49 protein-coding genes and 3 pseudogenes (2 of these 52 running past the window's edge) are annotated in these 57671 nt (G+C 62.1%); 14 read left to right on the forward strand and 38 right to left on the reverse strand.

All coding sequences use genetic code 11. The annotated features are described in order from the left end of the window. From CK221_RS02310 to groL, 5 genes are all read left to right on the forward strand, one after another. Positions 1–331, forward strand: the 3' portion of a protein-coding gene (locus tag CK221_RS02310; RefSeq protein ID WP_179295062.1) for an SbcC/MukB-like Walker B domain-containing protein. 2504 nt of this gene lie to the left of the window's left edge; the window shows 331 of its 2835 coding nt (coding positions 2505–2835); its start codon lies beyond the left edge, outside the window; its stop codon occupies positions 329–331. Further along, positions 328–1497, forward strand: a complete 1170-nt coding sequence (locus CK221_RS02315) for a Wadjet anti-phage system protein JetD domain-containing protein (RefSeq protein ID WP_095776520.1) — start codon at positions 328–330, stop codon at positions 1495–1497. Before CK221_RS02310 ends, CK221_RS02315 begins: the two co-directional genes overlap by 4 nt. Before the next feature lie 249 nt (positions 1498–1746). Then, positions 1747–2121 (forward strand): phage integrase N-terminal SAM-like domain-containing protein, encoded by a 375-nt coding sequence (locus CK221_RS02320; protein ID WP_245420490.1) that lies wholly within the window; start codon positions 1747–1749, stop codon positions 2119–2121. Between the two features lie 266 nt (positions 2122–2387). Then, positions 2388–2684, forward strand: a complete 297-nt coding sequence (groES, locus tag CK221_RS02325) for a co-chaperone GroES (RefSeq protein WP_095776521.1) — start codon at positions 2388–2390, stop codon at positions 2682–2684. A 62-nt stretch (positions 2685–2746) separates the two neighbouring features. Further along, positions 2747–4405, forward strand: a complete 1659-nt coding sequence (groL, locus tag CK221_RS02330; protein ID WP_095776522.1) for a chaperonin GroEL — start codon at positions 2747–2749, stop codon at positions 4403–4405. Positions 4406–4658: 253 nt separating this feature from the next. Here the strand turns inward: groL and ccoS are convergent, their stop codons facing one another. The 8 genes from ccoS to ccoN form a co-directional block, all read right to left on the reverse strand. After that, positions 4659–4814, reverse strand: coding sequence for a cbb3-type cytochrome oxidase assembly protein CcoS (gene ccoS / locus CK221_RS02335; RefSeq protein WP_095776523.1), 156 nt, complete (start codon positions 4812–4814; stop codon positions 4659–4661). Beyond that, on the reverse strand, positions 4811–7090 hold the full coding sequence (locus CK221_RS02340; protein ID WP_095776524.1) for a cation-translocating P-type ATPase: 2280 nt from the start codon (positions 7088–7090) through the stop codon (positions 4811–4813). Before CK221_RS02340 ends, ccoS begins: the two co-directional genes overlap by 4 nt. Then, positions 7087–7584: a FixH family protein gene (locus CK221_RS02345; protein WP_095776525.1), complete on the reverse strand. Its 498-nt coding sequence runs from the start codon at positions 7582–7584 to the stop codon at positions 7087–7089. The genes CK221_RS02340 and CK221_RS02345 overlap by 4 nt, the downstream gene beginning before the upstream one ends. After that, entirely contained in the window at positions 7581–9122 is a 1542-nt protein-coding gene (gene ccoG, locus CK221_RS02350; RefSeq protein WP_095776687.1) for a cytochrome c oxidase accessory protein CcoG, read from the reverse strand. The genes CK221_RS02345 and ccoG overlap by 4 nt, the downstream gene beginning before the upstream one ends. Before the next feature lie 231 nt (positions 9123–9353). After that, on the reverse strand, positions 9354–10217 hold the full coding sequence (gene ccoP, locus CK221_RS02355; RefSeq protein WP_095776526.1) for a cytochrome-c oxidase, cbb3-type subunit III: 864 nt from the start codon (positions 10215–10217) through the stop codon (positions 9354–9356). Beyond that, positions 10214–10369, reverse strand: a complete 156-nt coding sequence (locus CK221_RS02360; protein ID WP_095776688.1) for a cbb3-type cytochrome c oxidase subunit 3 — start codon at positions 10367–10369, stop codon at positions 10214–10216. The genes ccoP and CK221_RS02360 overlap by 4 nt, the downstream gene beginning before the upstream one ends. Positions 10370–10379: 10 nt before the next feature. Then, positions 10380–11111 (reverse strand): cytochrome-c oxidase, cbb3-type subunit II, encoded by a 732-nt coding sequence (ccoO, locus tag CK221_RS02365; protein ID WP_095776527.1) that lies wholly within the window; start codon positions 11109–11111, stop codon positions 10380–10382. 11 nt (positions 11112–11122) lie between these two features. Continuing rightward, positions 11123–12733 carry a cytochrome-c oxidase, cbb3-type subunit I gene (gene ccoN / locus CK221_RS02370; RefSeq protein WP_095776528.1) on the reverse strand — a complete coding sequence of 537 codons (1611 nt, stop codon included), beginning with the start codon at positions 12731–12733 and terminating at the stop codon, positions 11123–11125. 240 nt (positions 12734–12973) lie between these two features. On the opposite strand from ccoN, the gene CK221_RS02375 reads away from it, so the two are divergent. After that, positions 12974–13393 (forward strand): hemerythrin domain-containing protein, encoded by a 420-nt coding sequence (locus CK221_RS02375; protein ID WP_245420474.1) that lies wholly within the window; start codon positions 12974–12976, stop codon positions 13391–13393. On the opposite strand, the gene CK221_RS02380 is transcribed toward CK221_RS02375, so the two are convergent. From CK221_RS02380 to CK221_RS02445, 14 genes are all read right to left on the reverse strand, one after another. Next, positions 13390–14148, reverse strand: coding sequence for a Crp/Fnr family transcriptional regulator (locus CK221_RS02380; RefSeq protein WP_095776530.1), 759 nt, complete (start codon positions 14146–14148; stop codon positions 13390–13392). The two genes, CK221_RS02375 and CK221_RS02380, sit on opposite strands and share 4 nt — an antisense overlap. Positions 14149–14515: 367 nt before the next feature. Then, on the reverse strand, positions 14516–14803 hold the full coding sequence (locus CK221_RS02385; RefSeq protein WP_095776531.1) for a DUF2274 domain-containing protein: 288 nt from the start codon (positions 14801–14803) through the stop codon (positions 14516–14518). Between the two features lie 13 nt (positions 14804–14816). Beyond that, positions 14817–16034 (reverse strand): TrbI/VirB10 family protein, encoded by a 1218-nt coding sequence (locus CK221_RS02390; protein ID WP_095776532.1) that lies wholly within the window; start codon positions 16032–16034, stop codon positions 14817–14819. Positions 16035–16045: 11 nt separating this feature from the next. After that, entirely contained in the window at positions 16046–17074 is a 1029-nt protein-coding gene (gene trbG / locus CK221_RS02395) for a P-type conjugative transfer protein TrbG (RefSeq protein ID WP_095776533.1), read from the reverse strand. After that, positions 17064–17795: a conjugal transfer protein TrbF gene (gene trbF, locus CK221_RS02400; RefSeq protein WP_095776534.1), complete on the reverse strand. Its 732-nt coding sequence runs from the start codon at positions 17793–17795 to the stop codon at positions 17064–17066. Before trbF ends, trbG begins: the two co-directional genes overlap by 11 nt. Then, positions 17796–19118 carry a P-type conjugative transfer protein TrbL gene (trbL, locus tag CK221_RS02405; protein ID WP_095776535.1) on the reverse strand — a complete coding sequence of 441 codons (1323 nt, stop codon included), beginning with the start codon at positions 19116–19118 and terminating at the stop codon, positions 17796–17798. It lies immediately after the preceding gene. A 33-nt stretch (positions 19119–19151) separates the two neighbouring features. Then, positions 19152–19877, reverse strand: a complete 726-nt coding sequence (trbJ, locus tag CK221_RS02410) for a P-type conjugative transfer protein TrbJ (RefSeq protein ID WP_095776536.1) — start codon at positions 19875–19877, stop codon at positions 19152–19154. After that, entirely contained in the window at positions 19874–22324 is a 2451-nt protein-coding gene (gene trbE / locus CK221_RS02415; protein WP_095776537.1) for a conjugal transfer protein TrbE, read from the reverse strand. Before trbE ends, trbJ begins: the two co-directional genes overlap by 4 nt. Continuing rightward, a complete protein-coding gene (locus tag CK221_RS02420) occupies positions 22318–22590 on the reverse strand; it encodes a VirB3 family type IV secretion system protein (protein ID WP_095776538.1) in 273 nt (90 codons plus the stop codon). Before CK221_RS02420 ends, trbE begins: the two co-directional genes overlap by 7 nt. Then, complete coding sequence (locus tag CK221_RS02425; RefSeq protein WP_095776539.1) at positions 22590–22898, reverse strand: TrbC/VirB2 family protein; 309 nt, start codon at positions 22896–22898, stop codon at positions 22590–22592. Before CK221_RS02425 ends, CK221_RS02420 begins: the two co-directional genes overlap by 1 nt. 11 nt (positions 22899–22909) lie before the next feature. Continuing rightward, positions 22910–23878, reverse strand: coding sequence for a P-type conjugative transfer ATPase TrbB (gene trbB, locus CK221_RS02430; protein WP_095776540.1), 969 nt, complete (start codon positions 23876–23878; stop codon positions 22910–22912). Then, positions 23875–24288 carry a CopG family transcriptional regulator gene (locus CK221_RS02435; protein WP_095776689.1) on the reverse strand — a complete coding sequence of 138 codons (414 nt, stop codon included), beginning with the start codon at positions 24286–24288 and terminating at the stop codon, positions 23875–23877. The genes trbB and CK221_RS02435 overlap by 4 nt, the downstream gene beginning before the upstream one ends. 116 nt (positions 24289–24404) lie before the next feature. After that, positions 24405–26435: a conjugal transfer protein TraG gene (locus CK221_RS02440; protein WP_095776541.1), complete on the reverse strand. Its 2031-nt coding sequence runs from the start codon at positions 26433–26435 to the stop codon at positions 24405–24407. A 565-nt stretch (positions 26436–27000) separates the two neighbouring features. Continuing rightward, positions 27001–27390 (reverse strand): hypothetical protein, encoded by a 390-nt coding sequence (locus CK221_RS02445; RefSeq protein ID WP_095776542.1) that lies wholly within the window; start codon positions 27388–27390, stop codon positions 27001–27003. Between the two features lie 33 nt (positions 27391–27423). Between CK221_RS02445 and CK221_RS29575 the strand changes: the two genes are divergently transcribed. After that, positions 27424–27723: a hypothetical protein gene (locus CK221_RS29575; protein ID WP_141247126.1), complete on the forward strand. Its 300-nt coding sequence runs from the start codon at positions 27424–27426 to the stop codon at positions 27721–27723. An 88-nt stretch (positions 27724–27811) separates the two neighbouring features. Here the strand turns inward: CK221_RS29575 and hemN are convergent, their stop codons facing one another. Beyond that, positions 27812–29137 carry an oxygen-independent coproporphyrinogen III oxidase gene (hemN, locus tag CK221_RS02455; protein WP_095776544.1) on the reverse strand — a complete coding sequence of 442 codons (1326 nt, stop codon included), beginning with the start codon at positions 29135–29137 and terminating at the stop codon, positions 27812–27814. Between the two features lie 594 nt (positions 29138–29731). On the opposite strand from hemN, the pseudogene CK221_RS02465 reads away from it, so the two are divergent. Continuing rightward, positions 29732–30004: pseudogene (locus tag CK221_RS02465) on the forward strand (coproporphyrinogen III oxidase); the annotation flags it as partial. 197 nt (positions 30005–30201) lie between these two features. Here the strand turns inward: CK221_RS02465 and glmS are convergent. Then, a complete protein-coding gene (glmS, locus tag CK221_RS02470) occupies positions 30202–32025 on the reverse strand; it encodes a glutamine--fructose-6-phosphate transaminase (isomerizing) (protein WP_095776545.1) in 1824 nt (607 codons plus the stop codon). A 746-nt stretch (positions 32026–32771) separates the two neighbouring features. Here glmS and CK221_RS02480 point away from each other — a divergent pair. Beyond that, complete coding sequence (locus CK221_RS02480) at positions 32772–33410, forward strand: LysE family translocator (protein ID WP_095776546.1); 639 nt, start codon at positions 32772–32774, stop codon at positions 33408–33410. A gap of 18 nt (positions 33411–33428) precedes the next feature. Then, positions 33429–34354, forward strand: a pseudogene (locus CK221_RS02485) (dihydrodipicolinate synthase family protein). 110 nt (positions 34355–34464) lie between these two features. Here CK221_RS02485 and fni read toward each other — a convergent pair. From fni to CK221_RS02565, 14 genes and pseudogenes are all read right to left on the reverse strand, one after another. After that, positions 34465–35514, reverse strand: coding sequence for a type 2 isopentenyl-diphosphate Delta-isomerase (gene fni, locus CK221_RS02490; protein WP_095776547.1), 1050 nt, complete (start codon positions 35512–35514; stop codon positions 34465–34467). An 85-nt stretch (positions 35515–35599) separates the two neighbouring features. Beyond that, a pseudogene (locus CK221_RS02495) lies at positions 35600–36501 on the reverse strand (hypothetical protein). Further along, positions 36498–38048: a hypothetical protein gene (locus CK221_RS02500; protein ID WP_095776548.1), complete on the reverse strand. Its 1551-nt coding sequence runs from the start codon at positions 38046–38048 to the stop codon at positions 36498–36500. Before CK221_RS02500 ends, CK221_RS02495 begins: the two are co-directional and overlap by 4 nt. Before the next feature lie 309 nt (positions 38049–38357). Next, the gene (locus CK221_RS02510) at positions 38358–39365 is read right to left on the reverse strand and encodes a polyprenyl synthetase family protein (protein WP_170954335.1); all 1008 of its coding nucleotides are present in this window, start codon (positions 39363–39365) and stop codon (positions 38358–38360) included. Between the two features lie 136 nt (positions 39366–39501). Then, positions 39502–40845 (reverse strand): cytochrome P450, encoded by a 1344-nt coding sequence (locus CK221_RS02515; protein ID WP_095776550.1) that lies wholly within the window; start codon positions 40843–40845, stop codon positions 39502–39504. Beyond that, a complete protein-coding gene (locus tag CK221_RS02520) occupies positions 40845–41690 on the reverse strand; it encodes an SDR family oxidoreductase (RefSeq protein ID WP_095776551.1) in 846 nt (281 codons plus the stop codon). Before CK221_RS02520 ends, CK221_RS02515 begins: the two co-directional genes overlap by 1 nt. Continuing rightward, positions 41677–41985, reverse strand: coding sequence for a ferredoxin (locus CK221_RS02525; protein WP_095776552.1), 309 nt, complete (start codon positions 41983–41985; stop codon positions 41677–41679). Before CK221_RS02525 ends, CK221_RS02520 begins: the two co-directional genes overlap by 14 nt. Position 41986: 1 nt before the next feature. After that, on the reverse strand, positions 41987–43276 hold the full coding sequence (locus CK221_RS02530) for a cytochrome P450 (RefSeq protein ID WP_095776553.1): 1290 nt from the start codon (positions 43274–43276) through the stop codon (positions 41987–41989). A 91-nt stretch (positions 43277–43367) separates the two neighbouring features. Then, a complete protein-coding gene (locus CK221_RS02535; RefSeq protein ID WP_095776554.1) occupies positions 43368–44570 on the reverse strand; it encodes a cytochrome P450 in 1203 nt (400 codons plus the stop codon). A gap of 1776 nt (positions 44571–46346) precedes the next feature. Beyond that, positions 46347–46787 (reverse strand): hypothetical protein, encoded by a 441-nt coding sequence (locus CK221_RS30110; protein WP_141246693.1) that lies wholly within the window; start codon positions 46785–46787, stop codon positions 46347–46349. Between the two features lie 1351 nt (positions 46788–48138). After that, positions 48139–49035, reverse strand: coding sequence for a ThiF family adenylyltransferase (locus CK221_RS02550; protein WP_095776557.1), 897 nt, complete (start codon positions 49033–49035; stop codon positions 48139–48141). Further along, entirely contained in the window at positions 49022–49540 is a 519-nt protein-coding gene (locus CK221_RS02555) for a hypothetical protein (RefSeq protein WP_095776558.1), read from the reverse strand. Before CK221_RS02555 ends, CK221_RS02550 begins: the two co-directional genes overlap by 14 nt. After that, positions 49537–49866, reverse strand: coding sequence for a hypothetical protein (locus CK221_RS02560; protein WP_095776559.1), 330 nt, complete (start codon positions 49864–49866; stop codon positions 49537–49539). The genes CK221_RS02555 and CK221_RS02560 overlap by 4 nt, the downstream gene beginning before the upstream one ends. Continuing rightward, entirely contained in the window at positions 49863–50570 is a 708-nt protein-coding gene (locus CK221_RS02565) for a multiubiquitin domain-containing protein (RefSeq protein ID WP_095776560.1), read from the reverse strand. The genes CK221_RS02560 and CK221_RS02565 overlap by 4 nt, the downstream gene beginning before the upstream one ends. 156 nt (positions 50571–50726) lie before the next feature. Here CK221_RS02565 and CK221_RS02570 point away from each other — a divergent pair, with 156 nt between their 5' ends. The 4 genes in view from CK221_RS02570 to CK221_RS02585 are tightly spaced (at most 2 nt apart) and all read left to right on the forward strand, a layout consistent with a single transcriptional unit that may run on beyond the window. Beyond that, positions 50727–51116 carry an antitoxin Xre/MbcA/ParS toxin-binding domain-containing protein gene (locus CK221_RS02570; protein WP_095776561.1) on the forward strand — a complete coding sequence of 130 codons (390 nt, stop codon included), beginning with the start codon at positions 50727–50729 and terminating at the stop codon, positions 51114–51116. Positions 51117–51118: 2 nt separating this feature from the next. After that, positions 51119–51823: an RES family NAD+ phosphorylase gene (locus CK221_RS02575; RefSeq protein ID WP_095776562.1), complete on the forward strand. Its 705-nt coding sequence runs from the start codon at positions 51119–51121 to the stop codon at positions 51821–51823. Continuing rightward, positions 51824–54475 carry a PD-(D/E)XK nuclease family protein gene (locus CK221_RS02580; RefSeq protein ID WP_095776563.1) on the forward strand — a complete coding sequence of 884 codons (2652 nt, stop codon included), beginning with the start codon at positions 51824–51826 and terminating at the stop codon, positions 54473–54475. Further along, positions 54472–57671: the 5' portion of a UvrD-helicase domain-containing protein gene (locus CK221_RS02585; RefSeq protein ID WP_095776564.1), read on the forward strand. It continues 109 nt past the right edge of the window; the window shows 3200 of its 3309 coding nt (coding positions 1–3200); the start codon lies at positions 54472–54474; its stop codon lies beyond the right edge, outside the window. The genes CK221_RS02580 and CK221_RS02585 overlap by 4 nt, the downstream gene beginning before the upstream one ends.

A 57671-nucleotide genomic window follows, 5' to 3' on the forward strand; every position in this document is an offset into this window, starting at 1 on the left:
TTATGGGACCGCCGAAGGAAGATCGGGATCGCAACTTGGAATGGCGCTCGCCGTCTTCGATGAAGCCTTTGCCAAGCTGGACGGCAAGAACCAGCGGCAGATGATGAGCTTCTATGAGAGCCTAGGCCTGCAGGTGATCGTGGCGGCGCCACCTGAGCGGCGACCGTCGCTGCTAGGCTATATGCATGCCATTGTTGAGGTGGACAACATTGGCAGCGGGCAGTCGGAAACGACAGTAGTTCAGGTGAAGGAAAAAGCCCGTAAGGAACTGCAGCGCATCAACCCCGAACTCATGGATGATGATGAATTGCGAAGGATGGCAGCGGAGTGAAATTTACCGATCCGAGCGCCCTCCTATCTCATCTTCTGGATAGGCACGAAGATGGTCGAGCGAGCGCACGCGCTTATCCCGATAGCAGCGCTTTTTCGAGCATCGTCGAGTCCGACAGCTTTCGCAAGAAGTTGGAAGAGGCAAGTCGGGCGGGTGCAATCGAGCTTAGGATGGAGAAGGGGCGGCGAGCTAGCGAGATCAAATTTGTGCGGATCGCAGACGCGGCAAGCCTCTATCGTTTCGTCGAACGAATTCCTTCCAGCGAACGCTCGGCGTCAACGCTCCAGGATCTATTTCGCCGGACCGAGTTGTCTGCCCCGTTCGCTGAACATGCGCAGCAAGCTGCCGATACCTGGTCCAGGAATCGGCGGTGGGCAGGCATTGCCCCCGGCGACGTACGTTCGCTCGAGCGTACGCTCATCCTCGCGCAAGCGATCTACAGACGGCGGCATATCGGACTGGACTATCGCACTTTCTCCAGAAGGACTATTGCCGACAGCAAAGCGTTGGAACAGCTCGAGGCTGCCGTCACGAAGGTCCTTCGAGGCGTGTTCATTGACATCCCAGAGGGCGCAACGCCCCGCGAGGCACTTGGTGCGCTTGGGTTGGAGAAGGCGCCTCCTCCCCTACTCCTTTCAGGACCGATCACCCTTGGAGCTTGCCAACGTGACGTTCCCTTCGTTGGCATCCCAGCCGATACGACGGATACCATCGCTTTTAGCCGCGCACCGGAATACGTGCTCGTGGTGGAGAATTACACAAGCTTCGTTAGACATGTAACAGAGGCTGATCGGAATCGCCGCGGCCTCGTTCTCTATGGCGGCGGCTACCCATCTGCAGGACTCCAGAAAGCGTTTGGCTCGATTGCCCGCAACATCCCTGCGGAGGTTCCATTCTACCACTGGTCCGACATTGACCCTGATGGCATCTGGATTTTCCTCACAGTCGAGAAAGCATTCGGCCGTAGGCTGCTCCCACACCTCATGTCCATTGAGTTAGCCGAAAAATATGGCAATCCCCCGCCGCTGGCGGCAGGCCGAGTTGCAAAAGCAGGCGCATCGATGCTCTCGGAGCTAGCTTCCTATCTTTCAAAGCCTGGCGCAAAATACATGGAACAGGAAGAACTCGATCCTATGATCCCGCCGCTATCCGGAACTGCACGATGAGGCCCTAACGCTGGTCGTAATGTCCACGGAGTCTTTTCAAGCGGTAGAGACTGCGGGGCCGAAGAACGAACCCGCTACGCGGGTGGGCGCTTGGGGTCTAGGTAGACAAGAACCGGTCGTCGCGCTCGCATTGAGGGTGGTTCGGCAGCGGCAGAGCATCACGAGCCCTTCAACAAGGAGTCCGACCATGCCTATCCTGTTCTCAATCCACCGATAGTTCAGCTGCGCCAGCGGTTGATCAACGACATGATGCTGCGCCGGTTCAGCCAGGCGACGCAGCGCAACTATCTCCGCGACATCGGACGCCTGGCCACCTTCCTTGGCCGGTGGCCGGATACAGCGACCACCGACGACCGCCGCCGGTTCCAGATCGAGCAACAGGATAATGGGTTCAGTGCCGACGATGAACAGCATTGCGTCGGCCGGCTTCGCTTCTTCTTCACGCATACGGGTCGATCGTCCCGAGCTGGCGCGCAAGCTCGTCCGGCTGGCACCCGCGCAAGCTGCCGGTGGGAAACATCGTCGTCAGAAAGACATTCCAATGTGCTCTGCAAGTGCCTGCCGAGCGATGAGCGCTCGTTGCGACCCCAAGTTTATGGATGCCGCCGACGGCTCGGCCGTTAATTTCACATAATTTCACATTCTAAATAGGATACAAAAGTCAGCCCAGAGCTGACGGCCGAAACGCGCTCAGACATTGGAATGCGCCCGTAATGGAGGCCAGGCTTCCATGTCGATTCCCAACTTTTTGCTCTTCGGCTGTCCGCTCATCCGTCTTGACCAGGACGAACCTACAGCCTATCTCACCGCCACGTTGGCACTCCCCGCTGGCGAGTGCTAACGGGCTCCGGCAACGGAGACCTTTCAACCTCCGCACAGGGATATCCAAAATGGCAAAGTCGAATTTCCGCCCGCTTCATGACCGCGTGGTCGTTCGCCGGGTCGAATCCGAATCCAAGACCGCCGGCGGGATCATCATCCCGGATACGGCGAAGGAGAAGCCGCAGGAAGGCGAGATCATCGCCGTCGGCTCCGGCGCCCGCGACGAAAGCGGCAAGCTCGTGCCGCTGGACGTCAAGGCCGGCGACCGCATCCTGTTCGGCAAGTGGTCGGGCACTGAAGTCAAGCTCAATGGCGAGGACCTTCTGATCATGAAGGAATCCGACATCATGGGCATCATCGGCTGATCATCGGCCTCTCCATCAATTGAGTTTTCGGGCTCTTCCCGAGCCCTTGTCAGGAGCTAACCATGGCTGCAAAAGACGTAAAATTCTCCCGCGACGCCCGTGAGCGCATGCTGCGCGGTGTCAACATCCTCGCCGACGCGGTGAAGGTGACCCTCGGCCCTAAGGGCCGCAATGTCGTCATCGACAAGTCGTTCGGCGCCCCGCGCATCACCAAGGACGGCGTCACCGTCGCCAAGGAGATCGAGCTTGAGGACAAGTTCGAGAACATGGGCGCCCAGATGGTCCGCGAAGTCGCTTCGAAGACCAACGACATCGCCGGCGACGGCACGACCACCGCGACCGTTCTCGCCCAGGCGATCGTACAGGAAGGCAACAAGGCCGTTGCCGCCGGCATGAACCCGATGGACCTCAAGCGCGGCATCGACCTCGCCGTCAGCGAAGTCGTCGCCGCTCTCGGCAAGGCCGCCAAGAAGATCAAGACTTCGGAAGAAGTCGCTCAGGTCGGCACCATCGCCGGCAATGGCGACGAGTCGGTCGGCAAGATGATCGCGGAAGCGATGCAGAAGGTCGGCAACGAAGGCGTCATCACCGTCGAGGAAGCCAAGACCGCCGAGACCGAGCTGGAAGTTGTCGAAGGCATGCAGTTCGACCGCGGCTATCTCTCGCCCTACTTCGTCACCAACGCCGACAAGATGGTCGCCGATCTGGAAGACGCCTACATCCTGCTGCACGAGAAGAAGCTCTCCAACCTGCAGGCCATGCTGCCGGTGCTGGAAGCCGTCGTTCAGACCTCGAAGCCGCTGCTCATCATCTCGGAAGACGTCGAAGGCGAGGCCCTGGCCACGCTGGTCGTCAACAAGCTGCGCGGTGGCCTGAAGATCGCCGCCGTCAAGGCTCCGGGCTTCGGTGACCGCCGCAAGGCCATGCTGGAAGACATCGCCATCCTGACCGGTGGCCAGGTCATCTCGGAAGACCTCGGCATCAAGCTCGAGAATGTCGGCTTGAACATGCTCGGCCGCGCCAAGAAGGTGTCGATCTCCAAGGAGAACACCACCATCGTCGACGGCGCCGGCAAGAAGGCCGAGATCCAGGGCCGCGTTGCCCAGATCAAGCAGCAGATCGAGGAGACCACCTCGGACTATGACAAGGAGAAGCTGCAGGAACGTCTGGCGAAGCTCGCCGGCGGCGTTGCGGTGATCCGCGTCGGCGGTGCGACCGAAGTGGAAGTCAAGGAAAAGAAGGACCGCGTTGACGACGCGCTGAACGCGACCCGCGCGGCCGTGGAAGAAGGCATCGTTCCCGGCGGCGGCGTCGCCCTGCTGCGTGCTTCGCTGGCCATCACTGTCAGCGGCGTCAACTCCGACCAGACCGCCGGCATCGCCATCGTTCGTCGCGCGCTGCAGTCTCCGGCTCGCCAGATCGCGGCCAATGCTGGTGCGGAAGCCTCGATCGTGGCCGGCAAGATCCTCGAAAACAAAGGCGCGACCTTCGGCTTCAACGCCCAGACCGGCGAATATGGCGACATGATCGCCATGGGCATCGTCGACCCGGTCAAGGTCGTCCGCACCGCTCTCCAGGACGCAGCCTCGGTCGCCGGCCTGCTCGTCACCACCGAAGCCATGATCGCCGAAGCTCCGAAGAAGGAAGCTGCCGGCGGTATGCCGGGCGGCATGCCCGGCGGCATGGGTGGTATGGGCGGTATGGGCGGTATGGATTTCTAAGGTCCACGCACCTGCAACAATCTCGAGGGGCGGCAGCGATGCCGCCCCTTCTCTGCCGCGGAGCCAAGCCCGATCGCCCATTCGCAAGGCTACACACGGCGGCACTTTCACGGCGGACACCAATGACTGACTTCATTCTGTTCGCCCTTCCTTGCCCAGGCGGCTGACAGTGCATTAGGCCATGGCCTATGGCGCGATCTCCTTCACAGTGCTCCGTCGGTGTTCCGCCGGCGCAGGCTTCAGCGGCGGTTGCTCAGCGTCCGGGCTTGTCGTCCTGGTCGATGAGGATGCGCTGAACGGCTCCATCAAGATCCTCATATTGGCCACTTCTCAACGCCCATAGAAAGCCAGACAGCCCCAGTGCGCCCAAAAATAGGGCGACTGGTATGAGGTAGACGAGTGTCGTCATGACGCCCGCGCTGATGAGCGAATGCCGGAACGCCTTGCCGAAGAAGCCCTTGTCAGCTCGGCGAGCATAAAGCCCTGCAGCCTCAGCGCGTTTCCGATTACCAGCAGCGATGAGGCGGACATCGCGACCGCCGCGATTACCGGCGTGACGTGGCCGAGGATAGCGATCGGAACGGCAACGGCGTTGTAGATGATCGCGATGGCTATGTTCTGGCGGATCAGCCGCCCTGCCTTTCGCGAGACGCCCAGCGCAAGGGGTACCGCCGAAAGGCTTTCACGCAGGAACACGAAATCGGCGGCGTTGCGGCCCACATGGGCGGCGGTGGCTGGAGCGATCGAGACGTGCGCCGCGCCCAGCGCTGGGCTGTCGTTGAGCCCGTCGCCCACCATCAGGACCTTGTGGCCGGCCTTTGTCAGCACTTCGATCCGCTCAGCCTTCCCGGACGGCAGCAGCGCCGAAACAAAACTGTCGATGCCCAATATTCTTGCGACATCGCCACAGGCGTCTGCGGTATCGCCCGACAGCATTTCGACCGAAACCCCGGCATCGTTCAACTGCGCCAAGGCAGCCCCGGCATCGGGGCGCAAGGCATCCTCGAAAACGAAGGATGCGACAATGCCCCCGTCTTTCGTCAGAACTGTTCCGCCATGCCCGCTTTCGCCATAGGTTCGGGCCTTACATCTAGCCCATCGGCGCCGGCCCAGCCGCCAGATACTTCCGGCGACAGTGGCTTCAATTCCAAACCCCGGATGCTCTGTGACGGCATCGAACTTGTGCTGCCCCCCAGCAGCGGCAAAACCGGCTATGGCCTTTGAAAACGGATGACGCGAATGCGCGGCCATATCGGCGGCGATCGCCAGCACGGCCGGATCGATCGACGACGCATTGACGAGCCGGGGCTGTCCGAGCGTGAGCGTTCCGGTCTTGTCGAACACCGCCGTATCCATCGCCGCCAGGCGCTCCATGGCCGAACCGTCCTTGACCATGATGCCGCTTTCGAACAGACGCCGCGCCGCGACCACCTGCACGATCGGCACGGCGAGGCCGAGCGCACATGGACACGTGATGATGAGAACGGCAATTGCAGTCGTCATTGCCAGGTGCCAGTCGCCGACCGCAACCATCCAACCGATGAATGTTATTAAGGCCGTGAGATGGACCACCGGAGCATAGAGGGCGGAGACACGATCGGCGATGCGGCGATAGGGCGAGCGGCCGCCCTCCGCCGCCTCCATCAACCGAACCATTTCCGCCAGGAACGAGTCCTTCGCGGCGGCTGTCGCCTCAATCGTGAGCGAGCCGGTAAGGTTGAGTACCCCAGCCTGCACGAGGACGCCTGGCGCCACGTTTCTGGGCGTGCTTTCGCCGGAGACCAGGGAGCAGTCGAGATCAGATGATCCCCGAATGATCTGTCCGTCGACAGGAATCCTTTCGCCCGCTGCGATGAGCAGCTGCATTCCCGGTTCGATCTCGACAACCGGCAGGTAGTCGCGCGCGCCCTCGCCGCGCAGCACCATGGCACCACGCGCCGCCAGCTGCGACAGACCGTTTACGGCGGTCCGGGCCCGCTCGCGCATGACATGATCGAGCGTACGCCCAATTAACAGGAAGAATAGCAGCGATACCGACGCGTCGAAATAGGCGTGATCGCCATGATTGATCGTCTCATAGAGACTCATGGCGTAGGCCAGCGACACCCCGACCGCGATCGGCACGTCCATATTCATGCGGCCGTGGCGCAGCGCGTTCCAGGCCGAGCGGAAGAAAATGCCGCCGGCGAAGGCAAGCGCTGGGAGGGCGATCAGCGCAGAGACCCAGTGGAACAAGTCGCGGGTCGCGCCTTCGGCGCCGGACCAGACCGAGACCGAAAACAGCATGATGTTGCCCGCCGCAAAACCAGCAACCGCGACCGCGCGGATCAGTTCGGATAATGTCTTGTTCTTGTCGCCGACCTCGGGGTCGAACAGATGCACCTGGTAGCCTAGCCGCCCGAGCGCGAGGACGAACGGTGGCACGTCGTAACCACGCCATCTGACCGAGACCCGTTTCGTCGACAGGTTGACGCGGGCGCTCTCGACGCGATCGAGCTTTCCCAAAGCCTTCTCGATCGTCTGGATGCAGGCTGCGCAATGAACTGTCGGAACTGAAAGGTCGATCTGGCGAAGATCATCGCCAACCAAGTGGCTCGCCAATCTGATCTCCTGGCCAGACGGCAGGACCGATGTGGTACCGGTCAGATCCATCGGCAGTTCCGCGCCGGGTGCACAGCAGCTCATTGCAGCGCTCCTTGCGAAATCATGATCCGGCGAACGTCGCGATAGGGCTCCGCGAGTCCGACGTCGGCATCGACTTCGACGATCCAGACGCCATCCTCAGGCACATCCTGTCCTGCAAACTCCTGAGCCGAAGCAAAGGCAAGAGTGACGGACTTGTCCTTGGCCTCATAAGCGGGATGACGAAACAGTATCTTCACGCCATGCACGGGAACCTGCTTGCCGGTGGCATCGCTTAAGCTGTAGCGGACCTCACTCCGAGCGATCGTCAGGTTGCCGGTCCAGCCGAGTGCCGCCTGCGCGCGCCCTTCCTCGGCCTTTTTGTTGAATAGCTGACTGGCCACATAGGTGTTCTCGACGACAAGACCGGTCCAGCTTTTGCTAGCGAGCGCCGCCATGGTCAGGTTGACGGCGACAACCACGCCGAAAAAGCCGAGAATGGTGAGCAGCATATGCCTGCCGGTGAACTCACGCGTATTTCGCGTATGGGTGCTCATCTGGCGATCTCCGGTGCGTTGAAGGTGGCCGTGTATTCGTCCGATTCGAAGTTCGCCTTATCCTCGACCCGGAACTTGAAGGTTTGTGCAACATGTCGCACCTCACCCGCTGGCTGGCGCACGAAAATTTTCAGTATCTTCAGCCGGTCGGGTTCGACCGCGATGCTGGAGAAGCGAGCTGCCGGCAGATCACTGCCGACGACGCTCATTTCGGCTCCCTGCAAGCCCTGCAACGCGACAATGATTGTCCTTGGCTCGGGGATCATGTTGAGCAGTTTGACAGTATAGCCATTGCGGATCGAACCGTCGGACAGCGTCACGAACTGTGGATTGCGGTCATGCAGGACGTTCAGTTCGAGCCTATCGCGCGTCAGCAGCGAATAGAGCAGGCCCAGCCCGATCATCGACCACAGGCCTATGTACACGTAGGTGCGCGGCCGAAAGATCTTGCGAATGTGAAAATACGCCACCTGATCGCAGAAGGTGCCGACAGCAGTCCTGACCAGCGACGGATTGATCGAACTGGAGCCGCCTGCTGTCGCCAGCATCATGTTGGCATTGTAGTCAAAGAGCGTTGCGTAGGAGATCAGCCCACGCTCCTTGCCGAGCTTGTCCATGACGCCGTCGCAGGTGTCGATACACAGCGCGCAGGTGATGCATTCGAGCTGCTGGCCGTCGCGAATGTCGATCCCCATGGGGCACACCGCGACACAGGCATTGCAATCGACGCAGTCGCCGAGCCGCTGCCCGACCGCGTGGGCCTTCTTGGCGTGCCTCGAACGAGGTTCGCCGCGCCAGTCATTGTAGGTGACTGTGAGCGAATTCTCGTCGAGCATGGCAGCCTGGATGCGCGGCCACGGGCACATGTAGGTGCAGACTTGCTCGCGCATCAGCCCGCCGAACGTGTAGGTGGTCGCCGTCAGCACCGCGATGGTGACGTAGGCGACCGGAGCGGTGGTGCCGGTGAATACCTCGCTGATCAGCGTTGGCGCGTCGGCGAAATAGAGGATCCAGGCGCCGCCGGTGGCTGCCGCTATGACCAGCCAGATGGCGTGCTTCGATACGCGCAGTACCAGTTTACGCACCGTCCATGGGCCGGCGTCGAGCTTTATGCGGGCATTGCGATCGCCTTCGATGGCTCGCTCCACCACCACGAAAAGATCGACCCATACCGTCTGCGGGCAGATATAGCCGCACCAGGCGCGGCCGACGGTGGACGTGATCAGGAAGAGGCCGGTTCCGGCCATCATCAAAAGGCCGGCGACATAGTAGAATTCCTGCGGCCATATCTCGATGAAGAAGAAATAGAAGCGGCGGTTGGCAAGATCGATCAGCACGGCCTGATCAGGAGCAAACGGTCCTCGATCCCAGCGCAGCCAGGGAGTCAGATAGTAGATGCCCAGCGTGATCGCCATCACGAGCCACTTGAAGCGGCGGAAGCTACCCGAGGCGCGCTTGGGGAAGATTTTCTTGCGCGGTGCATAGAGCGGCTGTCGTGTCTTGGCGGAGTTAACCACTTTTGCCTCGAGCCGCTCCATCTGCGTTTTATCCGGCACCTGTATCTCCACTTGCCCACGGCTTATGCATCGTTGTGCGGCGGACTTGTCCGCGTCGACAGACGTCCGCTCTTGCAGCGAGCCCGCTTCGCCGAATGGGACCGCGTCGCCTTGCAGCAGGGTACAACTCGCCGCATGCCGGAATGGTGTCGAGGCCCGGCAAAGCCGGGCCTCGTCGCTTGGCGGGGGAGGGCTGAGAATAGGCTTCCGTTCCTATTCTCCGCCGCCAAGCGAATGCACATAAACCGCAATTTCCTTAACCGTGGTCTCGCCGAGACGCCCGATCCAGGCCGGCATGACGCCGTGCTTCGGCGCACGGACCTGGACGGCGACGGCTGTCTCGCCCGATCCGTAGAGCCAGATCGCGTCGGTCAGGTCGGGTGCGCCGAGTTCCCTGTTGCCTTTCGCATTGTCGCCGTGACAGGCGACGCAGTTTTCTGCGAAAATCTTGGCGCCGGGTTGAATCAGACTTGCATCGCGGACCTTGCCGGAAAGGCTGGCAACATAGGCGCTCACCTGTGCGATCTGATCGGCGGTGATGATGTCGCCGAAGGCCGGCATTTCCGACAGGCCCGTGTCCGGATCTGACGCGAAGCGGATGCCGTGCGCGATCGTTTGCTGGATCTGCTCGGTCGTGCCGCCCCACAGCCAGTCATCGTCGTTCAGGTTTGGAAAACCTTTCGACCCTTGGGCGCCGGAGCCATGGCACTGCGTGCAGTTGACCTTGAATGCGGCGCCGCCGGCCGCGACCGCGAATTCGCGCAAGGCGTAGTCCGACGCAATTTCAGAGACGCTTTTCGAGTCCACCGCCGCGGCGTATTTGCCTTTCGCCGCTTCCGCCGCCGCCAGCTCATTCTTGGCATCGTTGCGGCTGGAATATCCAAGCACACCCTTGGTTGCGGAAGACAGCATGGGCCAAGCGGGATACGCGATTGTATAAGCCACCGCCCAACCGACGGTGATGTAGAAGGTTATCACCCACCATCGGGGCAATGGGTTGTTGAGCTCCCTTATCCCGTCCCATTCATGACCGGTCGTTGAGATGCCCGAGACTTCGTCGATGTGCTCGTCGCTCATGTTCGGTCGCCCTTGAGTGGAATCTGGGCGGCTTGCTCGGCCTGTGTTTTGCCGCCGGGACGCAAGGCAAAGGCAATGCTGCCGACGAAGAAGAGCGCCATAGCAAGCAGACCCCAGCTGTCCGCGGATTCCCGCATCAAATCATAGCTCATTGCGTCCCCCTCAGCGGTAGCCGGCTGCATCGTCATAGGTCTTGAAATCGACCAGTGTTCCCAGCATTTGCAGATAGGCGACGAGGGCATCCATCTCGGTCACCTGCTGCGGATTGCCGTCCAGATCGCCGACCTTGGCTTTCGGATAGCGTTTCTCGAGGCCGGAGCTATCGGCATTCGGGTCGGCCTGGGCCATTAGATCGGCATTGGCGTGCGCGATCATGTCATCGGAGTACGGGACGCCAACACCCGCGTTCGCAACCAGATGTGTCGAGAAGTGTTTCACCTCGATCGGAGCGTCCTTCAGGAAGGCATAGCGAGGCATGATAGATTCCGGCACCACCGAACGTGGATCCACAAGGTGCTGAACGTGCCATTCGTTGGAATAGCGGTTGCCGACTCGTGCAAGGTCAGGGCCGGTGCGCTTCGAGCCCCACTGGAAGGGGTGGTCGTACATGGACTCAGCCGCCAGGCTGTAGTGGCCGTAGCGTTCGACCTCGTCCCGGAAAGGCCTGATCATCTGGCTGTGGCAGAGGTAGCACCCCTCGCGCACATAGATGTTGCGTCCGGCAAGTTCGAGCGGCGAGTAGGGACGCATGCCCTCGACCTTCTCGATCGTGTTGTCGAGATAGAACAGCGGTGCAATTTCGACGATGCCGCCGACGGTGACGACAAGAAGAGAGCCAACGAGAAGCAGCGTGGCGTTCTTCTCGATGATCGCGTGTTTGTCTGTCAAGCCCATTGTCTGGCTCCCTATTCGGCCGGCCGAAGGGCGGGCTCGGAACCCGGCATTGGTTGCTCTTCGCGCTGGTATCCGAGGATGGTCATGGTGATGTTCCAGGCCATGATCATGGCACCGGAGAGGTACATGGCACCGCCGATGGCACGCATGACGTAGTAGGGATGCATGGCCGCGACGGTTTCGGCGAAGGAGTAGACGAGGAACCCCTGCTCGTCGTATTCGCGCCACATCAGGCCTTGCATGATGCCGGACACCCACATCACCGCGGCGTAGACGACGATCCCCAGCGTCGCCAGCCAGAAGTGCCAGGTGACGAGCCGCAGCGAATAGAGTCGGTCACGGTTCCACAGTTTCGGCACCATGTAGTAGATCGCGCCGAACGAGATCATGCCGACCCAACCGAGCGCGCCGGAATGGACGTGCCCGATGGTCCAATCCGTGTAGTGCGACAGGGAATTGACCGTCTTAATAGACATAATCGGACCCTCGAAGGTCGACATGCCGTAGAAGGCGACTGCCATCACCATCATGCGGATGATCGGATCGGTGCGCAGCTTGTCCCAGGCGCCCGACAGGGTCATCAGGCCGTTGATCATGCCGCCCCATGACGGCATCCACAGCATGATCGAGAACACCATCCCGAGCGTCTGCGCCCAGTCGGGTAAGGCGGTGTAATGCAGGTGGTGCGGGCCGGCCCAGATGTAGAGAAAAATGATCGCCCAGAAGTGGATGATCGACAGCCGGTAGGAATAGACCGGGCGGCTCGCCTGCTTGGGCACGAAATAATACATCATGCCAAGGAAGCCAGCCGTCAGCAAGAAGCCGACCGCATTGTGGCCATACCACCATTGCGTCAAGGCGTCCTGGACGCCGGAGAAGGCGGAGTAGCTCTTCGAGCCGAGGAAAGAGGCCGGCATCGACAGGTTGTTGACCACATGCAGCATCGCGATGGTCACGATGAAGGATAGATAGAACCAGTTGGCGACGTAGATATGCGGTTCCTTGCGCTTCAGGATGGTGCCGAGGAACACGATGAGATAGGCAACCCAGACGATGGTCAGCAAGAGGTCCACGTACCATTCGGGTTCGGCATATTCGCGGCCCTCGGTGATGCCGAGCAGGTAGCCGGTCGCGGCCATGACGATAAACAGCTGGTAACCCCAGAAGACGAACCAGGCCAGATTGCCGCCAAACAGCCGGGCGCGGCAGGTGCGCTGGACAACATAGAGCGATGTGCAAAGCAGTGCGTTGCCGCCGAAGGCGAAGACGACTCCCGATGTGTGCAGCGGGCGCAAACGGCCGAAATTGAACCAAGGGCCGATATTAAGCTGAGGGTACGCAAGCTCCAGCGCGATGAGCACGCCGACGAGCATGCCGACGACGCCCCAGAACACCGTCGCGATGGCGCCGTAGCGGATTGGACCATCCACATAGGCGGATGGGTCGATCGGCGCCGCGGGCTTGAAATCCGTATTGCGCAGCAGGATCGCAGTGAAGCCAGCCACGGCGAAGAACAAAACCCACATGTGCTGGCGAAAAGGTTCATCCACCCCCAGGCCGGCAGCTACGAGGGCGCCAAAGGCAAACAGGCTTAGAAGGACGATCTCCGTGCCAAATTTCATGACATGTCCCCGACCAGGATTCCAATGCGCGACGCTAAACCGCGGTGCATTAATTCCCTAGTTGCCGCCTGCTTGCCCTGATCTATGTCAGAGCCGCACGATTTTGCTTCGGGCAGCATCGAGTTCGGTGAATCAGAAGGTGGCGATTTGAACGAGGAAACGCAGCACGGGCGACCCCACTCACGGACAAGTGCAGCTTCCTCGCGTCGGGCCGGCACAGAGGCGATTCCGGGCGAGGTCATGAAGCGTGCCCATCGGGAAAAGCTGAATCTCTGCGACTCACTGGAAAGCATTGCCGATGCACTGCCGAACGTCGACCGCCTCAAATGTCTTGGAACGGCCAAGAAAATCGTTCCGCTGCTCCGTGACATTCATGGGTTTGAGGAGACGGTGGTCTTCCCTGCGTATGAGGCGCAGTTGACGCCGGCCGAGGGCAAACTTGCCTCTACCAGCCGGTTGCGCGTCGAGCACCTTGAGGATCAATGCTTCGCTAGCGCGGTGGCCGAAACGCTCCTAGCGATAGGTCATGGTAATCCGATAGAGAGCCCGGAAGCTGTCGGGTTCATGCTACGAGGCTTCTTCGAAGGCTTGCGGCGACACATCGCTTTCGAACGCGAGCACGTCCTGCCGCGGATCGCAATAAGCGACGCAGGCGCTTAGGTCTCAAAGGCCGGTTGCCGCGAGCCTCGGCCGCCGCAGCGCTGCTCCAGCCGGATCATGCTGTCCACCGTTACATGGCGGTTGTTCTTGATCCGGATCACGCCGTCAGCCCGCAACCGCGTAAGCTGGCGGCTCACGGTCTCGTTCGTCAGTCCAAGGAAATCAGAGATGTCGGCACGTGTCAGGGGCAGATCGAAGCATGAGGACCTAGCCGCCGGGTCGATACTGGAATCCATATTCTGGGCGATCATGACGAGAAAGCTCGCCACCTTCTCGGGTGCGGTCTTGCGCCCGAGAGTCACCATCCATTCAAGTGCCTCGTCGAGTTCGTTCAGCGTCTGCTTGAGCAAGCGAAGCTGGAGTTCCGGTGATTCCTTCATTATCCGTTCAACGGCCGCCTTCGGAAACGAGCACAGCGAGACGGAGGTTGCCGCTTCCACATTGATCGTGCTTTTCACCTTGAAGGGCCGGCCCAGAAAATCCGGTGCGAACCGAAGACCGACAATCTGCTGGCGGCCGTCCGAAAGGCACTTCGTCAGCTTCACAACGCCTGAAAGCATGTTTGAATAGCTGTCAACAGCCGCGGCGTCGGCGATCAGTTCGACCCCCGGCTCGATTTTGTGCCGCGACGAAGTCTTGGCGAGCCAAACCAAATGGTTTCGATCGAGCGCACCACAGATCCCGCGATGCCGCGCGGCGCAAGACAGGCAAAGAACGGGAATGCCGGAACTGTGAATGTCCTGCTGTACTGTCATTACGCTCGCGCCATCGATCCCAAGTTCGGCAGGATAGCAAGCGATGGCAGAGAAATCCTTGCGGCAGTTTGTCCGTGCGGAGGCTGACCGAAATCAGGGCTTTGACTCTTTGACGAGTCCAGACTTCCGGCGAGGCAAAAACGACGGACCACCAATGAGACCGGAATTAGCTGCCAGGCTTGGCGAGACATAGGGCGCCACTTTATGATCCTTTGACGACGCGTGTATTCCCAATGGGGGTCGCATGGCAGAGGAGGCCCGCCGGAACCCGCAGGCAGGGCTCCAGTTTGTATCCGCTCAGGACCTTGGATTGTTCGTTTGGCGATTCTTTCACTGAATGTCAGCGACGCACCCCATTGCGGCTCCGCTACTCAGCCTTCGATAACTCGGAACCTGAACCTGACACGCGTCGCAATTTCTCTGACATGCCGGCGGCAGGCAAGCTTTCCTTTCTGGCCCGGGCAAACGCGCGATCGCCTTCCAAGAACCCGACCAGCATGAATGGGATGAGCTCAGCTACTGTCTCAGACTCATTATAGGTCTGTCGGTAAAGCGCCGCGTAGTCCTTCAGTGCTTGGCTGAGGCCCGCGCTGACGGTGATGGTGATCTTGGAAGGCGTCCGGTCCGGAAGCTTTCCTAACTTCAAGTTCGCCATGAGCGGCTCCTATTCAATTTGTGTATGGTCGTAGCACGAGGTCCTTGTGCACGATGACGCGCAGCGGCCAACCAGGACGGACAATAATGGTGGGTTGAATATTGAGGTTTTTTTCGGTGATGCGCTGGCCAGCTTGACTGACGTTCTGCTGAGTGGATTCGCGGATTGCCTTGAGCAGATCGCTTTCGTTGTCCCCAAAGCTCAACTCGGTGCCGACGCCCAACAGCGTGGCTAGAGCAACTCCCTTGATCAGCTGCCAGGTGTGGAAATCCACCTGGTCCTCCAGCCCTGCATAGCCGGCAGTATCTGTCGCTGGCAGATTGTCGATTTCAATCGACGACCCGTCGGGCATCACGATGCGCTGCCAGACTAGCAACGCGCGCTTCTGTCCAAAAGCGACGACACTGTCATAGGTGCCGATGAGCCGCGAGCCCTGCGGGATGAGCAAGGTGCTGCCGGTGACTGTGTCCTCCACATTCTCGGTGACCTGTGCAACCACGAGGCCAGGCAGGTCGGAATTGATGCCGGTGATGAGGCTTGCGGCGATCACGCTGCCGGCCATCAGCTGGTGGGGCGAAGCCGGAGTCTGCAGCGCGTGCGGATTATAGATCCCATTTGTGCTCTGCTGGCTGACGAAGTCGAGCTTGCGCTGCTGATTGTTCTGATCACCCTCAGCCGGTGCAACGGAAGCCTTGGCGTCTCCCGCATCGGGTTGTGCAAGTGGTGCTTCAAACGGCGGCCGCGCTCCCTGCGCATTGTCGGCGACCTTCGTTTCCCTGGGCCGGTTCTCGATCCGGAACATGACTTGCGACTCACGTGCCTCGATCGCCTGCTGGGCAAGCCGGTCCTCCTCGGCGGAGGCCTCCTGCCCCGGGGCGATGCCAAGCTGTCGCTGGCGTTCAAGAATGGGGCGGCCGAGATCGCCGGGCAGAGGTGGCCCAAGCACGGCAGGCTTCGGCTTCATTACGGAATAGTCCTTGGGAAGCGTTTCAAGTCCCTCCGCGGTTGGCTTACGTTCGGTGTTGTAGAGGTCTTCCGCCTGCTCTCTGATGCGCAACGCCGTCCCCTGAAGCGCTATCATCGTGACGCCCAGAATTGCGCCAGATCCAAGTGCAGCGATGGCGACGATCACGCCGCGTCTGAACCGCACCGCGCGGCGAGGAGAAGCCCGCAACTGCAGCTGCTCGGGATCGAGTTTCGGCGGTGCATCTGGTGGGAAACTGTCGGTCATGAGTGCTCCCCTCACCTGCTGGACCGCGCGAAGAGCGGTATTCGCCGCGGCGGTTGCCGGCCGTCGATCCTGGTGATGCGGACCACTTGCTGCTGCTTGACGCCGAGGCGCAATTCGGCGGCGGCAAAGAGACGATCGACGATGTAATAGTTCCCGCGCATGCGGTAATTGACGAGCTGGTTGCTCCCGTCAGCACCGACGATGAAGAGTGGCGGTGCCTCACCCTGATCAATGCGCCGCGGGAATTCGATATAAACCTTGTTGCCGTCGTCGAAGGCACGCATCGGCCGCCAAGGCGGCGTGTCACCGTTTATCGAGTAGCGGAAGCGAATGCTTTCGAGCGCCACATTTGAAGCTGCCGGCATGGCGGCGTCGGCCTGCGCATTCCGCTGGCGTAACGCGATGATCTGGTCTTCGCTGTAAGTCCAGGAGATCGCCGCCATGGCAGTCTTTTCGGTACTTTGAAGCTGCAAATGGTATGTGCGCCGTTCCGTGGTGATCACCAGATTGGTGCTAAGCGCCGGGGCGAACGGTTTGACCAGCACATGGGTGCGCTGATTGTCACCGGTGCCGCTGACGGTGTCGCCAATCACCCAGCGCACGGTGTCACCAGCCGACACGGCTGTTAGCTTCTCGCCCGGCTGTAGAGCGATATCGGTGACGCGCTCCGGCGCGGCGTAGAGCTGATAAAGTGCGCCGTCGGTGAAGGGATAGACCTGGACCGCATTGACATAGCCATATCTCGTGGGTTGCTGCGTCGCCGCCTTGTTGGCATCGGTTACCCTTTCTTCAGGGGAGCGCTTTTCCTCAGCGATCTTATCCGGATCGGGCTGCAACTGGCCCGGTAGCGGTAGCGGCTTTGGGACCTGGACAATCTTCACCGATTTCTCCGGCGGCTTTTCGATCGCAGCTGGTTTGAAATCGGCAGCATCGTAGGAAATCTCAGGCGGTGGCACCGGCTTCGAGGCGCAAGCGGGAAGGACGGCTGCTGACGCGAACAGGAGTAGCGCGGCACGGAATGATGGGACTCTATTTGTCATTTGCAGGCTCCTTCGGGGAAACGAATGTTGGCGCGGCGCTGTCGAGCTCACGCGACCAGTCGATGGCGTTGATGAAGACGCCGAGCGGGTTGTTGCGCAGCTGGTCGGTATTGCTCGGGGGGCGGATCACGATGGTGAGGATCGCGGTCCAGCGCGTCGTGCTGGCAAGGCTGCCGCGCTCAAAAACCTGCTCAGTCCATTTGACCTGAAACGAGCTGTCGGAAGCCCTGATCACGCTGGTCACTTGCACCGACACGCTGCGCGTGCCGATCTTACCGAAGGGGTCGTTCGACTTGGCGTACTCGTTGAGGAAAAGCGCCGCCCGGTCCGTGGCAAAGTCGTAGGCCGCAAGCCAGTTCTGCCGTACCAGCACTGGGTCGGTGGAGATCGAACGGACATTCTGGATGAAGCGGCCGAGATGCCAGGCGATCTGTGCATCGGACGGCTCGTAGTCCCGGATTGCCGGTGCAACGGCGCGCGCCTCACCGAAGCGGTCGACCTCGACGACGTATGGCACGACACGGCTCTGCATCGACTGCCACACGAGTCCGCCGGAGAGCCCAGTCGTCAAAGCCAGGCAGCCAAGAGCCATCAGCCGCCAATTCCGGGCCTGCACCCGCGATGAGCCGATGCGCTCATCCCACAGCTGGGCGGCCTTCTGATATGGCGTGACCGGCTCGGGCGTCTTGCCGTAACGTTGAACGGGTCGCTTGAAGAGCATCTAGTCGTCCTTGTCATTGAGAGAGGGATTGGCGGTGCCGCCCGGTCTGTCACCGTCGCGGACGGCTTGGACGGCGGCGTGGCGATGGGCACGAGCGGTCTGTTCGGCGCGCATGCGTCTCGCCCAATTGGGCGCGGTAGTAGGAGCAGAACCGGCCGGACCTCCGGTCATTGACGCGGTCGGCGCACCGCCGCTGGCGGTCCATGCGGCTTCGCGCCCGGCATTGACGCCAGGCCCGAAGCTCCCCGCAGCAGATCCTGCTGCTCGCATCGCGGCGCCGCCGGCGGCGCTTGCCACACCCTGCATTCCAGCAGCCACACCGGACAGGCCGGAGTCGGGCGAGGTTGCTCGTCCTAGCTGCCAAGCCGAGGAAGCTGCCGAGCCCACGGTCGTGCCGGCTCGGACGGCGGCAAGCCCGCCGCCGGTTGCCAAGCGCACACCGGCAAAGGCAGCTCCCCCGGCAACGAGCGCCGATCCGGCAGCGGCCGCCGTGGTCCCGAGCGCGGCGCCGGCCCCGAGCTGCGGTGCGCCAGAGACTAGGCCCGAGGCGATCCCAGGGCCGAAGATTCCGAGCCCGAGAAGCGCCAGCGCGCCCAGCACCTGTGACATGGCCGCCGCCAGATCCGGCTCCTTGCCATGGAGCGCCGAAGCGAACTCGCCGAAAAGCGTGGAGCCGATACCGACGATCACCGCGAGCACCATCACCTTAATGCCCGACGAGATGACATTGCCGAGAACGCGTTCAGCGAGAAACGCCGATCGGTTCCAGAGCGCGAAGGGCACAAGTACGAAGCCAGCCAGGGTGGTGAGCTTGAACTCGAGGATGGTGATGAAGAGCTGGATCGACAGAATGAAGAAGGCGATGATGACCAGGAACCAGGCTATGAGCAGCACGAAGATGGTGAGCGCGTTGCCGAAGATTTCCGGGAAGCCAAGGAGCTGGCTCGCCTGATCGAGAAGCGGCCAAGCGCCCTCGAAGCCGGTCGCGGCAATGCGGCCTGGATGCAGGAGATTGTCGGCGGAGAGATTGCCGGAGGATGCGTTGATGCCGAGGCCGGCAAAGGAGCGGTAGATGGTGTCGGCGAGGTTCTTGAAATTGTTCAGGATGAAGGCGAAGACGCCGACATAGAGCACCTTGCGGATGAGGCGGCCGAGAATGTTGGGCTCGCCGCCGAATGACCAGGCCAGGCCGGCAAGTGTGATGTCAATGCCGATCAGGATGGTGGTGAGGAAGGCGACGTCGACCGAAAGAAGACCGAACCCGCTATCGATATAGCGGATAAAAGTCTCCATGAAGCGATCGATGACGCCAAGGTCGTTCATGCCGCCGCCTTCCTCATGTTGAAGTGCCAGTGATCAGTTGCCGGGATAGGCGGTGCCGGTGCCCAGGAAGCGTTTTGTCGTCTGTCGGGCAGCTTCCTCGGACTGCGCCTTGCGGGCGGCATCCTCGGCCTCGGCGCGGAACTGCGTCGCAAGCAGCGTCTGGATCTGCATCTGCTGCTTGGTCGAAAGCGCGATCAGCTGATTGGTGGCTTGGCTTGCCTGAAGCGCACCGGCCGCGCCTTGGCTGCGGTTGACAAGGTCGGCAAGCAGGTCGCCATCGCCGCGGACATTCTCAACAATTTGCGACTGGACACCCATGGTCTGGCGGAACGCCTGCATGGCACTCTGCCAACGCTCGCGAGCCGCGCTCGCCACGTCGCTGACCTTGATCGTGGCGTCGTAGCTTTCTGGATACTGCTGGCGCCACTGGTCCTGGAGCTTGCCGACATCGAAGCTCAGGCCACTCGCCTGGTCCATCAGCCCGTCGATCCGTTGCAGCGAACCGGTAAGCTGGCCAACCGAGGAAAAGTCCATGCTCTGAAGATTGCGCGCCATGTTCTGCAGCATGGTCGCCTGGTTCTGCAGCGACTGGATCTGGTTGTTGATCTGCTCCAACGCGCGCGCGGCCGAGAGCATGTTCTGCGTATAGTTCGATGGATCGAAGACGATCAGGGCATAGGCTGGCTGGACATAGTCGGCCAATGGCTTGGCGATTAGGGAAAGAGTGATCAGGCTGGAGAGAAGGCGGCGTCGCATCATGACGATTGCTCCATGTCAGGTTGAGGGAATTGCTGGAGATGCTCGGCGGCCCAACCGAGGCCACGCGCATCGAGAAATCGGGAGGCAAAATTCTCCTGCCCGTCTTCGGACAAGACGCTGTCGATCAGCGTCTGTGTGGCTGGGTCGGAGGCGCCGCAAAGTGCGAGTGTGATGGGACCCAAGCCCAGCTCGAAGAGGCGGTTGCCGCGACGCGACTGCAGATAGTACTGCCGCTTCGGCATCGCGCGGGCGACCATTTCGATCTGCCGTTCGTTCAAACCGAAGCCCTCATAGGCCGCTCTCGCCTGTGGCTCCACGGCGCGGTCATTCGGAAGAAAAATCCGCTGCGGGCAGCTCTCGATGATCGCGGGCGCTATTGAAGAGCCGGCGATATCCGCAAGCGACTGCGTAGCGAAGATCACCGACACGTTTTTCTTGCGCAGCACCTTCAGCCATTCGCGAATGCGGGCGGCAAACAGCGGGTTGTCGAGATAGACCCAAGCCTCGTCGAGCATGAGCAGCGTCGGCCGTCCGTCGAACCGCTCCTCGAGACGATGGAACAGATAGGTGAGCACCGGCAGCACAGCGCCTTGGCTGTGCATCAGCTCCTCGGTCTCGAAACACTGCACGTCGGACAGAGCCAGGCGATCGTCATCGGCATCGAGCAGCCGGCCGTAGGGGCCATCTAGTGTGTAGGGCATCAATGCGGACTTCAGCGCATTGGACTGAAGCAGGACCGAAAGGCCGGTCAGCGTGCGTTCCTGCGCCGGCGCGGTGGCGAGGCTGCCGAGCGCCGACCAGATTGCCTCCTTCACCTCAGGCGTGATGGTGACGTTCTCATGCGCGATGAGGGTGGCAATCCATTCGGCCGCCCAGCTCCGGCTGGCTTGGTCATCGATGTTGCGCAGCGGTTGGAACGAAAGCGCCCCGTCGGCACCCAGTGCGTGGTGCTCTCCACCCATGGCGAGTGTTGCTGCGCGGGCTGAATTGCCTTTGTCGAAGACATAGACCTGGGCGCCGGCATAGCGTCGGAACTGAAGTGCGATCAGCGCAAGCAGGACCGACTTGCCGGCACCGGTCGGACCAACGATCAGCATGTGACCGACGTCGTCGACATGAGTGGAAAGCCGAAACGGGGTCGACCCGCTGGTCTCGGCGAAGAGAAGCGGAGGGGCCTCTTGCCGGGTGACCTTGGCGAGATGCTCGTTTGTCGACGGACCGGCCCACGCCGACGACAGCGGCATAAGATGGGCAAGGTTCAACGTGTGAATGAGCGGCTGGCGAACATTGGCATAGGCATGGCCTGGCAGCGACCCGAGCCACGCCTCGACCGCGTTGACGTTTTCACGGATTGTCGTGAAGCCGAGCCCATTGACGATGCGCTCGACCGCGCGAAGTTTCTCCGCGGCGGCTTGGCGATCCTCGTCCCACACCGTCACGGTCGTGGTGAGATAGCCGAAGCCGACATGATCCCCGCCCAATGCCTGAAGTGCTTCGTCGGCATCGAGCGCCTTGTTGTCGGCATCGCTGTCAACGAGCGGAACGGGCTCGTTGCTTACAACCTCGCGCAGGATAGCCACGATCGATTTGCGCTTGGCAAACCACTGCCGCCGCAACCGGGTAAGCGTCTTGGTCGCTTCCGTCTTGTCGAGAGGGATAAAACGCGTCGTCCAACGATAGGCAAAATCCTGATGGTTGAGGGCATCGAGGATTGCGGGGCGAGTGAGGTTCGGGAAACCAAGAATTGACAGCGTGCGAAGATGCTGATCGCCCAGCATCGGTTCCAAGCCGCCGGTGAGCGGCGCATCGACTAGGATGCCGTCCAGATACATCGGCGTTTCCGGTACTGTGACCGGATGGCGACGCATCGAGATTGTGCCGTGTAAGTAAGTCAGCGTCTCGGCATCGTCGATCGCGCGCACTTCGGGCATGAAGCCGGACAGCAGATCCAGCACACGGTCGGTATCGTCGCGGAACCGCGATAGCTCCTGGCGCCAGTCTCTTTCGGCTTCTGGATGATGAGAGTCGACGAGCGCGCTTTCCGCACGAGCCTGGCTGTCCGCTGGCGGCATGAACAGCAATGTTAGATGGTAGCGGCTCTCGAAATGCGCGACCTTGCCCTCGAAAGCCGCGCGCCGTTCTTCATCGATGAGCCACGACGCCGCGTCGGGAAAGCGCGAGGCCGGATAGCCCAACGCTTCGACGCGTTCTGCCTCGAAGAACAATGCCCAGCCGGTGCCGAGGCGTCTCAGCGCATTGTTCGCCCTCGCGCAAATGCCGATGAGTTCGGCTTCCGTCGCGCTTTCGAGATCGGGGCCGCGGAACCGCAGCGTCCGCTGAAAGCTGCCGTCTTTGTTGAGCACGATGCCCGGCGCGACGAGTGCTACCCAGGGCAGATGGTCGGCAAGCCGGTCGGCCTTCCCGCGATATTCCGAAAGGTTCAGCATGCCAGCCACCCCCTCAGACGAAGGTGCCGGACAAGCACGCTGGCAAAGTCCGGATCGCGGCGGGCGGCAAAGACCGCCAGCGTGTGGCCGGCAGTCCAGAGCACCAGCCCGGCTATCCATTGCTCAAGGCCGAGCCCGATGGCTGCGGCAACTGTGCCGTTGAGGATCGCTACCGCTCGCGGCGCACCGCCAAGCAGGATGGGCTCGGTCAGCGACCGGTGAACCGGTACCTCGAAGCCGTCGATATGCTGTTCTCCGGTGGCCATCAGACGAGTGCCCCGCCGCCGAAGGAGAAGAAGGAGAGGAAGAAACTCGATGCCGCGAATGCGATCGACAGCCCGAAGACGATCTGGATAAGCCGGCGAAAACCGCCGGCCGTGTCACCAAAGGCGAGCGTCAGGCCGGTGGTGATGATGATGATCACCGCGACGATCTTGGCGACCGGGCCCTGCACAGATTCCAAAATTTGCTGCAGCGGTTGTTCCCAGGGCATGCCGGAACCAGCCGCGTATGCCGGGGCGGTGACTAGAAGCGCGAGCGCGGTGGACGAAAGAAAGCGAAGCTTCTTGAGCATGAAGTGACCTTTCAAAGCTGCTGGAGTTGAGGAGGCGTGAGCTGGGTGACGGCGTAATCGCCGCTGCCGTCGAGACCGGTGACCTCAGCAATCGCGTCGATGCGGCGCGATGATCCGCGCCCGGCGATGAAGACGATCAGATCGATCGCATCGGCGATGAGGCGTCGAGGAACGGTGACGACGGCCTCCTGAGCGAGTTGCTCAATACGGTAAAGAGCCGAGCGCGCCGAATTGGCGTGAACGGTGGCGATGCCGCCGGGGTGGCCCGTGTTCCATGCCTTGAGCATATCGAGCGCTTCCGCGCCCCTCACTTCGCCGACAATGATGCGGTCGGGTCTGAGCCGGAGCGTCGAGCGCACGAGATCGGCAAGCGTTACAGAACCACGCCTCGTTCTCAAGGCAACGCAGTCCTTTGCTGCGCATTGCAGCTCGCGCGTATCCTCGATCAGGATCACCCGCTCGTCGCAGTCGGCGACTTCGGTCAGCAGCGCATTGGCAAGGGTCGTTTTGCCCGAGGACGTGCCGCCTGCGACCAGGATATTGCGCCGCTCGCGCACTGCCTTACTCAGCACATCGGCCTGCAGCGGCGATATGATGCGGTCGGCGACATAATTGGCCAGCGTGTAGAGTTTTGCCGCTGGTTTGCGAATGGCGAAGCACGGCGCCAGCACCACAGGCGGCAGCAGTCCTTCGAATCGTTCGCCCGACGGCAGTTCCGCACTGACGATCGGGTTGTCGGCATGAGCCTCGGCGCGCATATGGGACGCGACCAGGCGGATAATGCGCTCCACCTCCGAAGGATGCATGTGCACGCCCGTATCGACGCGGCCTTCGCCCAACCGGTCGAGCCGCAGCGCGCCGTCGGGATTGACCATCACCTCGATCACCAATGAATCGGAGAGCGCCTCGGTGATCGCAGGGCCCATGGCGGTGCGCAGCATCGCGCGGCGACGATGGTCGGCCTCCGGATGAGAGCTCATCGTTCCCCTCCCCTGCCGTTCTCCTTGCCGAGAGACCGTTTCCCGGAAGCAATCTGGCGACCGACCTGCTCGATGAATTTGTCGAAACGGTCCTGAGCAATGGCTTGCGTCGCCTTGTCTGGAACCGGCGTGTGCGCGTGAAGCGTGATCGAAAAGCGAATGAAGAGCGCCAGGCTCTCCAGGATCATTTCGGCATCGCGCCGGACTTGAACGAGGTCGCGTGAAAGACGATCGAGCCGCACACCGTAGCGCCGGTCGAGCTCGTTCTCGCCACGCCGCTCGATGAACGCCTCAACAGCCTTGGCCACAATGGCTGATTTGGTCGTCGAGGGATCGCGACTGAGGTTCTCCAGCCTCTCGCTCAATTCGGGTTCGAGCAGAAACTGGTGACGAATGCGGTGGGTCTTCATGCGGCTCGTTCCGACGGGCCGGCGTTGCGCCGGCGACGGGAACAAGCATCGGCCAAACCCCCGAAATCGCTTATGGCCGTTATCTACGCTGAAGTACGCCGGCTACGCGCCGGCCTTCAGAAGCCGGGGACGATATCCTTGTCATCGCCCCTTCCCTCGTTGATGCCATAGGCACGCCCGACGGTGGAGATCCGGTCCATGACGCGCTTGTCGGCCATCGCCTCGCTATCATCGTCTGCGGGTCTGGACAGATCGTCCTGGTCCGGTTCCCGGGTGACGGCGGTATGTTCTTCGGGCAGGCCGGGATGGCGCTGCTGCTGAACACCTCCCTCGTCCGCAAGCGCGGCGCCAGCGTTTTCGTCGTCGGAGGCAAGACGACGGTCGACTCGGCGTACTTGGCCAGTCCAGTCGTCTTGGCGCGGCGCAGGGCAGTCTGGGTAGAGACCGTCATGCAGCACCGGCGCAGGCAGCATCCGTTCGGTGAAGTTCTGATCCTCGTAGTAGCGCAGCTTTTTGGCGCGGATGGGGGGCAATCCCGAAACGAGCACCAGTTCGTCCGAGGGCGGCAATTGCATCACCTCGCCCGGCGTCAACAGCGGGCGGGCCGTCTCCTGGCGGCTCACCATGACATGCGAGAGCCAGGGCGCCAGCCGGTGGCCCGCATAGTTGCGCATCGATCTCAATTCCGTGGCCGTGCCAAGCGCGTCCGAGATTCGCTTGGCCGTGCGCTCATCGTTGGAGGAAAAGGCAATTCGCACATGGCAATTATCCAGAATGGCGTTGTTCTCGCCATACGCTTTGGAGATCTGGTTCAACGATTGCGCGATCAAGTAGGCGCGAATTCCGTAACCGGCCATAAAGGCGAGCGCGGTCTCAAAGAAGTCGAGGCGACCGAGCGCCGGAAACTCATCCAGCATCATGAGCAGTTGATGCTTGCGACTCTTCTTTGGGTCACCCTCGAGGCGCTCCGTGAGCCGTCTGCCGATCTGGTTCAGGATCAGTCGCACCAAAGGCTTGGTGCGCGAAATGTCAGATGGCGGCACGACCAGATAGAGCGATGTAGGTCGCGCGGCATCCATCAAGTCGGCAATCCGCCAGTCACAAGACGAAGTGGCCGCAGCCACGGTCGGATCATGGTAGAGCCCGAGAAAAGACATGGCGGTCGAGAGGACGCCTGAACGCTCGTTCTCCGACTTGTTCAGCACCTCGCGCGCCGCAGAAGCCACAACGGGGTGTACTTGAGGCCTTTCCGCCGCGCCCAGATGGTCGGTCGTCATCATCCGCTGTAGCGTTGCAACAAATGAGCGCTGCGGGTCCGACAAGAACGTGGCGACCCGAGCGAGTGTCTTTTCCTCCTCGGCATAGAGGACGTGCAGGATGGCGCCGACCAAGAGTGAATGGCTGGTCTTCTCCCAATGATTACGCCGCTCCAGCGCGCCCTCAGGATCGACCAAGATGTCGGCGATGTTCTGAACGTCGCGGACCTCGTTCGGACCTTTGCGCACTTCCAAGAGCGGGTTGTAGCGGGCCGATCGCGGATCAGTCGGATTGAACAATAGGCAATACGAGAACCTCGACCGCCAGCCGGCGGTCAGCTGCCAGTTCTCGCCTTTGATGTCGTGAATGACGGCCGATCCGGACCAGGAGACAAGAGTTGGCACAACCAGTCCGACGCCCTTGCCCGAACGTGTCGGCGCAAACGCCATGACGTGCTCTGGCCCGTCATGACGCAGATACCGATCATTCAGTTTGCCAAGGAAGACGCCTGCCGGCTGAAACAGCCCTGCTTTCTCGATCTCCCGCGTCGCCGCCCATCGAGAGGAGCCATAGGTAGTGACCAACCCGCGCTGACGCGCGCGCCAGAGGGAACCAGCGATCGCAGCGGCAAAACCCATCAATCCACTGGTGCCCGCAAGCATGCCGGCCTTGTCGAATACCTCGGGCGCATAGGCATCAAATTGGAACCACCATTCCAACAGTTTCCACGGCTCGTAGATCGGCCAGCCAGCCGCGACAAACCAGGGCGCGCCGAGTTGTTCCTGAAAGGCTAGCATATGAGCGCACCATTGTGTGGCAGCCCACACGCCGAGGAGAACGATGGCGAACACAATGGCGATCTGCCCAATCAGAAGCTTTGTGGGCGTCACTGAGATTGCTCCGCCGTTCTGGAGAGGTGGATCGAGAATCGCCCGGCGCGGCCGGAACGGGAATACACCCTATGTACGACTTGGTGCGATGAGGCTGTTTGGCGCGCCGTTGCTCTCCCTTCGAGATGTGTATCGATATTCGCGCATTCCCGAGCAAGTCTTGACTGCTGTGTCGGAGCGGGGCCCGTATCGTTCGTGCTTATCGTGAGCACGTCGGATATTTGGTAGGAGAGCTGGCGGTGGCGGTGCGGGCAAGCCGCTGAGGAATCCTGAACATCGAGTCCGATCTGGGGCACAACAGGCCTATCGAGATCGGATCGCGAGGTGAGCCTGGCCGCCATGGGAATTTCTCAGGCGAGCTGGGACATATTGGGCGCTGAGGATATCTTGGGCGATCTTCTCGGACGCCGAATTGCCAACATTCCTTGTGTGTCAAGGTTCGCCGGCGATGCTGTCGAACAGGCGGCTATCACTCCCCGGCCGTGGCACATCTGCGCGCTGCAGAAACTCGATGGGCCACCGGTTCAACGCCCACGCGGATTCCACAGACGCGTTCCGCCAAGCGCTAGTTGCCAAGCATATGACCCGCATTTCGCAACGCCCCTAGGAACAGGCTAGCAAGGTGAGTGACATCGATTTTGGCCTGCATTGACACCGGCATGCTGGTCCAATTTTCCAACGGCACAATGAAGCGGGAAAAGGTACCATTTACGACGCAGTAGCGGCTAACAAGGCCTTGTCTGTCCAACGCCACCACACCCATCTGGTCGTCTCGATATCGGATGGCTGCGATCCGCTGAATGTCGGCGTCATCGTCAACCCGCACGTCGAAAAGCAGGGTTCCGCGGCTCCTCGCTGCTATTTCCGCCGCTTTGTCATTGAAGCTCAAGCAGAGTGAGCGGACGCTTTCCACTGCCATCTGGAAAACCAACAAATCCAGTTCATTCACGGCCATGTGGGCAGTTGAGCCATTAGATGGATTATTGCAATGTCGCACACGGCTTGTTCACAGGTGTCGACCAACTCCACAAAGACCGATCGTTTTAGTCGATCGCCGATAAACGGCTGCTCCTTGGCTGCCGCTCCTGAGGGGCGCTCGCTGGCGTTAACGAGGCCGGGCTTCTTCACCACTCTTGAGAAACTTTTGCTTCCCCGCTTGGCCTATCTGCGCGTCGCCTGTGCAGCCGTCCGCATATCGGAAGCAGATCTCGAGGCTCGTTGCGCCCTCACCGCGGCCTTCTTGGAGGGCGGGAAGCCGCTTGAGGCCCGCTACGCCGGCGACGGCTAAAAAATCCTGATCTACAAGAAGGCAAACCGCATGTGCGTCGACTTTCGCTTCGGCGTCGCCTTGGCCTCCCTCACACTCGTTGGCTGTCTCACGGGGCAACCCGGTCGAGAAAAGCATCGAATGCGGCAGCAACAGCGCGAATCGCAAAGCGATGCTGCCGCGATACGCGGACAAAACCCTTTTCGATGTCCACAATTCCGTCCTTGGTAAGCATCGCCAAGCGTTCAGCTGATTCGAGAAAATGGATCGGATCAGACCCGTGGGCGGCACAGATTGCCGGCACATCGGCCTTGAGATCGCACATTAGTCGCTCGATGATTGCGGCTCGCGCGCGGTCTTCGTCCGTAAGACGGTAGCCCTTTGACGTCGCCAGACGGCCAGCTGCGATGTGCCGGCTGTAGGAATCCCGTGTAACCTCGTTCTGGACGTAACCCTCGCCGACACGCCCGATAGCCGACGCGCCGAAACCGATCACGGTTTTGCAGGTGTCGGCCGAGTAACCCAGCGAGTTGCGTCGCAGGCGACCGGTTTTCTGTGCTAGGGCGAGATCGTCGTGGGGCAAGGCGAAATGGTCGAGCCCGATCTCTCGGTAGCCGGCGGCAATCAGCGTCACAGCAATGGCCGCATGCTGTTCGGCGCGGGCAGCGCTGCCTGGAAGAGATGCCTCATCGATGAGGCGCTGATTCTTAATAAAGGACGGGATGTGCGAGTAGCCGAACGCCGCAAGCCGGTTGGGGCGCATGGCGACCGCCGCTCTCGTGGTCTCGACGCAAGATTGCACCGTTTGATGCGGGAGACCAAAGATGAGGTCGAAGTTGATGCTTCTCACTCCATGCCGACGCAGCATTTCGACGGCAGCCGCCGTTTGCGCCTCGCTTTGGACCCGGTTGATCGCTTTTTGAACAATGGGATCGAAGCTCTGCACGCCGAGGCTCGCGCGGCTCACGCCTGCTGCTTCCAAGGCTTCGGCCATCTCGGCCGTGAACGTGCGTGGGTCGATCTCAACGGCGATCGTAGCCGTTTTCGCGAGCGCAAAGTGGCGGCGCAGGAACTCCATCAGGGCGAGAAACTCTACTGGCCCCATGAGAGTTGGCGTTCCGCCGCCAAAATGCACATCGCTGACGGGCAGCGCCTGCGGCGCGTGCTCCGAGACCAAACGTATCTCGTCACGCAGCGCCGCCAGATAATCGAAGATCGGCGCATCATGGCGAGTGATGGCGGTGGGAAAGCCGCAAAACCAGCACTTTGATCGGCAGAACGGAACGTGCAAGTAGAGTGACGCCGGATCGTCAGCCGGTAGGTTCTTGAGCCATTCCTCATAAGCCTCGGCGCCGACCGCCCCAGAGAACTCCGAGACAGTCGGATAGATGGTGTACCAAGGCAGGCGGGCCTCGCGATCTTTTATGGTCTGCAATACTTACCGTCCCATGTTGATGCCTTCCATCCTTACCACTGCGCTCTCCTGAGTCTCTGCGCTATATCAGGCCGTTCCGCTTTCGGTCTGATTCGCAGCGATAAGCGCTGTTCAGCCTTGGCTGGACAGCGACGGTATGAGGACGCGCTGGTCCGCGACAAGCGCCATGGGTTTCCCGTCGAGAGTATCGTGCACACGGTTTGGGGCTAGTATCTTATCCCCTTCCCTTCAGCGTCCGCCTGGGCGAGGAGATGCTGCTGGAAGGCGGCATGGCGCATCCGACTAGTCGGATGCGGAGCTCGGCCAGTATCCCAGCTTCGATATCGACCGGATCGGCGGAATGCAACCTTGGCGTCCAAAGACCTCGACGCGCTGACCGCCGCCGGCGTGCCCGCGCTCGCCGCGCAGGATCCTTCTAACAGGCCGATCACTTACGTCAAGGCGCCCTTCAAGTCGCTGATCGTCCCTGTCTTTGTCTCGCCCAATCTCGTGCTGTGCGGCCGCTATTTCGGTCGTCCGCTCGACCGAACCTTCGAGCGGTTCCTGGAAGCGTCCGATCATCGCTCGATCCTCTTGCGACTGGCCGGGGGTACCGGCGAGCGTTATGCCCAGAAGGAGGTTACACGGGATGGCTACAGCCGGCACATCGCAACTGGCCGCCTGGCGAAGTCAAGGGGCTACCGTCTCACCGACGAAGACCACGCGCGAGCCGCAATCATCGAGCCGCTGACGTGCCGGCAATCTGTGCGGCCCACGGGTCTGATCCGATCCGTTCTCTTAGTTCAGCTAGACGCTCGGCGATCCTGGCCGAGGACGTGATAGTGGACATCGGAGGGGTTTATCCGCGTGCGGCAGGAGCATCGGTGATTAGCGCCATTGCTGCGTATTCGATGCTCTTCTCGACCGGGTTTGCCCGTAGGCCCAGCCCAAGCAGCGTGAGGGGCGGCCAAAGGGATAACCAATCGTTGCTAACCGGCATGTTCCACCCAGGCGGTGCGCCTGCACCGGTTGAAGGGGCTTGGAGTTTTGCCAATTTTGCGAGCGTACCTATGAAAGCTTCCCAATCATTCGACGGTGACTGATTTCGCCAGGTTGCGTGGCTGGTCGAGATCTGTGCCCACGCAGACCGCCGTGTGATACGCAAGAAGCTGTATCGGCAGCGAGAAGATCATCGGCGCGACAATCTCGTCGGTGGCCGGCAGCACGATCGTGTGCATCGTATCGAGTTTCGATGCGGCTGCCCCTTTGCCATCGGTGATGAGGATGATGCGCCCTCCGCGGGCGGCCACTTCCTGCATGTTGGAGAGGGTCTTGTCGAAAAAGCGATCATGTGGCGCGATGACGATCACTGGCATGTTCGAGTCTATCAATGCGATAGGACCGTGCTTCAATTCACCTGCCGCATAGCCCTCGGCGTGGATGTAGGAAATCTCCTTGACCTTCAGCGCACCTTCCATCGCCAGTGGGAAATTTGTGCCACGGCCGAGATACAGGACATGATGAAACTTTGACAGTTCGCGCGACAGAAGCTCAATCTCCGGCTGGACGCTGTCCAGTACCTGCCTCATGAGGCGCGGCATTTCGGTGAGGCTCCCGACGAGCGCCTGCACCTCAGCTTCCGTCACTGTTCCGCGGGCCTTGGCTGCGTGGATGGCGAGTGCTGCAAGAGCGGTGAGCTGGCAGGTGAAGGCCTTGGTGGAGGCGACGCCGATCTCCGGGCCGGCAAGGATCGGGAAGACCACATCAGCCTCCCGAGCGATGGTCGATTCGCACGCATTGACAACGGCGCCAATTTTTAGCCCAAGCTGCTTGCAGTACCTCAGCGATGCCAGCGTGTCGGCGGTTTCGCCCGACTGTGAAATGAAAAGAGCCGCCGACTGCGGCGACAACGGGATCTCGCGATAGCGGAATTCGGATGCAACATCTATTTCGACCGGCAGGCGCGCATAGCGCTCGAACCAGTATTTTCCGATCAGTCCGGCGAGATACGCGGTGCCGCAGGCAGAGATCGCCAAGCTCGGGATCCCGGCGAAGTCGATGCCAAATACCGCATCGGCGCCATTTTCTATGAGGTTGGTATACTGACCGAGCGCATCGGCGATGACCTCGGGCTGCTCGAGGATTTCCTTCTCCATGAAGTGGCGATGATTGCCCTTGTTGGCCAGAGTGGCCGCGGCCATGGAGGTCTGGCGCGGACGCGCGACGGGGAGGCCGTCGTTATCAAAGATGTCGGCGCCCGTCCTGCTGACTACGGCCCAGTCGCCGTCGACGAGATAGGTGATTTCATTCGTGAATGGAGCAAGCGCGATCGCGTCGGAGCCCAGGAACATCTCGCCATCGCCATGACCGATCGCCAGCGGTGGTCCATTGCGCGCCGCAATGATGGTCGACGGATCATCTTCAAAGAGGATGGCAAGCGCGTAGGCACCCCTTACGCTTTTCAGCATGGCATGCACCGCCTCACCGCGCCCCATGCCCGCCCGGCGGTGTCCTGCCAAAAGATGCGCAAGGACCTCGGTGTCTGTGTCGGTCTGGAACTCGGTTCCCGTCGCCGCCAATTCGTCCTTCAGCTCGGCGAAATTCTCGATGATACCGTTATGGACGACGGCCACACCGTCCGTGAAGTGCGGGTGTGCATTGCGTTCCGTCGGTGGCCCATGGGTTGCCCAGCGGGTGTGGGCGATGCCGATGGTGCCACTCAGCGGCTCTTCCTTCAGTCTCGTCTCGAGATTGACGAGCTTGCCCTCGGCGCGCCGGCGGTGCAAGGTGCCCTCGGTGATCGTCGCAATGCCGGCCGAATCATAGCCGCGGTATTCCAGACGCTTCAACGCGTCGACCAGGCGCTCCGACACCGGCTGTTGCCCAACGATGCCAACAATCCCGCACATGTTTTTCTCCGAATTCTTCCCGGCAGCTTCAGCCGACGCAGACGAGGCCGAACACGCGCCCGGCCCGCTCAGTTAGAATCCTCTAATGAAATCCAGTAAGATCAGTAAAATTGATTATTAGGATAACTCTCATCCACGCTATGGATGGACGAACCGGGGCCGCTGCGGGTGATGGAGCTGTTCAACCTGCGACCGCTCTTGCGGCCGCGCCTTCTTGAGCAAATTCGACCCGTCGCTCCCGTACTGCGAGAATCCTCCTATACTGGACCGCTGAAAATCTCAGAAAGTGGCAGTTTATCTTGAACCAGTAAACTGCAATATTGGCTTGCAGTCAGGGAAGCGATCGGGACCGGTCGCGCCGTTCTTGGTGCTTGCGCTCGAATTGATGGAGTTGCCTGGATGTCTGAGGGTCCCATCATCGACGTCGAATAGAGAATATTGCATGGGGATTTAGAGCCGCGAGCGTCCACGTCGATGCCACTTCTGACGGGAGTGGAATGCCCGACACAATGATGAACGGGGAGGCACGATGGCGCGACGACATTTGCGTCACCTGCGTTGGAGACCGTGCCGGACGACGCATTGACGGATGCGACGAATGCCCTGGTCGGAAGATTGAATGCCTTGATGCAAAATTGCGAGCCAAGAAATTGCCATCGCCCCCGGATGACGTTTCCGGTCGGCGGATCCATGGCCGTGGCAATCCGGTGCGATCCATCCGATCGAGATTATCAAGGGCTGAGAGAATGAATGTCGATCTCCATCAGTTGCTCATCGTCTTTGCTGCTTATGTCATTGCCGCAGGGAGCCCCGGCCCGAGCAACATGCGCATCATGGGGGTTGCCATGTCGCGCGGCAGGGGTGCCGCGCTCATACTCGCCTCTGGCGTCGTCAGCGGCTCGATCTTCTGGGGTTTTATGGCCTCGACCGGCATCTCCGCCCTCTTGGCCAGGTACGCCCAGGCACTGCTCGTCCTGCAGGTTTTCGGGGGCCTTTACTTGCTATTCCTCGCCTTCAGGGCGGGACGGTCGGCGCTTACGTCGAACGAGAAGCTGGCGGTGCGCGCCTCGACCGACGAAGTCGCTTTTTCACGGGGTGAGCTCTATGGAAGGGGTCTCTTGATGCATTTGGCGAACCCTAAATCCGTGCTGGCATGGATCGCGCTCGTCACACTGGGGATCGGCCCGAATTCGTCGTGGCAGACCATGGCGGCCATATTGGGTGGCTGCGCCGTCCTAAGTGTCACGATATTCTGCGGCTACGCCATTGTCTTCTCCACACCGCCGCTGGTGGCTCTGTATCGCCGCTGTCGCCGTTGGATCGAAAGTCTGCTGGCGATGTTCTTCGTGTTCGCCGGGGTGCGCATGCTGCTTTCCCCTATGTAGCTTCGAAAGGAATGGATGATGACTTTGTTTCGCGGCATGTCGGCGTTCCCCCTCACGCCAACCGATGCGGAAGGGCATGTCGAGACCGAGGCATTGGCTCGTTTTCTCGAGCGTATTCAACGAGCGGGAGCAGACTCCATCGGCCTTTTGGGGAGCACGGGCGGTTATGCTACCTCACGAGGGAAGAGCGCAAGCGTGCCGTTCAGGCTGCCGTGGAATGCATCGGCGGCAAAACGCCTCTTGTCGTGGGGGTGGGTGCATTGCGTACCGACGAAGCTCAGGCTCTGGCGCGCGATGCAAAATGCGCTGGCGCTGACGGCCTGCTCCTGGCACCCATGTCCTACGTTCCCCTGAACGAGGATGAAGTCTTCCAGCACTTCGTCGCGGTTGCCGAGGCGGGGGAACTGCCTTTGTGCATATACAACAATCCAAGCACCACGCGCTTCACATTCAGCGACGCATTGATCGCCCGGCTGTCAGAGGTGTCCAACATCGTCGCCGTGAAAATGCCTCTGGCGGTGAATGAGGATTACACGGGAGAACTGGCACGCTTGCGGTCGATGACGCCTGACACGTTCACAATCGGATACAGCGGCGATTGGGGCGCGGCGGATGCCCTACTCGCCGGATGTGACACCTGGTACAGCGTTGCGGCAGGTCTGCTGGCGGTCCCGGCGCTTGCGCTGACGCGTGCGGCGCAGTCCGGCGACGCGGTGGAGTCCACTCGGTTGAATCGCGCTTTCGAGCCGCTCTGGACGGTGTTCAAGCGCTACGGCAGCTTCCGCGTTATGTTCGTCGTCGCCGAATACCTCGGTCTGGCGCACGTCCAGCCACCGCGCCCCATTTTGCCGTTGCCGGAGGACGCCGGAGACGACATCAGGCAGGCACTGGAGAAGCTCGAGATAGCCGAGCACAGAGCATGCCCAGTGCAACTGCTAGATTAGGCAGCCGGCGCGTGGGCGTTCCGCGAGCGTTCGAGAGATGAAAGTTTGGGCGGCGCAGAATTAGATCCCTGCTCAACTGGCGTTTTGACCACGTGCGGACGATGCCGGCATTAACCGGCGGGCAGATGCGCCGAGGGCAACAAGCGCGCCTGACGCAACGCCGCCAGATCAGCCGAGCCGGTGCAGAAGCAGGCGACTGCCAACTGGCGGATGACGATCTCGAAATGCGCGACAACCGCCTCGGTGGACACCGTCGCCGCGGGCAGCACGCCGGCCGCCTGGCCGGCGAAGTCCGCGCCCAGGCGGATGGCCTTGGCCACGTCGCCGCCGTCGCGGATTCCGCCCGAAGCGATCAACTTCACCGTTGGCAGCGCCCGACGTACCGCCTGCACCCCGCCCGGGGTCGGAATCCCCCAGTCGGCGAACGCCATCGCCACTGCACGGTCCGCGGCATCGCGGGCCCGCTCGCCCTCCACCGCGGCCCAACTGGTGCCTCCGGCGCCGGCGACATCGATCACCGCCACGCCCGCCTCGACGAGCGCAGAGGCCACCGAGGCGGACAGGCCCGAGCCCACTTCCTTGGCCACGATCGGCACGCCCACACTGCGCGCGGCACGAGCGATCTGCGCCAGGACGCTGCGCCAGTCGCGGTCGCCCTCCGGCTGTAGCGCTTCCTGCAGCGGATTGAGATGGACAATCAGTCCATCGGCCTCCAGCGCATCAACCGCCCGGCGCGCCAAGTCTAGGCCGTCGGCCTCGCGCAGTTGCGCGGCGCCGATATTGGCCAACAGGGGGATGTCTGGGGCCAGGTGTCGCAGCGCGCGCGTCAGCCCCTGGGAGTTGCGGGATTGCAGGCTCACGCGCTGCGAACCGACGCACATCGCGATCCCCAAGGCTTGAGCTGCCTCGCTCAGATGCCGGTTGATGGCCTCGGCGCGAGGCGTGCCGCCGGTCATGGAGCTGATCAGCAGCGGCGCGCGCATAGTCTTGCCTAGCAGCGAGGCGCGCAGGTCGATCTGCGTCAGGTCCAACTCCGGCAATGCGCAGTGTTCGAAACGGATATACTCCCAGCCGGCGGCGACCGTGGCCGGCGCCGTTCGCCGATCCAGCACGATGCCAAGATGGTCGTCCTTGCGCCGGCTCAGGGCGGAGTCGTTCATGCTCGCTCCATCGGTCGCATCGGGCGACGGCGTTGCGTCGGATCGCACTGACGGCAGCGCGCGCACGTCGCCGCCTCCCGCGCCTTCAGGCCGGCCCACGCTGGCCTCCCCCGCAGTGTCCCTGCGGTAGCGGCTGGCCGAGGTCTGGTAATACTGTGTGCGGATGGCTGCCATGGCCTCGATCAACGGTCCCCACGGCGCGGGAAAGCGTGCTTCCGCCATCACTCGGTGCAGCATGCGCGTATGGCCGGCCAGCTCGTCGTTGAGGAACTTCACCACAGGCATAGCCGGATAGCGCTGCAGCAGCAGAATCGCCGCGTTGTCGGCCTCGCCGGCCGACCTGTCCTTGTCGCGTCCATGCAGATCGTTCTGCAGGCGCCCTATCGCGGAGATGAGCCGCAGGACCTGGCGAAACGCCGGACGCGCGCGCAAAGTCGCCATGTCCAGCCCCCACAACAACGACAGGCAACACAACACGTTCCTGTAGGCGATCGAATGGACGCCGTTGTGCAGGTACTCGGCGTAGGACCAGCGTTCCGCCCCTGCTGCCTGCGCGTCTCCGCCGCGCAGCGCCGCGCAGTAGCACCGGGTATCGTCGAGAAGCTGAGCATAGTCGCGACGATCGTAGGCGAGCCCGGCCAGCGAAGCGCTTAGCACAGCGCAGCCCTCGAATCCGGGGAGTGCGCACGGTACGCCCTGCCCCAGCGCCTGCTCCACCGCGGCGAGCTGCTCCGGGGCGATCAGCCCAAGGTCATTGCAATCGTCGAGCCAAAACAGCAGCGCCAGTTCGCGATAGAACGTCACGATCAGCGTTTCATCCTGCGGATCGCGGCCAGTGCGGGCGCTGGTGTCGCGCAGGCTCTGGTCGATGCGCTGCAGGATGTACTGGCCGCCCCTGACCGCTTCCACGGCATGCTCGTCGGCGAACCCGGTCAGGGAACGCCCCCACTCCAGCACCTGCTGCAGCGCGCGTTCGGTCTGGGTCATGGCGCCGCTCCTGCTCCCTCGGCCAGCACGCGCTGCCCCCAACCAAGCGCCAGCCACAACCCGGCGAGTTCGGCCACGCGCACTACCCGGGTGGGGCAATACAGTTCTTTGCCGATCCACAGCGGCATCTGCCGCAATGCATGCGCCGTATAGCGGGCGAGCATCCACTCCAGCGCACGCGCCACGGCCTGCGCGATGCGTCGGCGCCCTATCGGCTCTTCGCTTCCGTCCATCACGTGCAACGCGAACAGCGCATAGGCGGTTTCCTCGAATGTGGACGCGCGACCGGCGCCCCAGCCGCCGTCGTCGCGCTGCGCCTGCAGCAGCGCCGCCAGCGCGCGCTCGTCGCGCCAGTGGGGCTTGCCTTGAGCCAGCGCAGCGACCGCATGCGCGGTGGGATACAGCCAAGAGACATGCCATTTTTCGTTGTCCCATAGACCGTGCGGGTTGCGATTGGCCTCGACGTAGGCGCTGGCGCCGGCGGCGGGCTTGCCCGATAGTCGCAACGCATGCAGGGCATGGATGTTGGTCGAAACCGAAGCATTGCGCTCGCCGGGGAAGGTCACGAATAGCTCGCCGATTTCGAAACGGCGCAACGTATCGACCGCCGGGTCGCGGCCTGCAAGGCGTAGGACGCACAACGCAACGGCGGTGTCGTCCGCATCGGCCGCGAAGTGCAGGGCCGGGCCCAGACCGCGCACGCCCAGGCGGGCCTCGAGCTGCGCGACGATCACGCGCACCATCTCAGCGAGCGCGGGATGCGCGAACAGCCCGGCCAGATGCAGGGTGTACAGCGACCAGCATGGCTCGAACACATTGATCGGCCAGACGTTGGGAACGACACCTTCGATGCCGCTGCGCGTCGCCCGCGATGCCGTTTGCAGATACGCGTCGGCGCGCCCAACCTGCGGCGTGCTCCCCTGTCTCACGGCCTGCGCACGCCACGCGGCGGTGGCCGCCGGACTGATGCCGATGCTGCCGTCAGCATCCGGGCATGCCGTGGTCGGCGATGTCCCCCAGGCTTCCCAGGAGTGCAGCAACGGATGGCCGCTCGGCAACGTCGCCACCGCCCCCAGCTTGACCAGGCACGCTTGCCGCAACGGCAACAGCGCCGGGTGGTGCGGAAGCGCCACGCCGCCCAGCAGGGATGAAGCCTCGCTGCATAACTGCGGCAGAATCAGCTCCGCGCCGATCGGCGCGTCTTCCGGCACCGCATCCGCGTAGGGATCGGGCTGACGCTTGAGGAATCGGGTTGCAGCCTGGACTGCGTCGGCAGCGCCGGGAATAGGATCGGCACGTTGCAGTGCGAGCAACGCCGCCCACGTGGGCGCATGGCGGAACAGCGGGAAGTCCGCGTTTCCCCATCCGCCATCGGCCTGTTGCTGCGCGATGAGCCACGCGTAGGCGTCCTGCCGTCCGGTGACGTTGCCGTGGAAATGCAGAGCTCGCGCCGTGTCGTACACGGACGGACCGACGGCGCCGCCATCGCTCATCTCGCTCAGCAGGTGGCGCAGTTCGGAAAGGACCTGTTCGGACAGCGCGTTCACGCGGGATGTTCCTTCGGCAGACGGTTGACGAGAATCAGGATCGGGCAGACGCCGCGCGCCTCGCCGCAGGCCCGTCGCGTCGCGGCCCGGCGCATGTGCAACGCCGGGCGGCCGCCCTGCTGCGGCGCGGCGACGCGCCCCGATGCTGGCGCCGGTGCGCTGCATAGGCTTGCGCGCGGCGCGCCGGTGTGCCGCGGCCGTGCTGGGCAATCGCTGACCATCGCCGCGGACTCGGACGCAGCGCAGCATGCACCGCTGGCCCCGGCCGATCGCAGCGGCACATGGGCGACTTCATTCGGACGGGCGCGCTCATGCGCATGGCGCGTGCTTGCAGAGATACGCTTTGGCCCGCTGCAGCATCTGCGCCAACGGTTCCGCACGCGGCCCCAGCGGGGCGATGGCCTCCCCGGCGTCGCGCAACAAATCCAGCGCGAACTGGCGCGCTGCCTGCAGCCCCATGATCGACGCGCAAGTCGGCTTCTGCGCCGCCGCGTCCTTGCCGGGGGTCTTGCCCAGCGTCGCGGCATCGGCTGTCGCGTCGAGAATGTCGTCGACCACCTGTAAGGCGAGCCCGAAACAGGCGCTGTAGCGATCGAGCGCACGGTACAGCGCAGCGTGCACCGTATCCTCCGCAATGGCACATAGCGTGCCCATGCGGACGGACGCGCGTACTAGCGCCCCGCTCTTCATCCGGTGCATCGCCATGATCCTGTCCAGCTCGACGTGCTTTCCGACTAGCGACAGATCCAAGGCTTGCCCGCCTGCGGCACCCTCGGCGGACACCGCCTGCGCCAGTTCGCGCACGAGCGCTATACGGTTGTTACCCGGCGCATCCAGCGTCGCCAAGGTCAGGAAGGCGTGCGCCTGCAGCGCATCACCGACCAGGATCGCAGTGGCTTCGCCGAACTTGACGTGCACGGTCGGAAGGCCGCGGCGAAGCACGTCGTTGTCCATCGCGGGCAGGTCGTCGTGGACCAGGGTACAGGCGTGCATCATCTCGATGGCGGCTCCGACGTCGTCGAGCATGTGCGCCGGCGTATCGGCCAGTGCGCCGGCAGCCAGACAGAGCAAGGCGCGGGTGCGCTTCCCGCCGTGCAAGGTGGCGTAGCGCATGGCCGCCATCAGCTCGGTCTCACCGTCATCTTCGGCGCAGAGAAGACGCGCAAGCGCCTGTTCGACCCGCTTTGCGCCGTCCTGCATCCAGATCTCCGGCGGTAGCGCGCCGGATGCGCCGCGCGCCTGCGCGGCCAATCCGCCGAGCGCGGAAACGCCAGTTCGGTCGTCGTGTAGCGTGGAACCGGTCTGCATGTTGTTCATAGTCCTTGTACCTGACACGGCCACTGCGAGCGCCGAGCCGCCGCAGTTTTGCCGGCGCCGAGCGGTTGCGCCGAGTGCTGCAATGCTGCCCGTCGCCGGCGCCGCTGCCTCGCCACACGGGGCATGCCATGCCAGGTCATGAGAAACCGATGCGGACTGTCATGGACGGATGTGCGGTCGGGTAATAGCGCCGGCCTTTTTCGACGCCGCTCAGCAAACGCGGCCGCACCCCGGCCTCGTGCATGGTCTGCGCCAAGGCGATGCAGAACTGCACCATTTCCAGCCATACCAAGTGGTAGCCGATGCAGACGTGTGGGCCGGTACCGAACTGCAGCATGTCCACCGGCCGGATCGGCTCCGTGCGTTGCAGCCACCGCGCCAGGCGGAACTGATCAGGCGCCTCGTGCAGCAGCGCCGAGGTCGAGAAATGCAGCAGCGGGATGCACAGGTGGGTGCCCGTGGGAATGCGCCGCTGGCCGAGCTGCAATTCCTGCAGCGCGCGACGCGGCAGGAGCGTGGTCGCCGGATGCACTCGCAGCGTCTCGCGGAACAGCGCCTCGGCGACCGGACACTGCGCCAGGTCCGCGTGCCGGGTCGGCACCGCGCCTACGCGCTGCGCTTCCTCGACCAGGACGTCCCACAGCACAGGCTGCCGCGCCAGCTCGATCACCATCCAGGCCATCGTCGAGGCGGTGGTGTCGTGACCGGCGAGCAGCAGCAAGCGGATGTTGGCGACCAGTACGTCATCGGAGAGCGCATCGTCGCTGCGATCGAAGGCGCTCACCATGTCGTTGATCAACCCGGTGCGCGCGGCATTCGCGCGCGCGTCGCGGACGAACTGGTGCAACTGCGCGTCGATCCAGTCGCGGGCGGCGCGGCCGCGCCGGAAGGGCAGTCCGGGCAGGTCGACTGGGGGCGCGACGATCAACTGCAGCAGTTGCCGGTACTTGCGATGCCACCTCGGCAGGTCCTGCGCGGGGATTCCCATGAGGCTGAAGATTAGCTTGAGCATCAGGTCGCCGGTTTCGCGCAGGATGGTTACGTCGCCGCGGTCGCGCCACGCCTGCACCCGCGCTCGGATGACGGGCGCGAACAGGTCGCCGATCCCGGCCTGGGTCAGCCCCTTCGGCAGGAACGCTGCCTTGATCGCATCGCGCGCCTGCCGGTGCGCGCCGCCGTCCTGGGCGACCAACGTTCCGCCAAGCAATTCGGGCGCGATCTCTTCGATCAGCGCCGAGGACACGTCCTTGTGTCGGAGCAGTGCGAACGCATCCAGATCCATGCAGGTCATCAGGTGGCCGGCAGGGCCGAAATCCAGCCAGAAGTAGCTGCCCAGCGTCCGTTCCGCGCGCCGCAGCAGGCGCGGCAGGTCGCAGACGATGGCGGGAAGATGCCCGATCAGCGGGAAAGCGCCGGGCATGACCGGGATGTCATGCCGCAGCCGGTGCCGACGGTCCAGGGGGTTGAGCAGCATGTCCATCAGCAGTGCTGCTCCGCGGCCGCTTCGGCGATGCCCCCGGTAGGCCGCGCGGCGGGGCTGTTGCCTCCGTCGGCGTATGTCGGCACATGCGCCAGCATGCCGCCGTCGATGCACACGACCTGCCCGGTAATGAAGGCAGCATCGTCGGAGAGCAGGAACGCCACCAGCGCGGCCACGTCCTCGGGGCGGCCGACACGCGGCAGGAGCTGGTGCCGGCGCAGATGCCGTTGCATGCATTCGTCAAGCTTGGCGAGGAGACGCTCGGTCATGATGAGACCCGGCGCAACGGCGTTGCAGCGGATCTGCGCATGACCATACTGCGTGGCGAGCGAGGCCGACAACATGTTCAGCGCCGCCTTCGACGCGGCGTAGGACGTCTGCGCGCTGTCACCGCTGAGCCCCTGGCATGACGACATGTTGACGATCGCGCCACCGCCGCGGGCGATCATCAGTGGGATGGCCTGTCGGCAGCAGAGCAGCGTGCCGCGCAGATTGGTCGCCATCGTCTGATCCCAGACCGCCAGGTCCAGGTCGAGGATCGCGCAGTCGCGCGGGGTCAGATGCATGGCGCTCGCGTTGTTCACCAGCAGGTCGACCCCACCGAAGTGCCGCTGCGCCGCCTCGAACAGCGCTGCCACCGCCTGCGCGTCGGCGATGTCCATGGCCAGGGCCAGCGTGTGGTCTGCTTCGGCCGCGATCTGCGTGGTGCAGGAGATGGCCGCCGAGGCATCAATGTCGGCCACCACCACTCTGCCGCCCTCGCGCGCGATGGCGAGGGCGCATGCCTTGCCGATGCCGGCGCCGGCGCCGGTCACCACCGCCACCTTGCCTTCAAACCGTCCCATCGTGTCCTCCTGGATTGCGTTGGTCTTTCGCGGCATGCCGCTCGACCTCCACCGGAGAAGGCGCAGGGTCGGCGCTGGCGAGCTCCTCATCGCCAGCGTCGCTTTCGATGACCAGAATGGCGGCGACTGGGCACTGGCTGGCTGCGAGCCGCACGGCGGCGTGCAGCGCCTGCGGAATCGTTGCCACGCACAGTTCGGCCACTCCGTCCGGTTCGCGCTGGCGAAAGGTGCCCGGCAGCGTCAGCGCGCACTGCCCGGTGGTTCCGCACAGGTCCTGGTCGACCACCACGCGCATCTCAGCCCACCTGCGCTTGCAGCCGCACCGGCAGCGCGCGAAACGTCCTAAGGAACGCGGAGGGCTCCCGGGTCGGCTGCTCGGCCAATGCCAGCGTGGGGAAGCGCGCCTGGATCGGCGGCAGGCTCTCGGCCAACTGCACCCGGGCGAGTTGCGCACCGAGGCAGAAGTGGATGCCGTGGCCGAAGCTCAGCATGATCTTCCCATCGCTCGACATGCCAGGACTGGTGCCGTAGAACCGCGCGGGATCGAAGCGGTCGGGATCGGCGAAGGCTTCGGGGTCGCGATTGCCGGCCGCGATCAGCACGCGCACGTCCGCGTTCTTTGGGATTACCGCGCCGCCCAGTTCGATGTCGCGCTGGGCGATACGCGGAATGGAGCTGAACATGGCGGGCGCGTCGCAGCGCAGGACTTCTTCGACGAATGCCTTCACCCCCACGGCGTCCCCCTGCAGCCAGTGCCGCTGTTCGGGAAACGCCAACATGGCCAAGACCGCATGGTCGATACTCGAAGCAGTGGTGGCGAAGCCGCCCAGCAGCATGCCCCACAGCATGCTGATCAACTCCGCATCTGACAGCGTGTCGGCATCGTCGTCGTGTGCGCCGACCAGCATCGAGACGATGTCGTGGCGGGGATCGGTGCGTTTGCGCCGGATGAGCTCACCGAAGTAGGCTTGCACCTTGGCGCTGGCCGCATCCGCCGCGGCGAGTTGGGGATCGCCGGCGTGCGGGCTCAGGCCTTCCAGAATGGCGCCGATGCCGGCGGCGAGCCCGAACATGTCGTCCTCGGGCATGCCGAACAGTTCGGCGAACACCAGCATAGGCAAGGCCAGCGCGAATTCCCGATGCAGGTCCACCGCCTCCCCGCGCTCCAGCGCGGGCGCCATGGCGTCCAGGCGCGCTGCGACGATGCGCGCGATGCTCGGCCGCAGGTTGTCGATCTCGCGCATGGTGAAATCGCGCGAAATCAGCCGGCGCAGACGCGTATGCGTCGGTGGTTCCTTCATCGCTAGCGTGGACGCCAGCAGACTGAGCGAAAGGCTGGTCGCCGCACGCGGGAAATAGCGCGCCAGTTCGCCCGGAGCCGGTCCCCGAAACGCATCGCCTGTGGCCTTGAGCGCCCAGTAGATGTCGGCGTGGCGGCTCAACAGAAAGAGGCCTGACGCCGCGCGATGCACCGGATCGTGCTCGCGCAACCACCGCATGAATGGATACGGGTCGTGGATGCACGCTGGCGAGGCGAGTTCGGCGAAGGCGTCCCGGCATGCTGCCATGGTTTCTTGCACGTCCATCTTGGTTACCTATTGGCTGGCTGATCTGACCGGCGCGCCAGGGGCGCCGGCAAGTTGCGGAGAGATTGCGATTCCCGGCGGCGTCCGTGAATTACCAGAGCACCGGGAACTCCTCGAACCCGCCAGTGATGATCTCCTTGCGCAACTTCAGCGCTTCGGGCGCCACGGCCAGGCGCAGCGCGGGAAAGCGCTGGAAGATCGAACCGAACACCACCTTGAGTTCCAGCCTGGCCAGCGCCATGCCGATGCAGTAGTGCGGCCCGTGCGAGAACGTCAGGTGCGGATTTTCGTCGCGTCCGATATCGAAGATTTCCGGGTCGTCGAAATGGCGCGGATCGAACGACGTCGCCGGCAGGCCGACGAGCACCTTGCTCTCCGCGGGGATATGCACGCCCGCGATAGTCACGTCGGTCCTCGGATAGCGCATGATGCCGTCCCAGCCCGCGCCCGGCGGGTACATGCGCAGGATTTCCTCCACCGCCTTGTCCACCAGGGATGGATCGCTGACCAGGCGTTCGCGCTGTCGCGGATGGCGGAACATGGCCAGCAGGCCGAATTCGATCTGCGCCACGGTGCTCTCGTGCCCCGCCACCAGCATGCCCGCCGCCAGGCCGATCGCCTCTTCCTCGGTCGCCTTGCCCTGGTCGACCGCCGAGAGCAGATCCGTCAGCAGGTTGGCGCCCGGATCCTGGCGCTTGTCCCACATCTTGCCGCGAATGTAGGCGCGCAGTTCTTCCCAGGCCACACGCGATGCGCTGCGCGGGCCGCTTTCATGCTGGTGCGTCATCACCTCGTCGGACAGCCCGGCGAAAAAGGCGTGATCCTCATAGAGCACGCCAATCAGCGCACTGATGACCATGGCCGCAAGCGGAAAGGAGAAGTGGCGCCTCAGGTCGGCGGGCTGGGGCTGGACAGCTAACTTGTCGAACAACTCCGCGGCGATCGCCTCGACCTGCTGCGCGAGCAGCTTCACCCTGCGGTTGCTGAAGGCCGGCGCCACGATCGTACGTAACCGATCGTGCTCGCCCCCCTCGTGCGAGACCAGCCACCCCGGCGAACCGAGAATCACCGAATCCGGGGTGAATGCCGCCGGCGGCATTCCCGCGGGCCGGAACGCCGCGTCGGACAGCGCCGCCTTGGCCTCGTCGTAGCCTGTCACCCACCAGCCTTCGTGCCCGGACGGGAAGCGCACGCGGTGGATCGGACCGTTGGCGCGTAGCGCCAGCATCTCGGGCGAGGGCTCGATGTGATCGACGCGCCACATCGGCAGTGTCGGCAAGGGGTGTTCGGACATGGTGGCACTTCACTCTCTAAGCGATGGAAGGGCGGAAGGCGCTGCGGGGAGCGAATGACGTAAGACGGCATGTAGACGTCCTCCGCGGCGTAGCCGGCTCGATTATCAAGATTGGCCAACGTATAACTGTCCAGCCATACCGCGCGGGGCGAGATGCAGAACTTATCCTGCGCCTTTGAAGGCAGGATTGAGCGAGTGTGATGGGCCGGCCTTTGAGTCGCAGCCGGCCATCAAGATTTTCCGGCGCAAGGGTCGACAAGGGCGGCGCCTGTTTCAGTACGGGGCGGCCTCGCCGAGGCCGCCTTGCCATAGAATGATATCTTGATGCGGATTGACATTTGCTTTTCTTTCTTCGTTCCATCGATCGCGGTGTCATCCACGAAATGAAGGTCGGCCGGCGGCCTCGGCTCCCAACGAAGGAGTTTCAAAATTCGTGCCAACTTGGCCGACCCGGCAGAAGAAAAAACATTGTGATTGCTTTTGAGCGGATTATCGTGAGGCCAGACAAGAGCTCGGCGAAAAAGACCGGTGGCAGGGACCCAACAAAAGCGACAGAACAGTGTCGGATAGTATACGATCATCCCACCCCAGACCGGCGACACACCCCGCAAACGCGCCATCCTCCCACTTCCCCGTCATTGAAGCCTGACCGGCACATCAGGGCACCAGCGATTGCTGATGTTGGCGCTCAAATCATGTGGGGCGGCGCGGAAGAACCATCGGAATTCGATGGTCAGCGGCGCAGATCTCCGGAGCTTTTGATCCACTACCAATCGCTCGGAAGCGGATCTACCGTCCGCTGCCTTCGGGCGCGTGGAGGCGCGGCTGTAGCGCAAAAAGCACCCCACGTACGCACCCGTAGGCCTCTTTCTGAGTCGCGTCAGCCTCCGTTCATGGCCGTACTCGCGGCATGAAAGCGGCCGGTCCCGACTGACCTTCATGACACAGAAAAAATTTTGCAACACAACCAACTCTTGTTGTCGTTTAGCCGCGCTTTTGGAAGGCCATCAACACTTCAGACTTCGCCGAGCCGGACGACATCGGCGTCGTTTCGGTGACAAGGCTGATCAAAGACGAAGCCCACGATGCACCCGGCTTGCTCGCGTCCTTGGGTTGATTCTCGAAACCGCGGTGAACGCGCGAAGTCTTTGATCGGCTATTCAACGGCCGCCCGGGTCATGGCTTGCAGAGAGACGGACTGGCTCGGCCATCCAGTTGCGGTCGAACCAGCTGAGCTTGCGAAGCCCTAGCCCAGACTCCTTGCGATGGAAATGGCGAAATCAGGTACGACGGGGTAAGTCGCGACAGAGAGTCCGACGAGCGCGAAGGTCACAGCGCGGGCCGCAGTCCGGGCAAGCGCCTCCTTCACCTTCGGCGCAGCCGGAACTTGCAGCACTGAACATGAATAGCGGTCAATTGAGTCGACGAACGCCTCGATTGCGCGTGTCGGCTGACGTACGTCCGGGTAATCCCCTTCGAACCGCGTTCGCACTTCCGCGTTGAAGCGTCTGCAGTCCGCGAGGAACGCAAGGTCGGTGGCTGACCACTGGCCAGGATACGGGAGCTCGTCTGTCGCGACCCGCCCGATGACCTCGTTAGCCTTCGCGACCGATCTCGACAGCCGTCCGTCCCAGAAGTCAGGATGTCAAGTCCGGAAACACGAAAGGCGCAAAGGACAACTTAACAAGGGTTGTTAGACTCGTCATGTGGCATCGACCCGGAGCGTGAACCGGAACGCGCCCGCAAAGCGTGGGTCGGTACGGCGCCATAAGCTGGTCAGTTTGCGAAAAGTTCCTTGTAGCCGGGGGTCACCTCCAGTTCGCCGGTCGAGATGGCTGCGCGCCGGATGTGGTCGGCCATTTCCTCGTAGCTGGCGCGCCTGCTTTCCTGTCCCAGGACGGCGTCGATCCGGTCGAGATCACGAACGGTCGCCTGGACCATCCCGCGCAACTGGTCGTGCAGGCAGGTCTGGTCGGAGTTGGCGCCGCTGACTTGCCGGCAAGATCCTTGAGAACAAAGGGCGCGACCTCGAAGCAGGCACACCGGGCGGGTCAGCGAGATCTCGTCCGTTCGCAGGATGACCATCTCACCATTCGGCGCCTGTCGGCGATGCCGGTAGGCGCGTGCCAACGATCGAGGCTTCCGCACGGCGGCGGCGTCGCGCTGCTGCGCGCTTCGCTGGCCACCACCGGTCGACCCGGTCAAGGTCGTGCGCACTGCTCTCCAGGACCCCGCCCCGGTCGCCGGCCTGCTCGTCACCACCGAAGCCATGATCGCCGAGGCTGGCTCCAACGCTAAGACCGCTGAGTATGGCGACAGGATCGCCATGGTCAATCGCATATCACCATCTACATGCGGTTGGGATGCTGCCGCTGACAACGTTGCTGGCAAACGGTTCGCCGCAGCCCTGCGTCGGGCGCGGAGCAACTCCAGGCGATGGCGATTCCGGAAGAGCTGCCGCCGATGACGATGATGGAACCATCAGCCAAGGCAGCTCAATTCGAATGGTTGTGAGCGACCCGCTTCGGACCCCATTCAATTGCCGACCCGGCTCATGCGTGGACGGGCAGTATCCTGAGGGTGTTTGCGCACATGTTCATGGCGGCCACAATGGAGTTCGCCTCAGAAGCGGCGCCATTCGGAAGCATTAGAACCTCCGCGAAGCTTCCTTGCGCGGTTGGCACGAGTCTTGATGTTCTCATTGCACGGCGGCGATTCTGCCTTCCGGCAGTCGACATTGACTGATCTTCATGTGCTAGAAGGAGAAACGATGAATACGGACGTGTCTGTATATGGCGCGACCGAGCTAACTCGGGCAGAGGCATCCTCGACTTCTGGCGGGTGGCTTCTCTGGCATTGTTGGGAGCTTTTAGCGTCGCAGTCATAGTCGGCGGCATTCTAGAACTAACGAAGAAAAAGTCATAGGCCTACTACTGGTCACTAGCTGGGCTAGGGAACAATATCTTACCTCCCCCGACGTATCCAGCTACAATCGAGAGAGCATCCTTTCCAGACGATCGGACGACCTTTGGTAGGCCCTTGTCTGTTTGTCGAGTTCTGGCACTGTGCTGTTCGCCCAATGTGCCGCCGCGCTCGCGGGGAAGTACAGAGCTGAATCTTGGTCGATAGGGCTGCTACTTCGGTTTACCAATCCTGGGTTTTTGGGTTGACCAATCCGTTGCCTACCGCAAGCGGGTTGACCAATAAAGGCGCTCAGATTCTACGCCAATCCAACGACTTAACGCCAATCCAGAATTAGCTGTGATGGGGGCCATTGGTAAACCCGGTGTTTAGATCGGGAGTCCCTATGCACGACCTGAAGACTCTCTTGTTTTCAATGGTATAGGCGGAACACCCGCGGCCATAATTCCGGACTGGGTAAACCCCATGAAATGCCAAATAATTCCGGACATCATAACATAATGCCCTTTATGCGACTTTTCGAGCACAGATGGTGAACGCCGAAGGTGCCGCAATCGTCCGAGGAGAAACATCTACGGGCGGCAATGTACCCCTCGCCTCGGGCCGTCAGCTGCAAACTGCTATGCGGGGCGACATTGGGCCAAATTCAACCGTTGCGCATACACCTTGGAATCCAACTAGGCACCCAGCGAATCCAACCTGTAGGCCGTTTGGCTTTCGGATTCTTTTCTACATACCTGCGAATGTCGAAGCTCAGGTCGCCGACCGCCGCCGGCGGATAGTGCGGGCAAGAAGGCGCCGACCAACGCCGGAACCGGTCGGCCTCGGAGACCAGGCCGGTATTGCCGTCATACGAGAGATAGGCACCTGCCCTGGCCCGTCGGTTCCATGGCGTGACCATCTGAACGACCAGTCCTACCGCCAGCGAGGCGAGCACACCGTTGGACCACACGACCTGCGGACGCCCGCCGGCAGCGCCATATTTACGGGCTTCCTCGGCCAACGCCTCCTCGGTGACAATGCCAAGGCAGCGTAGGCACGGACTACCCGGCTGGGACAGGACAACCTGACCTGCAACAAGATGTCCGTGCCCAGGTTCAAGCTTGTGTACGTCCATGCCCTGGTCGATGTATGGGATGAGGAAGCGTCGGCAGAAGGCGTCGAGCTCGTCTTTGCTCCGCACGTTGTCGAGGCCGCCCACGATGACGTCGCAGCACTTGAGCGCGTCACCCACGAGTTGCCACTGCTGGCGATGGATTTCGACCTGGGCCCTCGGATTGATGGCCTCGATCATTCGCCTCATGACCTCGACCTTGACTGCGCGCTTCAGCACGTACCACCAGGTGCCGCCGATCAGCCTGTTGAGATTGGTCAACGAAATGCGGTCCTCGTCCACCAGCACGAAGTTGCCGATGCCGACATGGGCCAGTTGCTGAGCAACATGCGAGTTGCCTCCGCCGAGGCCCACCAAGCCGACGGTCACTTCACCCAATCGCCGTTCGCTGTGCGGGCCCAAAAAGCTCTGACGATCAAGCCAGCTCATATTTCGCACTCCATTGCGCGACGACCGGTTGGTCAACGCGGATGAAACGGTCGATCGGAACGGAGCGCTTGCCGGGCTCAAGCCACAGCAAGCCAGTTGCGCCGTCGTTGCTCAAAACCAGCAGTCCGTGCGGCATTTTCGGGCACGACTGGAAAAACCCGGGCACGAACGTGTTGCCACTCTCAAGATCTACGCCGCTGAAACGCGGAAGGCCGCGACCACCGTGGGTATGGACATGGAGGAGGGTCGAGGCCGGCCGATAGGCCGCCTGCGCGGCTTTGCGCATGGCGTTAGAGCCAATCCTTGCGCCGACACCGGGAGCGACTTCGTAGTCTTCGTCGTCGACCGGCACGTAGCCGCGAACCAACAGCAACAGGCCATCTGGCTCTATGGCTGCGCCTGCCGTCAGGAAGCCGACACGCTCGTGCGCGAAGACGTGCGGCCTTGCTAGGTCGCACCGAACCTGGTCGAGCAGCGGACCGGCGATCTTGAGGCTTACTCTCATTTGAGCTGCCCCAGGTGGTTTGCGAGGATTTCTGTCCAGGGCAACGAGGCAGGCACATTGTTGAAGGACATCGCGTGCCACGCGCGGCCCATGATCTGGTGGACCGTCCAGTTCTGACCGCGGTTCGGGAAGGGCTTCGACAGGAAGAGGCGCGTCGTGTAGCTCGAATGGCTGCGCGGACAGAGCAGACCGTCTATCGTCACGGTACCCCCGTTGTGCAGGACGTTCATGTTCGGGAGAAAGACGAGGGGTTGGCCCCCCTCGTCCCACAGTTCTGCCAGGCGATTAATCCGCCGCAATGCCGCAAGTTGGAGCTGGGCCGTCATGACGACTGCCCCACCGGCGGATGGGAGGCGAATTCCATCCCGTCCTTCACCTTCAGGCGCTCGCCCGGAGCCATCTCACGGAAGACGCCATCCGAGCCAATGATGTCGAGCTTGTAGCCAGGGGGAACTCCGAAGACGCTCATCAGCTCTTCGGTGGTGTAAACGCGGCGCTCGAGTTCGAACTCGACATCGCCGCCGTAGATTACCGTCACCGTCTTCTTGCGCTTGCGCAGCTTGAAGCGCTCGACCTCGTCGCCGCCGATATTGACCTCGTCATCATCGTCGAAAATCTGGTCGAGGCCCGGGCGCTCAAGGATCAGCGCCAGCTCGTCGCCGGCGCCGGCAAGAAACTTGATCTGCGAGGCGATCAGCTTCTTGCGCGGCCACTCCATCGCCAGGCCTTCTATGAAGAAGCGGTGCGTGACGCCGCCTTCCACCACGAAGAAGCGGTTGACCTTGCTCTTATCCAGCTCAGACGTTTCGGTCGGGCGCAAGGTTTCCAACTCGCCCGTCTTCAGATGCCGCAACACGACGAAGTCTTCGACGGGATGCTTGCCGATCGACATGGCGACCTGTGCGCCTGTGATCTTGGCGTCGTCGAACGTGACCGCGGCGAAATCGAAGTTCTTATCGCCGACCTCGACTTGAAAGGTACCGTTGCCATGCTTCCGGTCGCCATCGGCCTTCATCAGAATCGTTTCCATATTCTCTCTCCATTTCGGAGCGCACGGACAAACGCTCCAGACCTTGACGAAATCCCGGAAGGGACAGATAGTCTCGATTCAGTCCGTTATGAGACTGTGTATAATCGGACTGATTTTGCAAATCAAGTCCGATTTGACACTCATCGAGGAGCCCCGATGGATACGAAAAAATGGACAGCACCCACAGACCAGCCTCACAGGGCACAGCCCACCCCCCTCGACTTCTTCTTCAAACTCGCGGAAATCTGGGACTTGAGCACCGATCAGCAGATCAAGCTGCTGGGATCGCCGGCCCGCTCGACATACTTCCGTTGGCGTAAAGATGGCGGCGACGTTTCTGTGGATACGCTGGAGCGGATCTCACACTTGGGCTCTATCTATAAGGCCCTTACTATCCTGCTCGACTCACCTGATGCTGCCGTGAAGTGGATTCGCCGACCAAATCGATATTTCGAGGGAACGTCCGCCCTGGACATCATGCTGAACGGGAATTTGAGCGACATTATTAGGGTACGACAATATGTCGATGCCCAACGCGGAGGGTAAGTTTGGAACATCCGCAGATCGCAGTCGACGGGCACTATCGCCGACTGATCCCTTCAAAATATCCTACGATCGACATCTACGAGAAATTCGGCTCTCGGGAGATGCAGGCGCTTGCCGCCGAGCTCGAGACGATCACGAACCCGCGTCTTGCCGCCAAGTCTCGGATTACCGGTGGGAACATATCTGCGGATTCCAGTTCGCCGAAACTTCAGAACTGGAATCACGCACCCTTCTCGTATCCCATGCCGGAAGGGACGCACTTCCTGCCTCCCCCGTATTCAGTCATGGAGCTGGCATCCGACGAGCGCGGCGCTCTCGCCAGAGCGATCATCAGACGTGAGGAGTTTCTTTCTCGCACTGACGAGCCGGCCTGCGGCGTTGACATGCGGATGATAACCAACAAAGTCATGGGAAGCTTCGTCGACCTGCGGGGAGTGACGCCAGACACTTCTCAGGCCGCCAGATGGAAAATCGGCCAGCGCCTGTATGAGGATGGTGTCGATGGCGTCATCTTCAACATGGCCGAATTGCCCGGCAGCGCATTCATCAGTATTTTCAACGATGACGTTCTTTTGGAGAAGGGCGTGCAAGGCGCCCATTACCGGTTCCGTTGGGACGGCCAGCGGATTGGTCGCCTCTATGATTTCGGTGCCGATCGAGACATAGAGCGTAGCGAAATCATCCCGCAGCCGATGGCGGCCGCGTAGATGTTGATGCGGGAGACGCTGGTTGTCGATGGCCCGTTAGCATTTCGTAGTCAGCGTGCCACGGCGGCGCGCGAGCGCAGGCTTGTTCGTGATATCCTGACACTTCCGTTCCTTGCAGCCCGCCTCGCCGGCGGGTTCATAACTCCTGCGGGCACGGATGTTCTCTATCCAGCCATTCAGGCGGCATTGGCGGCTGGCGGCTTTCGCGACATCAGTCGCGTTGCGAGCCTGCCAGGTATGCCGCGAGCGCTCCTTCAGTCTCTCGACGCAGCATGGCGGGCCGATATTGACCTATCGTCTCTTCCTCAAGAGGTCGGCCGCTTCGCCGATCTGCATCTGGTCGAGAAGCGCATACGCGGCCGTCTCCCTCCATCTCGACTGCTACCCCGCGACCTGCGCGACGAAGCGCTCGCGCGTGTTTCCCTGGCGAACGTCCTGCTTGGACCGGTAACACTCGCTGGGATCGTCGACGTCGACCCCATATGGCGTCCCTTGCTGAATGCGATTGCGCGTTTCACCGACGTGGCGTGGGATATGCCGGGCAAAGTCGAAAACGGATGGTTCGACGGCAAGGTGCGCAGCCGAGTACCGTCCAGCCCATCGCGCTCGACCGCGGAGGTGAGCGCCGACCCCAAATCCGAAGTTGTAGAAGCATTGCGATGGGTGCGTGAGCTTCTGGCATCGGGCGAGGTGAAGGCCGAGGAAATTGCCATCGCTGCAACGGCGACGCCAGATTGGGATGAGCATTTCCTTGCCTACGCACGCGATGCTGCTCTCCCGCTCCATTTCTCGCACGGCGTTCCCGCGCTCAGCACGCCGGACGGGCAAGCGTGTGCGGCGTTAGCCGACATCCTGATCAGCGGCCTTAGTCAGGAGCGCGTGTGGAGGCTTTTCAGGCGCCTGCCGGCTCGGCCCTTCGTGAGCTCTCTTCCGGACGATTGGTTCACGGCGATACCGCGCCGCGCTGGTCTCAAGACCCTCGACCAATGGCGTGAAGCTCTGGCGGCGGCCCGGCCGCAGCGCCAGACGAACGACCTCACTGAACGCATTCTTCTCCCGCTTCTTGAACTTCTCGCGCGCGGGCCTGATTCGGGCCGGGAAGCCGGCCTCCTGCTGCTCTCAGGTGCGAGTTTAGCTATGTGGAACGAGGCGTTGAGAAGCACACCGCCCCACGCTGTCGCGCTTTCTTTGCAGGCTTTGCGGGTGAGCGACGGTCGCGAGCCGGCCAACAGCGTCGTGTGGTGCCCTGCGTCCCATCTGGCGGCGTGCCCGCGACCGTTCACCCGTTTGCTCGGCCTGACCAGCCGATCATGGCCACGCTTCGAGAACGACGATCCCCTTATGCCGGACCATCTTCTCGACCGGCGCAGGCTTCATCCGGTCACGATGGCCGAACGTGATCGGCAACACTTCGAAGTCATTCGGGCTGGAACGCGCGAGGCTTTAGTCCTGTCGCGGCCGGAGCGGAGTGCGAAAGGCAGCCTCCTGTCACCAAGCTCACTATGGCCCGCGGACGAGATACTTCATAAGCGAGATCGCATTCCCGGGCATGCATTCAGCGAGGCGGACCGCCTCTTGGCCCGGCCGCGGGACGCAGCGCAAGTCGAGCACGTCCGACAGAGCCAGCTCTGCTGGCGAGATTGGCAATGGAACTCTGGGTTGACACCCCATGACGGCTTGGTCGCACCAGATCATCCGGCAATCGTGACCGCTCTGTCTCGAACGCAATCGACAACATCGCTCCAGCGTCTGCTGCGGGATCCCCTCGGCTTCGTGTGGCGCTACGCGCTTGACTGGCGTTCGATCCGCCTGGAGCCCGAACCGCTCCAGCTCGACCCGATCGCCTTTGGCGAGCTCGTACACGAGCTGATTAGCGGTGCAATCTCCAGCCTTGAGCCGAAACCCGGGTTTGCGCGTGCAACTCTAGAGGAAATCGAGGCCGCCATCGCGGCCGCATCGGCGACAATCTTGACGTCGTGGCCCTTGCAACGCTCGGTCCCGCCACCCGTTCTCTGGCGTCATACGGTGAAAGAGGCGGCTCGACGGACATCCAGGGGACTTGCTTCGGATGATCCCACCAGGGCCGACACACGTAGCTGGAGTGAAATACCGTTCGGCCAGGAACAGCCTGTGGCGGTCCAACTGCCATGGGATGCGACGGTCAAGATCCCAATTGCGGAGGCAGGTCTAGTCTATGGTGGCCGAATGGATCGGCTCGATATCCGGGCGTCTGGCGACGGCGCTCAGATCACCGACTACAAGAGCGCCAAACCGCCTCCGAAGACCCAGCGCATCGCCCTCGGCCAGGGACGCGAGCTGCAGCGGGTCCTATACGCGATGGCGGTCCGAACACTTCTTCCTGAAATTAGGACGATCGTCGCCAGGCTGATCTATCTCGCTGACGATCCTGCCAAATTCGAATTGAGAGGTGACGAGCTCGATAGCGCCATCGCTGAAGCGACGAGCTATCTCGTCGCGGCGGTCGGGATTGTTCGCAGCGGACAGATCGCGCCTCGGTGGGAGCAGGACGTTCACTATGACGACATGCGCCTGGCGCTGCCGGCGGACCGGGAGAGCTACCTTCGCCGCAAAAGCTCCGAATTCCGCGCGGCCAACCAGAAGCTCGGCAAGCTCTGGAATTCCACCACATGACGCTGGTCGATCAGGAGAACCGTCGGCGGGCGATGACCGATTTCAGCTCTATCCTCCTGGTCGAGGCCGCCGCTGGAACCGGCAAGACCTCGCTTATGGCGGGGCGTGTCGCGATGATGCTCGCCAGCGGTCATCTGCCTGGGGATATAGCGGCGATCACCTTCACAGAACTCGCTGCAAGCCAGCTCAATCGTCGCATCAGGGAAACAGTCGACGCGCTCTTGGCGGATGCGATACCCGCATTCCTCGAACCGGTGCTGCCGGATCGACTGACATCCGCCCAGCGCGCAGCACTCGCGGCCGCAGCCCCTCGGCTTGACGAACTTACGGCAACGACCATCCACGGCTTCTGTCAAGCCATCATTCATAGCCATGGCGTTCAGGCCGGACTGGACCCAGGTGCGCGCATCGTTGATGCGACCGTCGCGGACTGGCTCTTCCTTGGCGAACTTTCCGCTTGGTTCTCGCGGCGCCTCGGCGAGCATGCGGTCGACGAGGACCCTATTGTCGTCCTCGCCGAGCAAATCCCGCTTCAGGTTTTAGATCTGATCCGAGAGCTCGCCCTGCTCCGCAGGAAACACCCCGACGCGACGCCGATCGCGCCACCGGCGGACCGGCGTCCAGACATCGTATTCCTCCAGGCCGTCGATGACTTCGACAAGTGGCAGGCGAGTATTGGTGATCACCGTTGGCCGCGAGAAATCGCTCTGGAACTGCAGCGACTGGCTGCTCGATACAAGAACGCATTTGAGCGGCCACCGGATTTCGCAACGCTTTGGAAGCTCTGCGACGCAGGTCACTCACGGCTATTCACCAGCGAAGGCCTTCAACTCAAGGCCTATGGCGAAGCCGCCGAGGTCCTCGGTGCCTATCGCGAAGAGACGGCCAGCGATCTTACTCTTCAACGCTACCAAGTCGTCAGTGACGCCTGGAACGAGCTGATCGGTCACATCGCGAGCAGATTGGTTTGTGAACTGTCATCGTCACTGGATCTGCTTCTCGATAACTATGAGCGACAGAAGCGGGCTGCTGCGGTGCTCGATTTCGATGACCTGCTCCTCCATGTGCGTACATTGGTCCGTGACCACGAAGCGGTGCGCCGCGCCATTGGGCAGCGCTACAGGTATATCCTGGTCGACGAATTTCAGGACACCGACCGCATCCAGAACGAGATTTTGTTCTCAATTGCTGCAAACGAAGATCGTCTGAAGCGTTGGGAAGACAGTCGATTGCGGCCGGGATCGCTGTTTCTCGTCGGCGACCCGAAGCAGGCCATCTATCGTTTCCGCGGCGCCGATATCGAGGCCTATGAACTCTCTCGTCGGCTGATCAGCGCACAAGATGACGGTGCCGTCATCGACGTCACAGCGAACTTCAGATCTCAGAGCGCCATCATCAAGCATGTGAACACGTGCTTCGAGGGGATCTTTGGCATGGGCTCGCAGCCCAGATATGTCGCTTTGGCTCCGACGATACCGGATGGTGCTTATCCCGTGCCTTGCGTGACGAGATTCACGATTCATGTGGAGACCGAGGGGCGCGTCTACGCGGACATGTTCCGGGAGGCGGAGGCGGAGCGGGTTGCCGACATCTGCGAGCGCCTGATCGGCAATGTTATGATTCCACGTGCGGATGGCTCCCTCTCTCCGCTTCGCGCTGGGGATATTGCGCTTCTTTCTCCGGGTCATACCGAGCTCTGGCGCTACGAGCGTGCACTGGAGAAGCGTGACCTCTCCGTCTCTTCTCAGGCAGGCCAAAGCCTTATGCGGCGTCAGGAAACGCAAGACATCCTTGCACTGCTCCGTGTATTGGCGGACTCATCCGACACCCTCGCTTTCGGTGCGCTCATGCGCGGACCACTGGTCGGGCTGGCCGAACAAGAGCTTCTCGATATCACCGCTGCCCTTCCTCCCATCGAAGGTCGGCCCAGCTTCTTCAATGCGAGAACCGATGCGACCCTCGTGCGGCATCCGCTCGCAAGATCGATCCTGGAGCAGCTGCAGCACCTAAGACGCCGAGTGTCGATCTCGACGCCGAGTTTGATTCTTGCGGAGGCTATCGAACGTCTGAACGCCCGGGTGATCGTGGCCGCCCGGCACCGGAACCGGAACGCGCGTGCGATCGCGAACCTCGATGCATTGATCGAGCGTGCGCGAAGCTATGGAGTTTCAGGGTTGGGCGCGTTTGTGCGCGATCTCCAGGCCGATTGGCAGCGTAAGGCAAGGGCACCCGAAGGACGCATCGACGCAGCCGAGCATGCAATCGAGGTTGTCACGATACACAGCGCGAAGGGGTTGGAGTGGCCCATCGTGATCCCCATCAATTCGACGACAGAGCTCTATCGGCCAGACCGGTTTGTTCACCGGCAGTCGGACGACAGCTTGCACTGGATGCTTGGAGGCGTGTCTCCACTGGACCTGGCAGCGGCGCGCGCCGAAGAAAGTCAGGAAGACGCCAATCAGCGCGAGAGAATTTGGTACGTCGCATGTACTCGGGCGCGCGACCTGCTGATCCTTCCGCACATCCCGCAGGCTTCGAAAGGCTCGTGGTTCAGTTCGATCGATCTGCGGCAGGTGGATCTCCCGGAACTGAACGTTTCGGACTTCGTGGCCGCCGACGTCCGCCCAGAAAGCACCAGCGGCAATGAGCAGACGGCAGATGTCTTCGCCTTGGAACAGCGCAAGGTCAAAGAGAGCGCTCCGTCGATCGTCTGGCGTCGCCCGAGCGACCATGATCAGGATCGCCCAGATGATCCGCTCAATACTGTCATCGTCACCGACGCACCGGGTCAAACTGTAGAGGTCGCGGGTGCGGGCGCATTGCGTGGAATTGTCCTGCATAAGCTCATGGAGGAGTTCCTCACTGGCGAGCTTCCGACTGAAGGTGAGGCAGTAGTTGCCCGAGCGCGCGCTTTGCTAGGCCAACTCGTAACGGAGACCGACGAAGAACCGCGACCTGACCCATCAGAAATGGCGGGTTGTGCCTTGCGGGCGATCGCTTTGCCGGAGGTCGCAGCGCTTCGTCCCTGGCTGGTGCCCGAAGTGGCGATTTGGGCGTCAGGCGAGGGTTTCCTCCTCGCAGGCCGCGCTGATGCGCTCGCAATCAGAACTGGAAAGGTCGAGGTGGTGATTGATTGGAAGTCAGACATCAACCCCTCCCCCGCCGTTCGAAGCGCTTATGCCGGTCAGCTGAGAGA

The sequence above is a fragment of the Mesorhizobium sp. WSM3868 genome (genome assembly GCF_002294785.1).
GTDB lineage: Bacteria > Pseudomonadota > Alphaproteobacteria > Rhizobiales > Rhizobiaceae > Mesorhizobium.

Excerpts from the sequence above, each read along its gene's own strand:
- CK221_RS02320 (WP_245420490.1), top strand. The coding sequence starts at position 1,747 with ATGCTGCGCCGGTTCAGCCAGGCGACGCAGCGCAACTATCTCCGCGAC.
- groES (WP_095776521.1), top strand. The coding sequence starts at position 2,388 with ATGGCAAAGTCGAATTTCCGCCCGCTTCATGACCGCGTGGTCGTTCGC.
- groL (WP_095776522.1), top strand. The coding sequence starts at position 2,747 with ATGGCTGCAAAAGACGTAAAATTCTCCCGCGACGCCCGTGAGCGCATG.
- ccoS (WP_095776523.1), bottom strand. The coding sequence starts at position 4,814 with ATGACGACACTCGTCTACCTCATACCAGTCGCCCTATTTTTGGGCGCA.
- CK221_RS02340 (WP_095776524.1), bottom strand. The coding sequence starts at position 7,090 with ATGAGCTGCTGTGCACCCGGCGCGGAACTGCCGATGGATCTGACCGGT.
- CK221_RS02345 (WP_095776525.1), bottom strand. The coding sequence starts at position 7,584 with ATGAGCACCCATACGCGAAATACGCGTGAGTTCACCGGCAGGCATATG.
- ccoG (WP_095776687.1), bottom strand. The coding sequence starts at position 9,122 with ATGGAGCGGCTCGAGGCAAAAGTGGTTAACTCCGCCAAGACACGACAG.
- ccoP (WP_095776526.1), bottom strand. The coding sequence starts at position 10,217 with ATGAGCGACGAGCACATCGACGAAGTCTCGGGCATCTCAACGACCGGT.
- CK221_RS02360 (WP_095776688.1), bottom strand. The coding sequence starts at position 10,369 with ATGAGCTATGATTTGATGCGGGAATCCGCGGACAGCTGGGGTCTGCTT.
- ccoO (WP_095776527.1), bottom strand. The coding sequence starts at position 11,111 with ATGGGCTTGACAGACAAACACGCGATCATCGAGAAGAACGCCACGCTG.
- ccoN (WP_095776528.1), bottom strand. The coding sequence starts at position 12,733 with ATGAAATTTGGCACGGAGATCGTCCTTCTAAGCCTGTTTGCCTTTGGC.
- CK221_RS02375 (WP_245420474.1), top strand. The coding sequence starts at position 12,974 with ATGAAGCGTGCCCATCGGGAAAAGCTGAATCTCTGCGACTCACTGGAA.
- CK221_RS02380 (WP_095776530.1), bottom strand. The coding sequence starts at position 14,148 with ATGACAGTACAGCAGGACATTCACAGTTCCGGCATTCCCGTTCTTTGC.
- CK221_RS02385 (WP_095776531.1), bottom strand. The coding sequence starts at position 14,803 with ATGGCGAACTTGAAGTTAGGAAAGCTTCCGGACCGGACGCCTTCCAAG.
- CK221_RS02390 (WP_095776532.1), bottom strand. The coding sequence starts at position 16,034 with ATGACCGACAGTTTCCCACCAGATGCACCGCCGAAACTCGATCCCGAG.
- trbG (WP_095776533.1), bottom strand. The coding sequence starts at position 17,074 with ATGACAAATAGAGTCCCATCATTCCGTGCCGCGCTACTCCTGTTCGCG.
- trbF (WP_095776534.1), bottom strand. The coding sequence starts at position 17,795 with ATGCTCTTCAAGCGACCCGTTCAACGTTACGGCAAGACGCCCGAGCCG.
- trbL (WP_095776535.1), bottom strand. The coding sequence starts at position 19,118 with ATGAACGACCTTGGCGTCATCGATCGCTTCATGGAGACTTTTATCCGC.
- trbJ (WP_095776536.1), bottom strand. The coding sequence starts at position 19,877 with ATGATGCGACGCCGCCTTCTCTCCAGCCTGATCACTCTTTCCCTAATC.
- trbE (WP_095776537.1), bottom strand. The coding sequence starts at position 22,324 with ATGCTGAACCTTTCGGAATATCGCGGGAAGGCCGACCGGCTTGCCGAC.
- CK221_RS02420 (WP_095776538.1), bottom strand. The coding sequence starts at position 22,590 with ATGGCCACCGGAGAACAGCATATCGACGGCTTCGAGGTACCGGTTCAC.
- CK221_RS02425 (WP_095776539.1), bottom strand. The coding sequence starts at position 22,898 with ATGCTCAAGAAGCTTCGCTTTCTTTCGTCCACCGCGCTCGCGCTTCTA.
- trbB (WP_095776540.1), bottom strand. The coding sequence starts at position 23,878 with ATGAGCTCTCATCCGGAGGCCGACCATCGTCGCCGCGCGATGCTGCGC.
- CK221_RS02435 (WP_095776689.1), bottom strand. The coding sequence starts at position 24,288 with ATGAAGACCCACCGCATTCGTCACCAGTTTCTGCTCGAACCCGAATTG.
- CK221_RS02445 (WP_095776542.1), bottom strand. The coding sequence starts at position 27,390 with ATGGCCGTGAATGAACTGGATTTGTTGGTTTTCCAGATGGCAGTGGAA.
- CK221_RS29575 (WP_141247126.1), top strand. The coding sequence starts at position 27,424 with ATGTCGCACACGGCTTGTTCACAGGTGTCGACCAACTCCACAAAGACC.
- glmS (WP_095776545.1), bottom strand. The coding sequence starts at position 32,025 with ATGTGCGGGATTGTTGGCATCGTTGGGCAACAGCCGGTGTCGGAGCGC.
- CK221_RS02480 (WP_095776546.1), top strand. The coding sequence starts at position 32,772 with ATGAATGTCGATCTCCATCAGTTGCTCATCGTCTTTGCTGCTTATGTC.
- fni (WP_095776547.1), bottom strand. The coding sequence starts at position 35,514 with ATGAACGACTCCGCCCTGAGCCGGCGCAAGGACGACCATCTTGGCATC.
- CK221_RS02510 (WP_170954335.1), bottom strand. The coding sequence starts at position 39,365 with ATGAACAACATGCAGACCGGTTCCACGCTACACGACGACCGAACTGGC.
- CK221_RS02515 (WP_095776550.1), bottom strand. The coding sequence starts at position 40,845 with ATGGACATGCTGCTCAACCCCCTGGACCGTCGGCACCGGCTGCGGCAT.
- CK221_RS02520 (WP_095776551.1), bottom strand. The coding sequence starts at position 41,690 with ATGGGACGGTTTGAAGGCAAGGTGGCGGTGGTGACCGGCGCCGGCGCC.
- CK221_RS02525 (WP_095776552.1), bottom strand. The coding sequence starts at position 41,985 with ATGCGCGTGGTGGTCGACCAGGACCTGTGCGGAACCACCGGGCAGTGC.
- CK221_RS02530 (WP_095776553.1), bottom strand. The coding sequence starts at position 43,276 with ATGGACGTGCAAGAAACCATGGCAGCATGCCGGGACGCCTTCGCCGAA.
- CK221_RS02535 (WP_095776554.1), bottom strand. The coding sequence starts at position 44,570 with ATGTCCGAACACCCCTTGCCGACACTGCCGATGTGGCGCGTCGATCAC.
- CK221_RS02550 (WP_095776557.1), bottom strand. The coding sequence starts at position 49,035 with ATGAGCTGGCTTGATCGTCAGAGCTTTTTGGGCCCGCACAGCGAACGG.
- CK221_RS02555 (WP_095776558.1), bottom strand. The coding sequence starts at position 49,540 with ATGAGAGTAAGCCTCAAGATCGCCGGTCCGCTGCTCGACCAGGTTCGG.
- CK221_RS02560 (WP_095776559.1), bottom strand. The coding sequence starts at position 49,866 with ATGACGGCCCAGCTCCAACTTGCGGCATTGCGGCGGATTAATCGCCTG.
- CK221_RS02565 (WP_095776560.1), bottom strand. The coding sequence starts at position 50,570 with ATGGAAACGATTCTGATGAAGGCCGATGGCGACCGGAAGCATGGCAAC.
- CK221_RS02570 (WP_095776561.1), top strand. The coding sequence starts at position 50,727 with ATGGATACGAAAAAATGGACAGCACCCACAGACCAGCCTCACAGGGCA.
- CK221_RS02580 (WP_095776563.1), top strand. The coding sequence starts at position 51,824 with ATGTTGATGCGGGAGACGCTGGTTGTCGATGGCCCGTTAGCATTTCGT.